This window comes from Pseudoalteromonas umbrosa (assembly GCF_030125375.1).
GTDB lineage: Bacteria > Pseudomonadota > Gammaproteobacteria > Enterobacterales > Alteromonadaceae > Pseudoalteromonas > Pseudoalteromonas umbrosa.
In genome coordinates, this window is record NZ_JASJUU010000005.1 from 1 (window position 1) to 57,182 (window position 57,182).

General features: G+C 42.1%; 61 protein-coding genes and 1 rRNA gene. 16 read left to right on the plus strand and 46 right to left on the minus strand.

Annotated features, from left to right (window positions below; genetic code table 11):
- Nucleotides 1-110: ribosomal RNA gene (locus QNM16_RS17150) — 16S ribosomal RNA — on the minus strand; the annotation flags it as partial.
- 564 nt (nucleotides 111-674) lie between these two features.
- Here QNM16_RS17150 and QNM16_RS17155 point away from each other — a divergent pair.
- Nucleotides 675-1,148: an RNA recognition motif domain-containing protein gene (locus QNM16_RS17155; protein ID WP_284021640.1), complete on the plus strand. Its 474-nt coding sequence runs from the start codon at nucleotides 675-677 to the stop codon at nucleotides 1,146-1,148.
- Here the strand turns inward: QNM16_RS17155 and murI are convergent.
- Nucleotides 1,138-1,944, minus strand: coding sequence for a glutamate racemase (murI, locus tag QNM16_RS17160; RefSeq protein ID WP_284021641.1), 807 nt, complete (start codon nucleotides 1,942-1,944; stop codon nucleotides 1,138-1,140). The genes QNM16_RS17155 and murI overlap by 11 nt on opposite strands.
- Before the next feature lie 69 nt (nucleotides 1,945-2,013).
- Nucleotides 2,014-3,117 carry a DUF5610 domain-containing protein gene (locus tag QNM16_RS17165; protein WP_284021642.1) on the minus strand — a complete coding sequence of 368 codons (1,104 nt, stop codon included), beginning with the start codon at nucleotides 3,115-3,117 and terminating at the stop codon, nucleotides 2,014-2,016.
- Nucleotides 3,118-3,278: 161 nt separating this feature from the next.
- Here QNM16_RS17165 and trmA point away from each other — a divergent pair, with 161 nt between their 5' ends.
- Nucleotides 3,279-4,376, plus strand: a complete 1,098-nt coding sequence (gene trmA / locus QNM16_RS17170) for a tRNA (uridine(54)-C5)-methyltransferase TrmA (RefSeq protein WP_284021643.1) — start codon at nucleotides 3,279-3,281, stop codon at nucleotides 4,374-4,376.
- A 61-nt stretch (nucleotides 4,377-4,437) separates the two neighbouring features.
- Here trmA and QNM16_RS17175 read toward each other — a convergent pair whose 3' ends face one another.
- From QNM16_RS17175 to ccoG, 4 genes are all read right to left on the minus strand, one after another.
- On the minus strand, nucleotides 4,438-5,070 hold the full coding sequence (locus QNM16_RS17175; protein ID WP_284021644.1) for a thiol:disulfide interchange protein DsbA/DsbL: 633 nt from the start codon (nucleotides 5,068-5,070) through the stop codon (nucleotides 4,438-4,440).
- A gap of 15 nt (nucleotides 5,071-5,085) precedes the next feature.
- Nucleotides 5,086-5,709 (minus strand): thiol:disulfide interchange protein DsbA/DsbL, encoded by a 624-nt coding sequence (locus QNM16_RS17180; RefSeq protein WP_284021645.1) that lies wholly within the window; start codon nucleotides 5,707-5,709, stop codon nucleotides 5,086-5,088.
- 19 nt (nucleotides 5,710-5,728) lie between these two features.
- Nucleotides 5,729-6,703, minus strand: a complete 975-nt coding sequence (locus QNM16_RS17185; RefSeq protein ID WP_284021646.1) for a serine/threonine protein kinase — start codon at nucleotides 6,701-6,703, stop codon at nucleotides 5,729-5,731.
- Between the two features lie 152 nt (nucleotides 6,704-6,855).
- On the minus strand, nucleotides 6,856-8,277 hold the full coding sequence (gene ccoG, locus QNM16_RS17190) for a cytochrome c oxidase accessory protein CcoG (protein ID WP_284021647.1): 1,422 nt from the start codon (nucleotides 8,275-8,277) through the stop codon (nucleotides 6,856-6,858).
- A gap of 216 nt (nucleotides 8,278-8,493) precedes the next feature.
- Here ccoG and QNM16_RS17195 point away from each other — a divergent pair, with 216 nt between their 5' ends.
- Entirely contained in the window at nucleotides 8,494-8,850 is a 357-nt protein-coding gene (locus QNM16_RS17195; protein ID WP_284021648.1) for a hypothetical protein, read from the plus strand.
- Nucleotides 8,850-9,056, plus strand: a complete 207-nt coding sequence (locus QNM16_RS17200; protein WP_336620310.1) for a hypothetical protein — start codon at nucleotides 8,850-8,852, stop codon at nucleotides 9,054-9,056. Before QNM16_RS17195 ends, QNM16_RS17200 begins: the two co-directional genes overlap by 1 nt.
- A gap of 30 nt (nucleotides 9,057-9,086) precedes the next feature.
- On the opposite strand, the gene QNM16_RS17205 is transcribed toward QNM16_RS17200, so the two are convergent.
- From QNM16_RS17205 to gspC, 13 genes are all read right to left on the minus strand, one after another.
- Nucleotides 9,087-9,674 (minus strand): UPF0149 family protein, encoded by a 588-nt coding sequence (locus QNM16_RS17205; RefSeq protein WP_284021649.1) that lies wholly within the window; start codon nucleotides 9,672-9,674, stop codon nucleotides 9,087-9,089.
- Nucleotides 9,675-9,676: 2 nt separating this feature from the next.
- A complete protein-coding gene (locus QNM16_RS17210; protein WP_284021650.1) occupies nucleotides 9,677-10,435 on the minus strand; it encodes a type II secretion system protein N in 759 nt (252 codons plus the stop codon).
- Nucleotides 10,436-10,437: 2 nt separating this feature from the next.
- Nucleotides 10,438-10,914, minus strand: a complete 477-nt coding sequence (locus QNM16_RS17215; protein ID WP_284021651.1) for a type II secretion system protein M — start codon at nucleotides 10,912-10,914, stop codon at nucleotides 10,438-10,440.
- Nucleotides 10,911-12,119, minus strand: coding sequence for a type II secretion system protein GspL (gspL, locus tag QNM16_RS17220; protein WP_284021652.1), 1,209 nt, complete (start codon nucleotides 12,117-12,119; stop codon nucleotides 10,911-10,913). Before gspL ends, QNM16_RS17215 begins: the two co-directional genes overlap by 4 nt.
- Nucleotides 12,116-13,096, minus strand: coding sequence for a type II secretion system minor pseudopilin GspK (gene gspK, locus QNM16_RS17225; protein WP_284021653.1), 981 nt, complete (start codon nucleotides 13,094-13,096; stop codon nucleotides 12,116-12,118). The genes gspL and gspK overlap by 4 nt, the downstream gene beginning before the upstream one ends.
- Nucleotides 13,093-13,833 carry a type II secretion system minor pseudopilin GspJ gene (gspJ, locus tag QNM16_RS17230; RefSeq protein ID WP_284021654.1) on the minus strand — a complete coding sequence of 247 codons (741 nt, stop codon included), beginning with the start codon at nucleotides 13,831-13,833 and terminating at the stop codon, nucleotides 13,093-13,095. The genes gspK and gspJ overlap by 4 nt, the downstream gene beginning before the upstream one ends.
- Entirely contained in the window at nucleotides 13,833-14,213 is a 381-nt protein-coding gene (gspI, locus tag QNM16_RS17235; RefSeq protein WP_284021655.1) for a type II secretion system minor pseudopilin GspI, read from the minus strand. Before gspI ends, gspJ begins: the two co-directional genes overlap by 1 nt.
- Nucleotides 14,206-14,808 carry a type II secretion system protein gene (locus QNM16_RS17240; RefSeq protein WP_284021656.1) on the minus strand — a complete coding sequence of 201 codons (603 nt, stop codon included), beginning with the start codon at nucleotides 14,806-14,808 and terminating at the stop codon, nucleotides 14,206-14,208. The genes gspI and QNM16_RS17240 overlap by 8 nt, the downstream gene beginning before the upstream one ends.
- On the minus strand, nucleotides 14,808-15,233 hold the full coding sequence (gene gspG, locus QNM16_RS17245; RefSeq protein ID WP_063359140.1) for a type II secretion system major pseudopilin GspG: 426 nt from the start codon (nucleotides 15,231-15,233) through the stop codon (nucleotides 14,808-14,810). The genes QNM16_RS17240 and gspG overlap by 1 nt, the downstream gene beginning before the upstream one ends.
- 73 nt (nucleotides 15,234-15,306) lie before the next feature.
- A complete protein-coding gene (gene gspF / locus QNM16_RS17250) occupies nucleotides 15,307-16,533 on the minus strand; it encodes a type II secretion system inner membrane protein GspF (RefSeq protein WP_284021657.1) in 1,227 nt (408 codons plus the stop codon).
- On the minus strand, nucleotides 16,533-18,092 hold the full coding sequence (gene gspE, locus QNM16_RS17255; protein WP_284021658.1) for a type II secretion system ATPase GspE: 1,560 nt from the start codon (nucleotides 18,090-18,092) through the stop codon (nucleotides 16,533-16,535). The genes gspF and gspE overlap by 1 nt, the downstream gene beginning before the upstream one ends.
- On the minus strand, nucleotides 18,085-20,148 hold the full coding sequence (gspD, locus tag QNM16_RS17260) for a type II secretion system secretin GspD (RefSeq protein WP_284021659.1): 2,064 nt from the start codon (nucleotides 20,146-20,148) through the stop codon (nucleotides 18,085-18,087). The genes gspE and gspD overlap by 8 nt, the downstream gene beginning before the upstream one ends.
- A 28-nt stretch (nucleotides 20,149-20,176) precedes the next feature.
- Nucleotides 20,177-21,073 (minus strand): type II secretion system protein GspC, encoded by an 897-nt coding sequence (gspC, locus tag QNM16_RS17265; protein WP_284021660.1) that lies wholly within the window; start codon nucleotides 21,071-21,073, stop codon nucleotides 20,177-20,179.
- A 265-nt stretch (nucleotides 21,074-21,338) separates the two neighbouring features.
- Between gspC and hslR the strand changes: the two genes are divergently transcribed.
- The 5 genes from hslR (at nucleotide 21,339) to QNM16_RS17290 (ending at nucleotide 25,103) form a co-directional block, all read left to right on the plus strand.
- Entirely contained in the window at nucleotides 21,339-21,749 is a 411-nt protein-coding gene (gene hslR, locus QNM16_RS17270; protein ID WP_284021661.1) for a ribosome-associated heat shock protein Hsp15, read from the plus strand.
- An 11-nt stretch (nucleotides 21,750-21,760) separates the two neighbouring features.
- Nucleotides 21,761-22,606 (plus strand): Hsp33 family molecular chaperone HslO, encoded by an 846-nt coding sequence (gene hslO / locus QNM16_RS17275; protein WP_284021662.1) that lies wholly within the window; start codon nucleotides 21,761-21,763, stop codon nucleotides 22,604-22,606.
- A gap of 261 nt (nucleotides 22,607-22,867) precedes the next feature.
- Nucleotides 22,868-24,406: a phosphoenolpyruvate carboxykinase gene (locus QNM16_RS17280; RefSeq protein WP_063361228.1), complete on the plus strand. Its 1,539-nt coding sequence runs from the start codon at nucleotides 22,868-22,870 to the stop codon at nucleotides 24,404-24,406.
- A 179-nt stretch (nucleotides 24,407-24,585) separates the two neighbouring features.
- Nucleotides 24,586-24,786, plus strand: a complete 201-nt coding sequence (locus tag QNM16_RS17285; RefSeq protein ID WP_284021663.1) for a hypothetical protein — start codon at nucleotides 24,586-24,588, stop codon at nucleotides 24,784-24,786.
- Nucleotides 24,787-24,932: 146 nt separating this feature from the next.
- A complete protein-coding gene (locus tag QNM16_RS17290; protein ID WP_284021664.1) occupies nucleotides 24,933-25,103 on the plus strand; it encodes a hypothetical protein in 171 nt (56 codons plus the stop codon).
- Between the two features lie 50 nt (nucleotides 25,104-25,153).
- Here QNM16_RS17290 and envZ read toward each other — a convergent pair whose 3' ends face one another.
- Complete coding sequence (envZ, locus tag QNM16_RS17295; protein ID WP_284021665.1) at nucleotides 25,154-26,455, minus strand: two-component system sensor histidine kinase EnvZ; 1,302 nt, start codon at nucleotides 26,453-26,455, stop codon at nucleotides 25,154-25,156.
- The gene (gene ompR, locus QNM16_RS17300; protein WP_063361231.1) at nucleotides 26,455-27,174 is read right to left on the minus strand and encodes an osmolarity response regulator transcription factor OmpR; all 720 of its coding nucleotides are present in this window, start codon (nucleotides 27,172-27,174) and stop codon (nucleotides 26,455-26,457) included. Before ompR ends, envZ begins: the two co-directional genes overlap by 1 nt.
- 148 nt (nucleotides 27,175-27,322) lie before the next feature.
- On the opposite strand from ompR, the gene greB reads away from it, so the two are divergent.
- Nucleotides 27,323-27,796, plus strand: a complete 474-nt coding sequence (gene greB, locus QNM16_RS17305; protein ID WP_284021666.1) for a transcription elongation factor GreB — start codon at nucleotides 27,323-27,325, stop codon at nucleotides 27,794-27,796.
- 85 nt (nucleotides 27,797-27,881) lie between these two features.
- Nucleotides 27,882-30,203 carry a Tex family protein gene (locus QNM16_RS17310; RefSeq protein WP_284021667.1) on the plus strand — a complete coding sequence of 774 codons (2,322 nt, stop codon included), beginning with the start codon at nucleotides 27,882-27,884 and terminating at the stop codon, nucleotides 30,201-30,203.
- A gap of 56 nt (nucleotides 30,204-30,259) precedes the next feature.
- Here the strand turns inward: QNM16_RS17310 and QNM16_RS17315 are convergent, their stop codons facing one another.
- The 3 genes from QNM16_RS17315 to bioH form a co-directional block, all read right to left on the minus strand.
- A complete protein-coding gene (locus QNM16_RS17315; RefSeq protein WP_284021668.1) occupies nucleotides 30,260-31,168 on the minus strand; it encodes a putative metalloprotease CJM1_0395 family protein in 909 nt (302 codons plus the stop codon).
- 2 nt (nucleotides 31,169-31,170) lie between these two features.
- Nucleotides 31,171-31,479, minus strand: a complete 309-nt coding sequence (locus QNM16_RS17320; protein WP_237135535.1) for a hypothetical protein — start codon at nucleotides 31,477-31,479, stop codon at nucleotides 31,171-31,173.
- 103 nt (nucleotides 31,480-31,582) lie between these two features.
- Entirely contained in the window at nucleotides 31,583-32,320 is a 738-nt protein-coding gene (gene bioH, locus QNM16_RS17325; RefSeq protein ID WP_284021669.1) for a pimeloyl-ACP methyl ester esterase BioH, read from the minus strand.
- 57 nt (nucleotides 32,321-32,377) lie between these two features.
- Between bioH and QNM16_RS17330 the strand changes: the two genes are divergently transcribed.
- Complete coding sequence (locus tag QNM16_RS17330; RefSeq protein WP_284021670.1) at nucleotides 32,378-33,055, plus strand: ComF family protein; 678 nt, start codon at nucleotides 32,378-32,380, stop codon at nucleotides 33,053-33,055.
- On the opposite strand, the gene QNM16_RS17335 is transcribed toward QNM16_RS17330, so the two are convergent.
- Complete coding sequence (locus tag QNM16_RS17335) at nucleotides 33,052-35,583, minus strand: M14 metallopeptidase family protein (protein ID WP_284021671.1); 2,532 nt, start codon at nucleotides 35,581-35,583, stop codon at nucleotides 33,052-33,054. The genes QNM16_RS17330 and QNM16_RS17335 overlap by 4 nt on opposite strands.
- 145 nt (nucleotides 35,584-35,728) lie before the next feature.
- Between QNM16_RS17335 and nfuA the strand changes: the two genes are divergently transcribed.
- On the plus strand, nucleotides 35,729-36,304 hold the full coding sequence (gene nfuA, locus QNM16_RS17340) for a Fe-S biogenesis protein NfuA (protein WP_063361239.1): 576 nt from the start codon (nucleotides 35,729-35,731) through the stop codon (nucleotides 36,302-36,304).
- 9 nt (nucleotides 36,305-36,313) lie between these two features.
- Complete coding sequence (locus tag QNM16_RS17345; protein ID WP_284021672.1) at nucleotides 36,314-36,589, plus strand: hypothetical protein; 276 nt, start codon at nucleotides 36,314-36,316, stop codon at nucleotides 36,587-36,589.
- Here QNM16_RS17345 and dinF read toward each other — a convergent pair.
- A complete protein-coding gene (gene dinF / locus QNM16_RS17350; protein WP_417710162.1) occupies nucleotides 36,534-37,865 on the minus strand; it encodes an MATE family efflux transporter DinF in 1,332 nt (443 codons plus the stop codon). The two genes, QNM16_RS17345 and dinF, sit on opposite strands and share 56 nt — an antisense overlap.
- Here dinF and QNM16_RS17355 point away from each other — a divergent pair.
- Nucleotides 37,830-38,876 carry a polysaccharide deacetylase family protein gene (locus QNM16_RS17355; RefSeq protein WP_284021673.1) on the plus strand — a complete coding sequence of 349 codons (1,047 nt, stop codon included), beginning with the start codon at nucleotides 37,830-37,832 and terminating at the stop codon, nucleotides 38,874-38,876. The genes dinF and QNM16_RS17355 overlap by 36 nt on opposite strands.
- A 4-nt stretch (nucleotides 38,877-38,880) precedes the next feature.
- Here QNM16_RS17355 and QNM16_RS17360 read toward each other — a convergent pair whose 3' ends face one another.
- The 13 genes from QNM16_RS17360 to QNM16_RS17420 all read right to left on the minus strand — a co-directional run bounded on the left by QNM16_RS17360 (nucleotide 38,881) and on the right by QNM16_RS17420 (nucleotide 51,351).
- Nucleotides 38,881-39,912 carry a protein-glutamate methylesterase/protein-glutamine glutaminase gene (locus tag QNM16_RS17360; protein WP_284021809.1) on the minus strand — a complete coding sequence of 344 codons (1,032 nt, stop codon included), beginning with the start codon at nucleotides 39,910-39,912 and terminating at the stop codon, nucleotides 38,881-38,883.
- An 11-nt stretch (nucleotides 39,913-39,923) separates the two neighbouring features.
- A complete protein-coding gene (cheD, locus tag QNM16_RS17365; RefSeq protein ID WP_284021674.1) occupies nucleotides 39,924-40,547 on the minus strand; it encodes a chemoreceptor glutamine deamidase CheD in 624 nt (207 codons plus the stop codon).
- Complete coding sequence (locus QNM16_RS17370; protein WP_284021675.1) at nucleotides 40,544-41,368, minus strand: CheR family methyltransferase; 825 nt, start codon at nucleotides 41,366-41,368, stop codon at nucleotides 40,544-40,546. Before QNM16_RS17370 ends, cheD begins: the two co-directional genes overlap by 4 nt.
- Before the next feature lie 105 nt (nucleotides 41,369-41,473).
- Entirely contained in the window at nucleotides 41,474-44,203 is a 2,730-nt protein-coding gene (locus QNM16_RS17375) for a methyl-accepting chemotaxis protein (protein WP_284021676.1), read from the minus strand.
- A gap of 12 nt (nucleotides 44,204-44,215) precedes the next feature.
- Nucleotides 44,216-44,722, minus strand: coding sequence for a chemotaxis protein CheW (locus QNM16_RS17380; RefSeq protein WP_237135545.1), 507 nt, complete (start codon nucleotides 44,720-44,722; stop codon nucleotides 44,216-44,218).
- Nucleotides 44,719-46,860 carry a chemotaxis protein CheA gene (locus tag QNM16_RS17385; RefSeq protein WP_284021677.1) on the minus strand — a complete coding sequence of 714 codons (2,142 nt, stop codon included), beginning with the start codon at nucleotides 46,858-46,860 and terminating at the stop codon, nucleotides 44,719-44,721. The genes QNM16_RS17380 and QNM16_RS17385 overlap by 4 nt, the downstream gene beginning before the upstream one ends.
- A gap of 18 nt (nucleotides 46,861-46,878) precedes the next feature.
- Nucleotides 46,879-47,241: a response regulator gene (locus QNM16_RS17390; protein WP_046355948.1), complete on the minus strand. Its 363-nt coding sequence runs from the start codon at nucleotides 47,239-47,241 to the stop codon at nucleotides 46,879-46,881.
- A gap of 9 nt (nucleotides 47,242-47,250) precedes the next feature.
- Nucleotides 47,251-47,523 (minus strand): STAS domain-containing protein, encoded by a 273-nt coding sequence (locus QNM16_RS17395; protein ID WP_284021678.1) that lies wholly within the window; start codon nucleotides 47,521-47,523, stop codon nucleotides 47,251-47,253.
- 121 nt (nucleotides 47,524-47,644) lie between these two features.
- Nucleotides 47,645-48,256 (minus strand): SCO family protein, encoded by a 612-nt coding sequence (locus tag QNM16_RS17400; RefSeq protein WP_284021679.1) that lies wholly within the window; start codon nucleotides 48,254-48,256, stop codon nucleotides 47,645-47,647.
- Nucleotides 48,256-49,161 (minus strand): heme o synthase, encoded by a 906-nt coding sequence (gene cyoE / locus QNM16_RS17405; RefSeq protein WP_284021810.1) that lies wholly within the window; start codon nucleotides 49,159-49,161, stop codon nucleotides 48,256-48,258. The genes QNM16_RS17400 and cyoE overlap by 1 nt, the downstream gene beginning before the upstream one ends.
- Nucleotides 49,158-50,153: a COX15/CtaA family protein gene (locus tag QNM16_RS17410; protein ID WP_284021680.1), complete on the minus strand. Its 996-nt coding sequence runs from the start codon at nucleotides 50,151-50,153 to the stop codon at nucleotides 49,158-49,160. Before QNM16_RS17410 ends, cyoE begins: the two co-directional genes overlap by 4 nt.
- Nucleotides 50,154-50,164: 11 nt before the next feature.
- The gene (locus QNM16_RS17415; RefSeq protein WP_284021681.1) at nucleotides 50,165-50,638 is read right to left on the minus strand and encodes a transmembrane cytochrome oxidase associated protein; all 474 of its coding nucleotides are present in this window, start codon (nucleotides 50,636-50,638) and stop codon (nucleotides 50,165-50,167) included.
- Nucleotides 50,635-51,351 carry an SURF1 family protein gene (locus QNM16_RS17420; RefSeq protein WP_284021682.1) on the minus strand — a complete coding sequence of 239 codons (717 nt, stop codon included), beginning with the start codon at nucleotides 51,349-51,351 and terminating at the stop codon, nucleotides 50,635-50,637. Before QNM16_RS17420 ends, QNM16_RS17415 begins: the two co-directional genes overlap by 4 nt.
- A gap of 18 nt (nucleotides 51,352-51,369) precedes the next feature.
- On the opposite strand from QNM16_RS17420, the gene QNM16_RS17425 reads away from it, so the two are divergent.
- Nucleotides 51,370-51,672 (plus strand): DUF2909 domain-containing protein, encoded by a 303-nt coding sequence (locus QNM16_RS17425; RefSeq protein WP_284021683.1) that lies wholly within the window; start codon nucleotides 51,370-51,372, stop codon nucleotides 51,670-51,672.
- On the opposite strand, the gene QNM16_RS17430 is transcribed toward QNM16_RS17425, so the two are convergent.
- The 6 genes from QNM16_RS17430 to QNM16_RS17455 all read right to left on the minus strand — a co-directional run bounded on the left by QNM16_RS17430 (nucleotide 51,578) and on the right by QNM16_RS17455 (nucleotide 56,877).
- Nucleotides 51,578-52,453 (minus strand): cytochrome c oxidase subunit 3, encoded by an 876-nt coding sequence (locus QNM16_RS17430; protein ID WP_284021684.1) that lies wholly within the window; start codon nucleotides 52,451-52,453, stop codon nucleotides 51,578-51,580. The genes QNM16_RS17425 and QNM16_RS17430 overlap by 95 nt on opposite strands.
- Complete coding sequence (locus QNM16_RS17435; RefSeq protein WP_284021685.1) at nucleotides 52,446-53,048, minus strand: cytochrome c oxidase assembly protein; 603 nt, start codon at nucleotides 53,046-53,048, stop codon at nucleotides 52,446-52,448. Before QNM16_RS17435 ends, QNM16_RS17430 begins: the two co-directional genes overlap by 8 nt.
- On the minus strand, nucleotides 53,048-54,634 hold the full coding sequence (gene ctaD / locus QNM16_RS17440) for a cytochrome c oxidase subunit I (protein WP_284021686.1): 1,587 nt from the start codon (nucleotides 54,632-54,634) through the stop codon (nucleotides 53,048-53,050). The genes QNM16_RS17435 and ctaD overlap by 1 nt, the downstream gene beginning before the upstream one ends.
- Nucleotides 54,634-55,779: a cytochrome c oxidase subunit II gene (gene coxB, locus QNM16_RS17445; protein WP_284021687.1), complete on the minus strand. Its 1,146-nt coding sequence runs from the start codon at nucleotides 55,777-55,779 to the stop codon at nucleotides 54,634-54,636. The genes ctaD and coxB overlap by 1 nt, the downstream gene beginning before the upstream one ends.
- A 331-nt stretch (nucleotides 55,780-56,110) precedes the next feature.
- A complete protein-coding gene (locus QNM16_RS17450; RefSeq protein WP_284021688.1) occupies nucleotides 56,111-56,308 on the minus strand; it encodes a hypothetical protein in 198 nt (65 codons plus the stop codon).
- 359 nt (nucleotides 56,309-56,667) lie between these two features.
- Complete coding sequence (locus QNM16_RS17455) at nucleotides 56,668-56,877, minus strand: hypothetical protein (RefSeq protein ID WP_284021689.1); 210 nt, start codon at nucleotides 56,875-56,877, stop codon at nucleotides 56,668-56,670.
- Nucleotides 56,878-57,182 lie beyond the last annotated feature (305 nt).

The window sequence follows — 57,182 nt, forward strand, 5'->3', positions numbered from 1 at the left end:
CCGTCCGCCGCTCGTCATCTTCTAGCAAGCTAGAAATGTTACCGCTCGACTTGCATGTGTTAGGCCTGCCGCCAGCGTTCAATCTGAGCCATGATCAAACTCTTCAATTAAAAGTTTTTTGAATCCGAAGATTCGTGCTCAATGAATTCTGTATAAATTGACTATATAGTCACTCACAAGAAATTGAGACTCTAAATATTTTGTTAGAACTCAATCTGTACGAGTGCCCACACAGATGATTGCTTCATATTTTTAAAGAACAGTATAACTAACCCTTGGTTAGCTACCGCAGCGTTGCTGCGAAGTGGAGCGCCATATTAACCGCTTCACTTTTAAAGTCAACTAGAAAATTTAATTTATTTTCAATTAAGCTTTCAGTTTGGCTTTAACCTTCACTTTGCTGCTTGCTTTTGTGCGTGTTGCTCCGTGTCAGTGGGTGCGCATTATAGGGAGATTTGAGATTAGCGCAAGGGCTTTTTTATTAAATTTTAAAAAAAACGCACAAACGCTCAAAAACCCAGCAAAACCACACTTTTAGCAACGTTAAGTTCAATAAAGAAGCATAATTTTTCACAACATCTATATTTTATTATTGCGATGTTTAATTAAGTCGTTAAGATAGCAACCTTTCTTTGTTAAATTAATGTGTATTCACTGTTTATTGGTAGATCGTTATGAATTCTTCAGGTCGTAAAACACTCGTTACTATTCTTATACTTGCAATTTTGGGGTATGTGATGGTTACGTTTTTATTAGCAAATAGCCAAATCGACTCCGCGGTACTATTTGCACTTGGTATTGTAATAGGTGGTCTGGTAGCAATAACAATTAATAAAACAACTATTGCGCAGCCAGACAACGCTAGCACTATACCTACAAAAACACTTTATGTTGGTAATTTGCCTTATCGTGCAAACGAACAAGCAGTCAGAGAATTGTTTGAAGAAAAAGGCCAAGTATTTTCTGTGCGTTTATTAAAGGATAAAAATACAGGAAAGAGGAGAGGTTTTGGTTTTGTTGAGATGCCGGAGGGTGATGCTAACAAAGCAATTAAAGAACTTAATGAAATGGAGTTTCAACAACGCACTTTAAAAGTTAGAGAAGCTAAGCAAAAGCAAGAAGAGTCAGAGCCTAACTCTATAGCTTAATCAATTCTATATTTATACAGTGCTTAATAGCTGCTGTGCAGGTCGCATACCAATGCGTCAAGTCATTTGGATTTGACGCCAGCAGCTTTTCTTTTACTCCATTTATATTTTCCCCCCCATGCGTACACTCCTGTTGAGTTAACAAATACTCTACTCTCTTCGCTATAGCATAACCCGAATCAATTAAATCTACTTCTGTGTGTAATTGTGCTCTTAAAGCATTTTTAATAATGGGGAAGTGTGTGCACCCTAATACAAGCTTATCTATACCTGTATTTATATTTAGCCTATCCAACTCAGTCTTTAACTGATCTTGTTTGAGAGATTTATGCCAATGAAAATGTTCTGCAATTGCTACCAACTCAGTGGTGTGATAAATATCAACCTGACAATCACTCGCAAAATTTGAAATTAGATTCGCGGTATAAGTATTCTTTGAAGTTGCAGGAGTCGCTAACAAGCCGATGTGCTTCCTTTTACTCGAATTTGCTGCAGGTTTTATCGCAGGCACTACCCCAACTATTGGCGTAGCCGTGTATTGTCGCGCAGTCTCCAAGGCATAAGTAGAAGCTGTATTACATGCAATCACGATCACATCAACAGACTTATTTGTAATATCAAGCCAAGACAATAACGATCTCAATCTAGATTTAATGGTTTCTTGGGATTGCAGCCCATAAGGCAGCAATGCATTATCCATCACGTAGCTATAGCGGGCGTACGGTAATCTTTTTTTGAGATGTGATAGAACACTTGTCCCACCGATCCCTGAATCAAAAACTAAAATATGTGGCAAACTTCAATCCCCCGCGTTCAAGACCCGAAGTTTGCCATGCTAAAGAGCGAAAATAAACACTAAAACAACTTAGCTATTTTGTGTCTCTTCTTTGCTATTCAAAGCACTGAAATAACTTTGTGCATAATCTAAGAACTGGTTAAGCCTTTGTTGACCTTCATTCATCCATGCCATGATATCAGGCAGCTGCGCTTGTAGACCCAGTGATTCAGCGTCACTATTCAACCCTTCCAGTCGCTTATCTAATGGTGCAAATGCTTGCTCTAATTCCTTCATCGGATTGCTTTGCTGATATTGTGCAATCGCTGCCGACGTTTTACTTTGCCTTAAGTCCATCGTAAAGTTAGCAATTTGCTCACTATTTAGACTCAGCCCTTTAGCTAGCTCAAAGGCATCATCGTATTCACCGGCAAAAAATGAGTCACTTACATCACGAATATCTTCCATCATTGCATTAATGGCTTCTTGCTCTTCTTCATTAAGCTCACCATTCACACTGATAGAAAAGCTCACTTCTTGAGAACTGCTCTCTCCATATGCGAAACCGACATTATCACCATCGCGCTCGTAACTGGCACCACGAGACTGACTGTAAGCATCACTGAACGAAATAACGACTTCGTCACCTTCGGCCGTAGTAAAAGCATACTCAGCTTTATTCGAAAGACTGGCAAATTGCGCTGCACTGACAGACAAATGCTGAGGAGTAGGGTTAAACAGCTCTTTTTCAAACTCATCTAAACCACTAAAAATCCCTTCTTTGGACTTTTCTATGCCCTCAGAGATTTCATCATCAAATAGCCCTGAATCTTTTAGCTCACCCGTTGCTTCATCAATACCTGTTTGCACGCCTTTGCGAGCTTGTTCTAACATGCTCTTTAAGGTGTCATCATCCTGACCATCCGCTTTTGCTTTATTGATGGCTCCCTGCACAAAGCCAAGTACATTCTTAACAATTTCTTCGTAATCAAAAAAAGGCTTTTCGGATTCTTCTTTTTTTTCAATTCCCAGTGCCTGAGCCAACTTATCATCGAGCACTTTCGCAGCAACCTGAGACTTATTCCCCTGATAAACATCGGGGTTTATTGAAATATTAGGAATGTTTGGCTTTGCTTTTGCTGCATTATGCTGCATTGCTGGGTTTAACAGCTGATTCAACTGTCCGATTTTCATGATTGCTCTCCGCTATACCCTATCAGTTAATTATCGGCCATATGTGACAAAGCTAAAGGTGATTTGTACAATAAAACTGCAATTTTAGCCCTAAGCACTGGACAAATGTTCCTCGCCCCCTAAAATAGCGCCTCCTTGCAATATACAAAGGTAGCCTCAGCATGGCCGTGATCACAATCGATGCTTCGCAATACGAACAGCAGCTTGCAGAAAAACAACAGCGTATTAGTGCGCAATTCGCTCGCTTTAATGCCCCTGAATTAGAAGTTTATGACTCTGAAACCAGCCATTACAGACAGCGCTGTGAATTTCGCGTATGGCACGATGGCGAAGATTTGTATCACATTATGTTTGACCAACAAAGTAAAGAAAAAATACGTGTCGACCATTTCGACCCAGGCGCACCTTTAGTCAACGAGCTGATGCAAGTGATGATGGAAAAGCTTCGTCACAATGAAATTTTAAGACGAAAGTTATTTCAAATTGACTATCTATCAACGCTAAGCGGTGAAATTTTAGTAAGTTTGCTTTATCACAAGCAGCTTGATGATAGTTGGCAAGAAGCGATGACTGCACTAAGAGCAGAACTCCAGAAAACTTATAAAATCGACTTTATCGGTAGAGCAAGAAAACAAAAAGTTGTCTTTGGTAATGATTTCGTCACGGAAAAGCTTACTGTGGACGATACAGAATATACTTATCAACAAGTCGAAAACAGCTTTACTCAACCTAATGCAAAAGTGAATGAAAAAATGCTGTCATGGGCTAAATCTATTGCGCGCCCGCTCTCAAATGACTTGCTCGAGCTCTATTGTGGTAATGGTAATTTCTCTATCGCACTAGCAGAGCATTTTGATCGTGTTCTAGCCACTGAAATTTCAAAATCGTCTGTACATTCCGCACAATATAATATTGCAGCCAATAAGGTCTCAAATTTAGATATTATCCGTATGTCGAGTGAAGAATTTACTGATGCAATGCAAGGCAAACGTAGCTTCTCCCGTCTCAATGGTATTGATCTGCAGTCTTACAATTGCCAAACAATATTAGTTGACCCACCTCGTGCAGGTATGGACGAACTGACCTGCCGATTAGTCAGTAACTATGACAATATCATTTATATTTCTTGTAACCCGGATACATTAGAACGTGACCTTGATATTTTAAGTGAAACTCACAAAATCGAGCGCATTGCGATATTTGATCAGTTTCCATATACACACCATGTTGAATCCGGAGTATTTTTAACGCGTAAATAATACTGCTAACCCGAAATCAAAAAACCCCGCAATTGCGGGGTTTTTTATTTATTTTATAAACTTACTTGCTAGCTAAGTAGTTAATCAATTTCGCAATGTCATCTGGGCTGGTGATACCTGAGTCTCTGCCAAGTACTAACTTATATTTACCGCTAACAATAAATGTCGGCACACTTGATAAAGCGCCTTTTTCTTGCAGCTGTTTTTGCTGTCTTGCCATTTTCGAAGCTTTAGTACGCACAGAGAAACTCTTGTACATTTTATCAAACTTAGCACCATCAACGCCTTGTGCAACAAATACGTCTTTGATGTCTGCTAGTTCATTGAACTTGCCACGTTTTGTGTGTATGTGGTTGAACATAGCAGACACAATTTGCTTCTTCTGCGGTAAAACCTCAGCGGTTGCTAGTGCTGTAGCAATCATTTTTTGATGTTCAGGGTCGCGACTACCAATAAAATCAACATGGCTCTTTTTAAATTTAACACCGTCGTCTAATTTTGGTTTAAACTCTTCAATCAACCCCTCAAAGTTATTACACGCTGGGCAATAAAATGAAAAGTACTCTGTCACTTCAGGCTTTTTCGTTCCGCGCTCTGCAATCACTTCATAATGTTTACCCTCTTCGTATGTGGCAGCATTTGCAGCCAAAGGTAACATCAATGCTAACAACGCAGCTTTTATCGATTTCAACATATTATTCTCCAACCATTATTTTTCTAATAAGTGTTTAACTAATTCGTTGAATTCAGCTTGGCTTTTCAAAGAATTTGTAATTACACGGTATTTATCATTGACGATAAATGTAGGCACACCTCTTAGAGCGCCAGCTTCACTGAATCGCTTCTGATCGTCTTGCATTGCCTTTTCAGCTGCAATAACAGGCATACTTGCCAGTGCCGATTCAAACTTTTCAGCTGATACACCGTGTGCTTCTAGTAACTTTTGCACGTCTTTCATGCTAGCAAAGCGGCCATTTTGCTCATGGATCGTCTTAAAAATTTGATCAACCACTTGCGAATCAACACCAAATTGCTGCGCAATAATATAACCATAGCTTAGGTATTGCTGTGCCTCTGGCGGTAAGCCACCTAAGAAGTTGACATGGATCTTTTCAAAAGGAACTGTTATTGGCAGGCTAGCATGCAACGCTCTAGCTGGACCTTCAAACGTATAGCAATGAGGACAATAAAATGAAAAGAACTCCACAACTCGTGGCGTTTTACTCTTCTCTAATGATAGTGTTTCATAATGCACACTTTCTTTAAACTCAGCAGCCATTGCAGCAATTGGCAAACATAGCGCCAGCAAGGCCACTTTAATCGATTTCAACATGTACTTTCTCTCTTAAATTTTATGGATAAATTGTTAGAGCTGGCTCATCAAGCGCAGCCAATTGTTCTTTTAATGCCAAGATCTGCTGTTCCCAATATTTGTCTGTCGAAAACCAAGAAAAGTTCCTTGGAAATGCAGGATCTTGCCAACGTTTTGCCAACCACCCCATATAGTGGATCATACGCATTGCCCGCAGCGGTTCAATTAGTTGTAATTGAGTCATGTCTAAGTCACTAAACTCCTCATAACCACCGAGTAAAGTGTCTAATTGCAATGCCTGGTTTTGACGGTCGCCATTTAACATCATCCATAGGTCTTGGATAGCTGGTCCCTGACGACAATCATCTAAGTCTACAATCATTAATTGTTCTTGAGACCACAGAATATTGCCAGCATGGCAATCTCCATGCAATCTGATCGTATCATTAACTGTGAATTTTTCTTCCGTTTTTTTAACAACTTGCTCTAAAACAGTAGAAAAAGCCAAATGCAGGGTTTGGGGTAAACACTCGCTAGCCAAAATATCTTGGCTAGCTTGTTTTAAAAAGCTGTCAGTATCGACGTTGGGGCGATGTTTAAAGTCATATTTTTTAGATACGCTGTGAAGCCGTCCGATGTAGCGCCCCAAGACTTCAAGTTGATCTAGATTATCCATCTCAAACTGTCTTCCACCCACACTCGGGAATAACGCAAAACGGTACCCTTGGTGTTCAAATAAACTGGTATTATCTCGCTTAATAGGGGACACAACAGGGACTTCAGACTCAGCAAGTTCAAATGAAAATGCATGCTCTTCCTTAATCTGTTCATCGCTCCAGCGGTTCGGACGATAAAACTTTACAACATAGCGCTTGGCGTCATCACTACGGAACTGATACACGCGATTTTCATAGCTGTTTAGAGGAAGAAGTCCAGATTCTGGGTAAACACCAATACTTTCGATTGCATCGAGAATCAGATCTGGTGTGAGATTTTGATAGCTAAAGTCGCTCATTGCTGCTGTCCATTAATCATGTGAAAAGTGTTGGTATTGGCTAATAAAGCCTTTAGACCACAGCGCCATAGGATAAAGCCAAGTATGTTATGAAGCAAAAATATATTATTGCTTGGGGAATATACTTAATGTATATCCCCCAATACAGACGCTTAACGTCCTTTGAAGAAGTTTGTCGGCTGGGAAATTTGGGACTCAGGTGCTGAGTCACTCGATAGTACAAAATGAAACTCAGTCACAGGCTTTGTCAGGTCATATGGGTCCATTACCACAGAAACGGGGATATCTAATGTAGACCCTGCGGAAACAGTAGCAGATTGCTTGCCCAAAAGCTCAAAATGCTCGAGACCACTCACCGCAATATTAAAAGTTTGTATTGTCTGCGCTTTGTTTATCAATTTAAGGGTATAGGTATTCTCAACCATACCATCGTAATTAACTCGATATAATTGGTTTCTATCGCGGATAATATCCAACTCAAATGTTTTTCTCATCGCAATATTAACAAGTAAAGCACCGCTTAAGATTAATAAAATAAGCACGTAGCCAATTAATTTAGGGCGTACTGGCTGTGTTACCCGTTTTGCATGTTCTAAATTACGCTCAGTTGTATATGAAATTAAACCACGCGCATAGTTCATTTTATCCATCACACCATCACACGCATCGATGCAAGCCCCACAATTAATGCACTCATATTGTAATCCATTGCGTATATCTATCCCTGTTGGGCAAACTTGAACACATAATTTGCAGTCAATACAATCGCCTAAACCTAGTTCTTTCGGGTCTTGTTTACGGCCTCGTGGTCCCCTACCTTCACCTCGTTTGTTATCATAGCTCACGGTAAAAGTGTCTTTATCAAACATGGCAGATTGAAACCGCGAATAAGGACAAATATGCAAGCACATGATTTCCCGCATCCATCCCGCATTGCCATATGTACACACTGCAAATACCACAACACTTGTAGTCGCATAGGCACTTGCTGAAAACATCATCAGGTCAGGTAACAGCGCTCTTATTGGTGTGAAGTAGCCAACAAAGGTGACCGCAGTGTAAAACGAAAAGGCTAACCAACTAACATGCTTTGCGCCTTTTCGAAAGAGCTTGTCTAAGTCCATAGGGCGCTGATCGAGCTTTTTCCGCTGATTTGCAGACCCCTCGCATTTTTCTTCGAACCAGATAAAAATAAATGTCCAGACTGTTTGCGGACACGTATAGCCACACCAAACTCGGCCATAAAATGTAGTTACTAAAAAAAGGGCAAACGCCGCAATCATTAAAATAAATGCCAGAATCGTCAAATCTTGTGGCCATAACGTCAGGCCAAAAATATTGAACTTCTGTTCAAACAAATCAAACAGTACAGCTTGGTGGCCATTAAAATTAAGCCAAGGCAAAAGCATAAAGGCAAGCATACCTAAAAAGCCGATCCGCTGACGCAGCAATTGATGCATACCTTTCACCGCGCGTACATAAATACGATTACGCGGGTTAAATCTATCCGGCTGAAGGTTCTCCGGCTTTTGAATCTCAACAGGGATATTCTTGATTTTAATTTTATTGTCCATACAAGCTCCTTAAGTGCTTTGGACAGGTTACTCGCTACAGTGACCTTACTTTTACTAAGGATATTATATGCAACAGCTCGCTATTAGCGTAGCCATAAATCGCACGACGGTGACAAAAACTACGAATATTTCCTGAGCAATTCGCTTGCTTTTGATTCTTGCATTTTATTACACTGTGACTTTGATTGAGTCGAATAGATCAAATTTGCGAGCTTTATGAAAAAATACCTGTTACTTGTACTCATTATACTGGCGTTGTTTACCATAGATCACCCCTTGATCAAGGAGCCGAGAGATAAGCTGCTACAACAAGGTGTCGATACACTTGGTGAAACCAGTAAAACCCAGTATAGCCTTGCTGCAAAACAAGCACGGCATGAAATTGCCAACGAGATAGACCTCACACCATCGGAAAAAGAATATCTGCAAGATGCGCTTGCAACGGATGAAAAAGTAAAAGTTTTTCACGTACGCTTTTGCCAAGAACATGAACTCAATTTGTACTTTTTCGGACCAAAATTACAAACTATTTGTGATGTGACGACAAAAGCAATAAGAAAGGCTGAGTTCTGATGATTGACATAACGCAATTTAACAAACTTCGAGCGCGTTCGTTTAACGAACAAAAAGCATTGCTCAAAAAGTTGGCGAAGGGACAAACTGTCCTTTGCCAAACATGCGGCCAAGCAATCTTTTTAAATGTCGCGGTTAAAGAAGGTGAGAAAGCAACAGCGCAATGCGCAAAAGGCTGCACTCATATAGAACTAGATGTAGCTTGAGTTGAATAACTCAAGCTACATCCTATAAGATTACTCGTTGTATAATCCACTACTCAGCGCAACTTGCTCTATTAATTCAGCGTAGGCTGGTGCTACTTCAGAGGCAAGCTGGTATTGTTGCTCAATGAACGTCTCAATTGCCACTTCAATTGATTTACAATACACCTCAACCTGATCGAACTGCAGGCTGAAAAAGCCCAACAATTCTGTACTGGTTACAAGTGCCTGCTTAAGCTCATCTGTAACACTGTCACTTTGATTCAGTTTATTCAAATAACTTTGGCAACCATGCAAAAATCCTGTACTCCATAACTGCTTATCACTCCAAAGGGAAGACAAATCAAAAGGAAGTGCAAAACCGTTTGAAAAAACTTGCTCACTAATATGATGGTGTAGCGCTAAAAATGCAAAAACAACATCCTCAGACACGTGTTCATCTGCACCAGTTACATGACTTAGCCAAGCTTCAGGTTCAACACCATCTGGGCTGCATATAGTTGCAAACAAAAAACCTTCTAACGATTTAAGCTCTAGTACATCAGGGTATGTCTGAGCGCGCTGGCTCAGATAATTCACAAGTAAAGCCTCATGTGCAGGCTGATAACTAAAATCCATCATTACTACATACTCACTGGATATCGACCTTGAGAGTCAGGGCGTCCCAAGAATTTAACGGCATCATGAACCTCTTTAGGCAATGACGCATCAGGTTTAATATTGCCAGCAACCTTAAATTGCATATTCTCCGCCAACGTTGCATCAGCACGTAAACCCAGTAAGTTTTCAGGCTCAACTACAACGGCAATATCACCTGATTTACAGCTTAATAACCCACTTAAATCACCAATGCTAAACCAACCTGACATGCCTTTTACCTGGATCTCAGGGCTGCTGATATCGCCTTTTAAACTCTCACAATAAGGCTGCCCACTATTGTATTCATCAAGCTCTAGAATAACTCTGCCTTTTGCATCGACTGGTAGCGGCAGGTTTACTTGGCGCATCGCTTGTTCAACACTAAAACGTAATGTCGTTTTGCCTAGTTCAACACTGTTATCAAATAATGAAAACGCAAAGTTACTGCGACCAGATAATTCATCTGAGCGACGCGCATTACCAAAATTCAGCTTCCCTTGAACTTGACCGGTGAATAAGGCCCATCCATTTAATTGCCACTTAACATCATTAAAACGCAGGTTTTGATATTGAACGCCACTAATTTGGCCTTCCCAAAAAGATCCTGTTACAGCGCCCAAACGAACGTCTTTTGGAATATGAGACTTCACCAATTGCAAAGCGACTGGTGCTGGAATACTAACAATCGTAAAAACGATAAACGCAAATAAGAAAGCCAATACTACACTAACTGCATTTTTCATATTTAATTCTCTAACACCAAACGACTAACGCGTACATACCCTTGTTGTGGCTCTTCGCCTAAATCAAGATTGGCAACTTTTACACCATGTTGATTAGTCAACACATCTAACCAACTAACCAGTTTATTAAACTCTACATTGTCAATATTAATACGTAATGTATTGTCCCTTGGCTGCATCTTACTGATCTGGATGCCATGTCTGCCACGAGTACGATTTACTAACTGAGTTAAATTTTGATTACGAGAAGTAGCTTGACCTGCACCACTGGCTTTGAGTTCAGCCACACTTTTGGATACCCAAGCATGTAAATTTTGCTGCTTTTGCAGGTCAGCACGTGCTTTATCTACACCCGTGTTAAGCGGTTTAATTACACCCATTATCAGTACAAAAATCACAAATACACAGCCTGCAACTATTAATAGTTTTTGCTCTTGCTCTTTTAGCGATTGCCAATAGTTAATCACTTGCTGCTTCATGCTGCACCTCTGATTCTGATCTCACCAATAACGTAATCACCATCATTATTAAGTGCTCCTTGCTGAACTTCAATACCACGTTGTTCAAGGATAGACTTAACTTGGCTAAATACTTGGAACCCTTTTGCTTTCGCCCTAATTCTTAGCTCATTACGTTTACGGTCATATCTGAATGTCTCAGGGCTAAAATCATTAACTTGTGAGTAGATTGACACAAAATGATTAGTCAGCTCTAAAAATCCACCTTGTTCACCACCACTGAGTGCATCCAATTCATTTTGAATTTGCTTACGTAATAAATGAGGACGAACTACTTTGTTTGGAAACGCTTGTTTATACACGCTCATCGCCTGCGCTTTATACGCATCAGCTTCTTGCTGCAGCATGAATAACTGAGCAGACTTCACCGATACGAATGCTAGTAAGGCGACGCTAGCAGCTATGACACCCGCCTTCCAATCACGCCACCATTGCGGCTGCTTTTTCTTAGCTGCAAATGGTCCTTGGCGTAAGTTAATGGGAGCTGTATTTAAACTCTGCGCAAAAATAGCCAAAGGTAAATCGTATTCAGCCTCTTTGGCGCTTAAAACTTTGGTCGTTGATAGCGTGTCTGCTGGACTATAATGGACAATTTCAGATTCAGGTGTAAGCATTAAATAGTCATTCACCCAATCTAACTCTACCGCGCCGATATGCCAGCTATTGCCTTTAAATAACCACTGCTGCTTTAGCTGGATCGCACTTAGCGTATTCTCTTGTGCATCAGGTAACAATAATGCATCAGGCACAATGACATTTGGCTCAATATCAAAATCACTACAAACGGTAACCCAGTCTTGTAGCCAAGCCAAATCACATATAGCAATGTTGATAAAATGCTTTTCTTCAATGGTTGAAGGCTCGCCAATCGCAATAAAGATGTCATCGATGTCACTAGCAACGTGCTCTTCCAACATAAACGGCAGCGCACGTTCTAATTTACGATTCCACTTTGTTGGCAATGCAACTTTCTTAAGCTGTACACTTGATGCTGGTAACAGTAACGCAACACTGCGTCCTGATGCCTTCTCTGTTAACTCTCCAAGTAACCCACTATGCTCTAACTCACCGCTGGCGATGATCTGTGAATCCGAATCAGACCAAACTAACCAGCTGACAGGTTCCTGCTGTGACTGGCCTACACGGACCAATAATTTTTCTGTCACTGAACGCCTCCAAACTTACGTGCTAACACAGTTGCTCGACCCTCTTTTATTTCGAGTATTGAAGTCATTTTAAACAACCGCTCATCAAACGATGCCTTAGCACGCAACTTAAAATAATTGCTTGTTATTGTGAAAATTTTCTCAGCTTTTTTAGTATCCTGAGCACCTTGATTTTTTGCTTCTGTAAAGAAATCTTGTAAGTTATCAAATCCTTCTTCTGGGCGCGCTGCAATGACGGCTTCTGCTCCTGAAAGGCTTAATCCCTCGAGCAATGCACTTAGTAAAAGCGCTTGCTCAGGCAAAACTGTGTTTACATTGATGGCTAAATCAGTGCTGCCTGGTATCACGCATACGTAGGGCAATAATTTTTCCATAACGAGCGGATTAAACCCTTTAATCACCCTTAACTCGCTTTCAGATGCCATCAGGTTATTTGCTGTCATATAAGGCATCTGCCTAGACATATACTCGTCTTCTTCTGCACCTGAGCGAAATGTAATGCTATCTTCATCGAGCCAGTCATATACACTGTCAGCCATCGCTTCTTCGCTTTCTTGCGCGGGCAAATCTTCAATATTTTTCAATAGCTCTAACAGCGCTCTATGTGCAGGGTTGGTAGCGTTCGTACTGGCATTCTGATCTTTAGGTGCCCTTAAAGCATTCAAATTTAAACATGCTTGCAGATCCGTAACTTTGCCACTTAAAGTGCCGTCATCAACTGGATAAGGCACCTCATCAATCGCCCACGGCTGACCTAAGTGAACCTTATCAGGATCGTCTTTGCGACTATCAAGTAATACTTTTTTCACTAGTTCTTCAGTGCCGTAGCTATACCATTTTGCTTGTTGATGTGTTTGCGTGTTCGCGACTTTTTGCACTTGAACCATCAAAGATGACGACATCTCCGCCGCAAGGCTCGCTGCCAACGCAACGATAAAAAGCACGATTATCAGTGCTGCACCTTGTTGTTTCTTCATGGCTTACCCCCTCGCTGGTTGGTATTTCCGCCTGAATTATTATTGTCGCCGCGATTAAGCCCATCATCTAATCCATTATTGACACTATTACCATTGGTTTGCGCCGCTTTAGCTTGCTGTACTTTGCCATCACCTGGGGTTAAAAAAATACGTCTTAGAGGCTCAGAATCTTGCCGTTGAATGGTCACAGCAACCGCAAGTGGAAGTGCTTTAATTTGCCAATTATCTTGCCATTTTTGCTTATCATCTAAAAACTCAAATTTGAGCTCTTCTACTTTATCTAGCAGTACTTGCACACGAGGCTCGGTACCATCGAGTTCATCAATATAAACGCGATAAATACGCTCTAATTTATCCTCTTTTACCCGATAACCGACACCTTGAAGCTCTGAACGAGGTAATAAGCTAACAGGGTTTGTCCAACCATCACGGATAAATGCGATACCATCGTATTGGCTTTCTAATGAATAGCGCCCATGAATAATGTATGTCGGGCTAAAATCTCCCGCTTCATTACGCACTTCTCGTTTAGTCATTTGATTGAAATCTTGATCCATCAATCGGAAAGTTGTTTGAAGTCCTTCTAGCTCTGCGATGGTCTCATCTGAAGCTTCTTTGGCCATAATAGATGTGTCTAAAATCTGATGTGACGCAGTGACAATAAAGGCTAAAATAACCAGTGCAACCATGACCTCAATGAGTGTAAAACCGGCATGTTTACGCTTCGTATAAGCCATCACTTTTTGCCCTTATACATAAAAGTCGTCAAGTCATAAACCGAGTTTTCTCTGCCTTCATCTTCAAATACTTCTATCGTCAATTTCACAAATTCAGCATCTGCAGTCTTTTCTACCTTTTGGCTCCAATACCACTTGTGGCCAGCAAGTTCTGCATCACCACTATCTGAGTTTTTACCATTCCATTTACCGCCACTGGCTTTGGTACGCGCCATGACCATCTGGTTTTCAGCAACCCAAGAAGCATAAGTTTGTTGTTCAATGATGCTCATATTATTGATATGGGCGCCTGTCGCTTGTAAAGCTGCGATCCCCGCAACCGCACAGATCCCCATTGCGACCATCACCTCAAGTAGTGTAAAGCCTTTTTGCTTAGTCATATGCAGGCTCCCTGCGCAACTTCACAGGTGCCATAAACTCACCCTCAACGTAATAAACAGGCTCAGGCTCTTCGCTCAATTCTAAAGAAAGTTGAAAAGCACTGACTTCTCCTGATGATAAAACAAGCACTTGAGGGATCTTTTTCTTCTTAAGCTCAAGGAGATTATCATTATCACCCGAGCCCATTATTTCCTGCCAATTCGACTGCTCAAGTAAATTATCTTGTGACCAAGACAAGTCTTCTAAAATCAGTTCTATTTTATACTCTTCGCCGTACTCTATTGGCTTGTAAAGCTCTTCGGCTTCGAAAGTGGTCCACTGCTCACCGTCGAAGACCAAGAACTCTAAGGTACTTTTATCCAAGTGAAAACCCAACTCGACCTGATTCAGCACCGCAAACTCTGATGCCATATTCACAATGCCATGCAGTTTTAATGCTTCCTTTTCTAATAAATCCTCAGCACTTTCACCAACGGTAAATGTGACGATTTTAATTGAAAAGCCAATGATCAGGATAACCACTAAGATCTCTAAAAGACTAAAGCCTCGAGATTTTTTGGGTAATTGAGTTGAGTAATTCACAGGGTACGACATTAGCGATCTTCTTCATCTCTCCAGTTACCGATATCATCCTCGGTACCGACTTCACCATCTGGACCCATAGAGAAAATATCAATCTTACCAATTTCACCTGGGCTAACTAACTGATAAGGGTTATCCCATGGGTCAAGAGGAAGTTCGTTTAGGAAGCCGCCATCAGGGAAACGCTTTGGCACTGGATCAATCGTTGTTTTTTCAACTAACGCTTCTAAGCCTTGCTCTGTTGTTGGATAGCGTTTGTTTTGAAGCTTGTATATTTTCATCGCGCTTTCAATTTGCGTGATATCTAGATTAGCTTTATCAATAGCAGCTTGTTCTTGGTTACCCATGATATTCGGTGCCACAATTGACATAATCATACCGATAATAACCAGTACTACCATTACCTCTAGTAATGAAAAACCAGACTGTTTCTTCACAATTTATACCTCTATGCTGTTGCATTGGCTACACGTGTGTGTAGTCCAGTGTGTTTATCTTTAAATATGTTGACTACAAACCAATTGCTTTGTTCATTGCCATAATAGGTTGGAGTATCGCCATAACGATGAAAAGTACAATTAATGCCATACTGGCAATCATCGCCGGTTCAAGTAGTTTAAGTGAGACACTTACCATACTTTCAAACTCCCTGTCTTGGTTGTTGGCTGCACGCTCTAACATTTGCTCCAACTCCCCAGACTTTTCACCACTGGCAATCATATGTAGCATCATTGGCGGAAATAGCTTTGTTTGATGTAAAGCTGCTTTGAGGCTCGCCCCTTCACTAACATGGGTTGCGGCTTCTGCCACAGCGGCCTTAATCTTCTCGTTTTCTAGTACCTGACCAGAAATTTTCATCCCTTCTAATAACGGCACTGCGCTTGAGGATAAAATACTCAGCGTTCTTGCAAATCGGGCAGTGTTAATACCGCGACTTATTTTACCAATGCCCGGTAACTGCAGTAATTTGGTGTCGTACCAAAAGCGTGCTTTAGGGCGCTTTAACGTTTGCTGAACAGCGACAATTAACATGCCTAGAGATACAGTTGCTTGCATCCAGAAATCTTGTACAAAGTTACTAGCTGCCAATACCCATTCGGTTGTCCAAGGTAAAACTTGATTCGACTTTTCAAACGTTTTTAAGATTTCAGGCACAACTGTACCTAACAACACCGTCACAATCGCGATGGCAAAAACGACCAAAATTATTGGGTAAACCATGGCTTGTGTTATTTGACTACGCATATGCTGACGTTGCTCAGTGTAATCCGCTAAGCGGTTCAATACTTCGTCAAGGTGACCTGATTTTTCACCAGCAGCAACCATAGAGCGATATAAATTATCAAAAACATGTGGGAAGTCTGACATACCATCTGCCAGTGTGTAACCTTCTACTACTTTTGAACGCACAGCCATCAACATGCGCTTCAATCTTGGTTTTTCACACTGCTCAGCAACGGCCATGACTGCCGCTTCCACAGGTAATGACGACTGTATCAAAGTTGCAAGCTGGCGTGTTATCAATGCAATATCACTGACAGAAGGCTTATACCCTCTCGATAAACTGAACCCGCCAGTAGATTGAGACTTTTCCTTTTCAGCTGCTGGCTCAACTTCAAGTGGCATCATTGCCTTTTCGCGCAGCATCTGCCTAACTTGTTTGGCAGTATCGGCCTCTAAAATGCCTTTCTTTTCCTTGCCTTTTGCATCCAAGGCACGATATTCAAACGCCGCCATTATCCTTCCTCACGTGTTACTCGCATCACTTCTTCCAGCGTTGTTTTCCCCGCTAGAACACGTGAACACCCATCTTGGCGAATACTAGGACTAAATTGGCGGATGTACTTCTCAACCGCCTGTTCACCCTTACCATTATGAATAAGCTCACGAATATGCTCATCAACAACAAGTAACTCATGAATACCGGTACGGCCTTTGTAGCCGTTAAAATTACATTCTTCACAGCCAACAGCACGATAAATCGTGGTTTGTGAACCTTTTTCAACACCCAATAGTTCACATTCTCTGTCGTCTGCAAGATGCGGCTCTTTACAGCTAGAACATAAAGTACGGACGAGACGCTGAGATAACACCCCAAGTAACGACGAAGACAATAAGAATGGCTCGACACCCATATCTTCCATACGCGTAATAGCACCAGACGCTGTATTCGTGTGCAGTGTTGACATCACTAAGTGACCCGTTAATGAAGCTTGAACTGCAATTTGTCCAGTTTCTAGGTCTCGGATCTCACCGACCATGACTACATCCGGGTCCTGACGCAGAATTGCACGAAGTCCACGTGCAAATGTCATGTCTACTTTAGGGTTTACTTGAGTTTGGCCAATGCCCGGGATTTCATATTCAATCGGATCTTCAACCGTAAGAATGTTACGGTCTTTAGAGTTAATCTGTGTCATACCCGCATAGAGGGTGGTACTTTTACCAGAACCAGTTGGGCCTGTAACTAGGATAATACCATGCGGTTTAGCGATGATTTCAGAGAACAACTCGCGATTACGCTCTGTCATTCCCAAATCTTCAAGGTTTAATCTCGCATTATTCTTATCGAGTAGACGCAGTACAACACGCTCACCAAAGCTTGATGGCATGGTAGATACACGGACATCAACCGCACGCCCAGCAATTCTTAAACTAATACGACCATCTTGCGGAACACGCTTTTCCGCAATATCGAGTTTAGCCATAACCTTAATACGAGAAACCAGCAGCGAAGATAGCTTTCTATTTGGTTTAAGTACCTCTTTTAGGACGCCGTCAACACGGAATCGGATAACTAAATCTGCTTCAAATGTCTCAATATGAATATCCGATGCACCTTCTTTGATTGCTTCACTGAGCATCGCATTAATCAACTTAATGATTGGTGCATCATCATCTGCGGCTAATAGGTCCTCGGTCTGAGGCATCTCCTCAGCAAGTGAGAACAAATCGACCTCATTTCCGATGTCTTCCATCATCTGCTGAGTCTCTGAGCTATCTCGCTGGTAGGCTGCCTCTAGTAATAATTCAAATTTGTCTTCATCGATGATCTCGATATTGAAACCACCGCCGGCAATACGTCGAACTTCAAGCAGCGCTTCTAACGAAACATCCCCTTTGTGAAATACTTTTAGACCTTTGGGGTCATCACTTAGCAGTACACCTTCTCGGCGCGCAAAAGAGAACGGCAAACGCAACTGAGCTTGCTGTTCTTCGAACACCTCATCAGTCGCGGCCGAGGCCGCTTCTGTATCGATTGGTGCCTCAACAACACTCATACTTGCTTCAGTCATCTTTCTTCTCGTTTTGCTGATCTAAGTACTGCTCATACGTCGGCGGCAAAATCATGGCATCATTCCATTCAGGTAACACCGGTGACTCTTCAAATGGCATTAAGTCAATGCCGTCTTCCTGCTTTTTAATTTGCTCATTACGGATGAACTTGTACTTCGCGTGACTGAGCTCATTCATACTGCGGCTGTCACGTACAATCGTCGGGCGAATAAATACCAATAAGTTACGCTTACGTTTGGTGGTATTTGTTGACTTGAATAGGTGACCAAGAATTGGAATATCCCCAAGTAGTGGTACCTTAGAAACGCTCTCCTGTACATCTTCGTCAATCAGACCGCCCAGAATAACCATGCCGCCATCATCTGCAATTACCGTCGTATTAATGGCACGCTTATTAACTGCAATATCAACTGAAGTTGCGCCACTTACGCTTGACACTTCTTGTTCAATCGTCAATTGTACGGCAGTACCGTCATTGATTTGAGGGGTAACTTTCAGCTTAATACCTACTTCTTGACGATCAACAGTTTGGAACGGATTAGAGTTGTTATCACCAGCAGCTGAGCCTGTAATAATCGGTACTTCTTGACCCACAATCATAGAAGCTTCTTCATTATCCATGGTTGTGACAGATGGCGTTGCTAGAATGTTCGAGTTAGTATCGGTAGACACCGCCTGAATAATTGCGCCCCAGTCGTTTTTGACTACACCTGCTGCCAGACCATTTACACCGCCAAGTAACTGGCCAAGTGCATTTAAATCACCTTCAACTGTTTCTTCAAAATCACGTAGCTCTGCAGTTTGGTCTGCTTGAACAGTACGCTTGATTGTTTTGTCACGCGCTTGCTCAGCCGCAACAGCTAATGAACCAACAGGTACGGTTGTGCCATTGTTGAACTGCAACATGCCACCTTGCTCTGTTATCCATTGTAGGCCGAAGTTAATACCATCTCCTTCAAGAACCTCTACAACGATTGCTTCTACTAGGACTTGAGCTCTACGTACGTCAAGTTTTTCAATAACGTTTGCTAATGAGCGCATCGTATCTGGCTGTGCAGTAATGACTAATGAGTTTGAATCATCATGCGCCTCAATACTCGTTTCATTGCGATTTGAACTACGTGAACGCGTTGTTTTACCAGCGCCTTGAGCTTCTTCTTGTAGCGTTTTACTCACGCCCTGAAGTACTTTTACTAGCTCTTCTGCTTTGGCGTAATTAAGATAGAATACTTGTGTATTACCTTGATTTTCTAATTCGTCATCAAGACGTTTGATCAACTCAATTGCTTTATTTCTTGCTTGGCTTTCACCACTGACAACCACGCTGTTAGTTCTGCCATCAGCAACAATTTTTGGGATCAAAAACTCAGGAACACGGCCTTTGCCCGTATCTTTATAAATTTTTTCAACAACTTGAACGACATCGTCGGCAGTGGCATGTTTTAATCTCACAATGTCAACTCGCTGGTCACCTGCTTGGTCAACAGATTGAATGATATTTACCAAGCGGTTTACCGAGGCAGCATGACCTGTCAACATCATCACGTTAGCTGAGTTGAAGTTAGTAACATGACCACCATCTTTTTGGTCACTGAATTGACGAATAAGAGGGCCTAATTCTTGTACCGATACGTTTTTCACTTCAACGACACGCGTGATCATCACGTCACCGTCGCCTTCACTATTATCATTTACAAGTGGTACGTTCGCTTTTTTCGCATCGGAACTACGTACAACTTTCATAATGCCATTCGGCATTTCAACTACTGAATAGCCATATACTTCTAAAACACTTAAAAAGAACTGATAATATAGTTCTTCATCCATTAATTCGAAGCTACGTACATTAATGTTGCCGCGTACATTTGGATCTATGATGATTGTTTTGTTAAGAGTCTTACCCACAATGAGAATAAACTCATTGATATCAGTTCCCTTAAAGTTGGCCGCATACTCAACCGCAGACACTGACAATGACAATCCAGCCGCAAACAACAGAGCTGCATACTTAGCTAACCCTTTTCTGATTCTTGTGAGGTGTAGCTTTCTACCCATTATTCTTAAACTCCAAAATTAGTGTCTTTTACAGGCTGAATTGCACATCTAAAGTGCGGCCATCGCGTTCGATAGTTATGTTGGCATCGGTGCTCTCTCTGAGCTCGTTCATAGCCGTCATAGCCTGTTTCATATCCGTGAGTTGGTAACCATTTATCGCAATGGCCAGATCGTTATTTTTGAGACCCATCTTTTTGAAAAGTTCAGGATCTTTTCCAGGACGCAAACGATAGCCAACTAGTTGACCATTGCGACGCTCTGGTGAAATTCTAATATAGTCGAACAATTTGCCGGGTTCATTCAAAAGCTCTTGACGACGCTGTGCCAGTTCTGAGCGCGTTTGTTCACTTATGCGACTATCCTTGGGTGCTGCGCTTCTCTTTGGTGCGGTAGGCATGGCAACTTGCTGCGTAAAGTCGAGCCCATCAAGCATTAACGTCTCAAATCGGCCACTGACATCCAATATCACGCGATCAGGGAGCACTTGCGCTAGCTTTGCACGCGTACCTTTAATTACATCTTGTACTAAATAAGTTTCTTGCCTTCCTTGCGAGTCGATAATTGCAAGACCAGCACTGTCATTTTTACTTACTGCAACGATACCTGTTAGCTTCACATTCAAACGCGTTTCAGGTGCATTAGAAATAACAGGTTTAGGCTTATCCGCATCTTTAGGCTTTTCATTTGCTTTACCAAAAATGTGTTGAGCTAAAATAGAGGCACTGCTCACTGTCTGAGTGCTATTTTGAGTTTGATTGGGCGCGAGGTTAATCGATGCTGCTTCAGGTTTTGGAAAAAGTAGCCAAAAGAGCTGAGACAGTAGGAAAGCAATATATACAACAGCTAAAAACACCACTGCACGACTGAGCTTAGCGTGGGGTAAGCCTTGTAATATTTTCTGTAACTGTTGTATCTGTAATTCCATATAAAAATTCTTTAATGAGACTTTTTCTTATTCTATTGAACGCCTCAGTGTACCGTTTCGACTCCGATTCAACAAGCGTGCAAATGTGAAACTTAAAATTAAATCGGTACAAGATATGACATGAATAAACTGAACACAGTATTAACCATTTGTTCAAGTTTTCATAATACGCCATTCCTTGACCTAGCAAGCGCTATGCTTTTTTTGACGGTTAAAATATGATAAATTTCACCGTAGAGCAAGACGCTAATGTAGTTAAAGAATTGTGACAAAACTCAATCCAGAAAACAACCAAGATGATGCAAAAGTCAGATTGGACAAATGGCTTTGGGCCGCGCGCTTTTATAAAACGCGCACAATTGCCCGGGAAATGATCCAAGGTGGTAAAGTCAGATATAACGGCCAAAGGTGCAAACCGAGCCGTCATGTCGATATTGGCGCGTCCATCGAAGTAGCCCAGGGTCATGATGAAAAACACATCACTGTTTTAAAGTTAATGGACAAACGTCAAGCCGCTCCAATTGCTCAGACGCTCTATGAAGAGTCAGCCGCAAGCATTGAAAAGCGGGCGCAAAATGCCATTGCTAGAAAAAACAATAGTTTCTTTGCACCACGCCCAGAGCACAAGCCAGATAAAAAGCAGCGCCGCGAGCTGCTTAAGTTAAAATCAAATTAGGGTCACTATAGATGAAACAAGATTTACTTCATCGCTATCTTTTCGACGATCTCGATGTACGAGGCGAATTAGTACAGGTCGAGCATACGCTACAAGACATTGTTGCAGGTCACAACTACCCAGTAGAAGTACAAGCTTTATTAGGTGAATTACTCGTCGCATCGAGCCTATTAACAGCAACACTTAAGTTTGAAGGTGATATTGCCGTACAGCTTCAAGGCGATGGCCCTGTAAAATATGCAGTGATAAATGGTAATCACCAGCAAAACATGCGTGGTATCGCAAGAGTCGAAGGTCAGATCACTGGATCAGGTATAAGCGACTTAATAGGTAAAGGCCATATGATTATCACCATTTCTCCTGATAAAGGAGAGAGGTATCAAGGCGTCGTACCATTAACATCTGACTCATTAGCAAAATGTTTGGAAGACTACTTTGAGCAGTCAGAGCAATTGAGAACTAGGTTGTGGTTCGCCACTAAGTTTGATGAAGAAACTGTCAAAGCTGCAGGTCTATTCTTGCAAGTTCTTCCGGTCAACAAAGAGAAATCGCAACGTGACTTTGAACACTTAGAAGCACTCAGTGACACGATAAAAGAAGATGAGCTACTAGAATTAGACGCACAGACTGTACTGACTCGCTTATATCACGAAGACAATCCTCAGCTGTTTGAACCACAAGCAGTGAATTTTGTGTGTGGATGTAGCCGTGAAAAAACCATCAGTGCGCTAGTCAATGTTGGTCAACAAGCATTATTAGAGGATATTGAACAGCACGGTGAGGTAAAACTGAGCTGCCATTACTGCCTCACTGATTACCGTTTTAATGAGCAAGATATAAAGTCTATTTTTAATTAAATAAGGTACATCTAGCTCATATAAACTCAAGCCGCCATTTTGGCGGCTTTTTGTTTGCAAAAAAATGATACCGGTGTCATAAAAACAGCAACTTTCATGACACCGGTATCATTGAAATTATTCAGTTTTTTTGTCAAAAAATTGCAATTTCTGCACCCTTTAGGGCTCGAATATCTCAAATGCATCTGTTAGTATGATTTCAAGCTTTAGGTACTTAATAACCAGAGCTATCCCGTTCAATTCTCACATTTAGGTATAAACATGACTTCAAGCGCTACTCGTTTTGTCGATTTAACTGCAGCTGAACTTGTCGAACACGCTATCTCGCGTGGTGAAGGGACTTTAGCAGCGAATGGAGCTTTTGTAGCAAAAACAGGCCGCCGTACAGGTCGCTCTCCTAACGATCGTTTTATAGTTAAAGAGCCAAGCACAGAAAATGACATCCAATGGGGTAACGTCAACCGTCCATTTGATGCTGAAAAATTTGATGCTCTTTGGGCTCGTGTAGAAGCACACGTGCACAGCAACGACCACTTTGTCTCTCACTTAGAAGTTGGTTCAGATCCTGAGCATTATTTACCAGTAGTTGTTACTACTGAAACGGCTTGGCACCATATCTTTGCTAAAAACATGTTTATCGAACCTAGCAAATACAATGCAGCTGATTTACCCCAATGGCAGGTAATGAACGTTCCATCTTTTGTATGTGACCCTGAGCGTGATGGCACAAACAGTGATGGTACAGTTATTATCAACTTTGCAGAACGCAAAGTGCTAATCGCAGGTATGCATTACGCCGGTGAAATGAAAAAGTCGATGTTCTCTGTACAGAACTTCTTACTACCTGCAAAAGGTGTTCTACCAATGCACTGTAGTGCAAACGTAGGCGAAGAAGGCGACACAACTTTATTCTTTGGTCTATCAGGCACTGGTAAAACAACTCTTTCTGCAGACCCTAAGCGTTTCCTTATCGGTGATGATGAGCACGGTTGGGCACCTGGTAGTGTATTTAATATTGAAGGCGGTTGTTATGCTAAGTGTATCGATCTGTCTCAAAAGAATGAGCCCGTTATTTGGAATGCGATTAAGTTCGGTACAATCTTAGAAAACGTTGTACTTGATGAAAACCGTGTACCTGACTTTGCTGATACAAGCTTAACGCAAAATACTCGTGCGGCTTATCCACTTGAACATGTTGAAAAACGTAAAGTAGAAAACCGTGCAGGTGAGCCTCGCGCCGTAGTATTCTTAACATGTGACGTAAGTGGTGTATTACCTCCAGTTTCTATCTTGTCTGAAGAAGCTGCTGCTTATCACTTCTTAAGTGGTTACACTGCAAAGGTTGGTTCAACTGAAATCGGCTCAACATCTGACATCGAATCTACATTCTCAACGTGTTTTGGTGCGCCATTCTTCCCACGTCCAGCAGGTGTTTATGCTGAATTGCTAATGAAGCGTGTACGTGAGTTTGGTGCAAAAGTATACCTAGTAAATACGGGTTGGACTGGTGGTCCATACGGTGTAGGTAAGCGCTTCGATATTCCAACAACACGTGCCGTTATCGATGCTATTGTGAATGACACGCTAGAAGGTGTTGAAACTCAACATATTGAAGCATTGAACTTAGATATCCCAGTTGCAGTAGATGGAGTAGATGAGAAGCTACTTAACCCTGTCAACACGTGGGAAGATAAAGACAAGTATGCAGAGTATGCAGCTAAACTAGCAGCAGACTTTAAAGCTAACTTCGAGAAATACGACGTATCTGACGCAATCAAGTCAGCAGGTCCTCGCGGTTAAGCAATACCATTTCCTTTATCAAAAGCGCCCCTCGTTGGGCGTTTTTTTATGTCTAAAAATCAAAAATTACTCATCTTGAACAATCTTCAATAGAACAATATTTACACAAACAGAGTTCCTATTTAAAGTAATTTAGTCAAATAAATTGACATAATATAATTTTGATAAAGGAATTACAGATGAAATTACAACTTAAAAAGAAACACATCAAAGATCTCAACGCCAAAAACCTAAACGCACAACAAACAAAACAAATCGGTGCAGGTCGCGGTGCAACCTTCAACTCCAGAATTGATTGCAACAGTTACTATATATGCGACACTCACCCAGCCATTTGTCAGTCAATAGGCCTATGCCCTTCTATTGATATGTGTGCCTAGCTGAGGCATCCGAAGCATTCATAATACGAACAGATTGAATTTTACTCAATTATGAACGATTTACACTGCCAATAATTCTATTTAGGGTAGTTAACGAGGTGAAGGTTACCTCGGAAATTATTCAGAATTAAGAAAAGGATTAAACTATGAAATTAAATCTCAAGAAAAAAGCACTTAAGAGCCTACATAATAATCAAGTTGATTTAGCACTCACTAAAGAAGTCGCAGGTGCTCGCAAAACACGTTTTGCACCTCAGCATAGCTGGCAAATTTGCCCAACTCACCCTGCTGTTTGCACATCAACTTGCTCTATTTAACTAACTGTAAAGTTCTTGCAGCTTGACTCGCCAAGCTGCAATCTAAACGGTTATTTGAATATTGGTAGCTGTACCTCTGCACATAAACCACCTTGTGATCTATTTCTAAGAGACACTTTACCACCATGCGTTGCAACAATGCGCTTAATGATTGCCAAACCGAGTCCACTTCCATCAGAGCCTCTCGCTTGATCACCCTGCTTAAAAGGCTCAAATACGGATTCAAGTTCAGACTCTGGAATACCCGGCCCTCTATCTTTAACTTGAATCACCACAGTTTTGCTTTTTGGCGCTAAGTGTGTAGATACGTCAATTTCACCTTCTGAGTACTTAATAGCATTTTCAATCATATTGGTTAATACACGTTTTAATGCAACATGATTTGCCTGTACCCAAGGTGCTCTCTCTGTAAGACTCACATTTATCATGCGTTTATGCTGCTGCTCTGCATGTACAACTTCTTCTACAAGCGCATTGACATTTTCTTGATGCATTTCGCCACTGCTGTGATGGCGAAGATATTCTATGAACTGATCAATAATTGCATTCATATCTTCAATATCATCAATGATCCCTTCTTTAAGGTAAGCCTCCTCATCAGACATCATTTCTGTCGCCAAACGTATTCTCGTTAATGGCGTTCTCAGATCATGGGAAACACCAGCCATTAACAGGCGACGGTCGCTCTCAAGCTCCGCAATGCCCTTGGACATCTGATTAAATGCCTTAGTCACTTCAATCACTTCTGTAGAGCCTTGCTCGACCAAACGAGTCGAAAAATCTCCCACTCCAACTCGGCTTGCAGCTGTTTGCAACGCTTTTAATGGTCGGTTTAAATGCCTCGCAAATAACCATCCACCCAATACACTCAGAAAACCAATGCTCGATAAATAAAAAACTAAAAATTCCAACTTGGTTTCTGAAAACCCAGTTAAAGGGACTCTTACCCAATACCCCGGGGCTTGTGGCGCTTCAACCCAATAGACAACGGGATCCCCTTGGCTGATCCTGACTCGCGCGGAACCATTCAGCTGCTCTGACATACTCCGCGAAAGCAAGCTATATTCACGGGCTTGACCTAATCCATGAATATATGCCTCTTTTTGCGTCATTACATCAATCCCTGTTATATCAAAGAACTTCTTTGATAACGCAGAGTCCACTTCAACCCCTTCTTCCCAGTCAATGAATACCGTTTTGACCTGTTTCGCAAGCATTAAATTTACCTGCTCAAATGTGGGCTTAAATACATATAATGTGACAGTTATATATGAAACAATTTGGTTTATAAGCAGTAAAGCAGCAACAAAAAATACTGTCTGACCAAATGCACTACGAGGAAAGATCCCCATTATTTTTCGCCATCAGGTACAAATACATAACCTAACCCCCAAACAGTCTGTATGTATCTTGGGTTAGAAGCATCTTCTTCTATCATTCTTCTCAATCGAGAAACCTGCACATCAATACTGCGCTCCAGTGCGCTGTAATCGCGCCCTCTCGCTAAATTCATCAACTTATCACGACTCAAAGGCTCTCTTGGGTGGCTAACCAATGCCTTAAGAACGGCAAACTCGCCACTGGTTAAAGCAATAGTTTGATCGCCTTTTTGCATCTCCCGTGTCGCCAAATTCAGTTTGAAGATGCCAAATTCTACTTCATTTTCTTCTGCAGCAGGCGCACCTGGCACTTCTTTCGTTTTTCTTCTTAACACAGCTTTAATACGGGCAAGTAACTCTCTAGGGTTAAATGGTTTAGGTAAATAATCATCAGCCCCAAGTTCAAGTCCAATAATGCGATCTACTTCATCACCTTTGGCTGTTAACATCACAATTGGGATCTCATTTTCTTTCTGCCTCAGACGACGGCAAATTGATAAGCCATCTTCTCCAGGCAACATCAGGTCTAATACCATTAAATGGAAGTTTTCTCTTTCTAATAATCTATCCATTTGTTCAGCATTCGCGGCACTTCGCACAATAAAGCCTTGCTCAACGAGATAGCGCTCTAACAAGCTGCGCAATCTCATATCATCATCTACGACCAATACTTTTGTTGTTTCATTTCCCATTGGATTCTTCTTGTTATCATTTAACTATTGGTTAAATATAATTGAAAATAAGCGCCTTAGACACCATAACTTACTGATAAGATTGTTACTGAACGTTACAGTACACTTAGCAAGCATGCCTACAACAGGTTTTTTGATAAAGTACATTATGAAAACAAACTTAATTACACCCGAAGGATATCGCAAGTTGCAGCAAGAGCACGATCATCTTTGGTTTGAAAAACGCCCCGAGATTACAAAAATTGTCAATTGGGCAGCAAGCCTTGGCGATCGCTCTGAAAACGCAGACTACACTTTTAATAAGCGTTTATTGCGACAAATAGACCGCCGAGTCAGATATTTACGTAAACGCCTGCCCGATTTAAAAGTAATTGAGTATAACCCGCAGCAAGCTGGAAAAGTCTATTTTGGTGCTTGGGTCGAAATTGAAAACGACGATGGCGAAACAAAATACTTTAGAATCGTCGGGCCAGATGAAATTTATGAACGTAATGACTATATTTCTATAGACTCTCCAATGGCTAGAGCATTACTCGGTAAATCTGTTGATGATGATTTTATGGTTACGACACCACAAGGTGACGCTCAGTGGTATATCAATAGAATTGAATATCAAGCCTGATAAAATGCTCACTAATATGGTATGATTCACCCCCACGCTTAATTGATTTGTTAGCGTAGCTAATTGAACTTTATAAGGATTTTGCATGAGCAACATCTCAGCTCGTTTAGCCCATGAGCTAAATGCCTCAGAACAGCAAGTGCTGGCAGCCACCACATTGTTAGATGAGGGCGCAACAGTTCCCTTTATCGCACGTTACCGTAAAGAAGTCACCGGTGGCCTAGATGACTCACAATTACGTTTATTGGAACAACGCCTTTCATATTTGAGAGAATTAGAAGAAAGACGTGCATTTATAATCAAAACAATTGAAGAGCAAGGTAAGCTGTCCTCTCAACTGGCAAATGATATTGCCCAAGCCAGTAGTAAAACTGAGCTTGAAGATCTCTACCTTCCTTACAAGCCCAAACGACGCACAAAAGGCCAAATAGCAATCGAAGCCGGCATTGAGCCACTAGCAGATAAGCTATTTAAAGATCCTAATCTATCCCCTGAATTGGTTGCTGAAGACTTTATTAATACAGATGCAGGCTTTGCTGATGTGAAAAGTGTGCTTGATGGCGCCAAATTCATTTTGATGGAACGATTCGCTGAGGACGCCAAGCTGCTCGCAAAGTTTAGAGCACACATCAGTGAGAGTGCGCAGCTACAAAGTCGTGTTATCAAGGGCCAAGAAGATAACGGTAGTAAATATAGAGACTATTTTGAGCATAATGAGTTACTTTCTAAGGTCCCTTCGCATCGTGCACTAGCTATGCTTAGAGCAAGAAACGAAGGCATTCTACAACTCGCCATTAATCCAGAACCTGATGCGGAAGATCACCAACAGTTTTGTGCACAAATGATCGCCGATCATTACGGCTTAGTTGTGCAAGGTGCGCCTGCCAGCGAGTGGCTTATGGTCGTTGTCCAATGGGCGTGGAAAGTTAAGCTCTCTTTACATCTAGAAAATGAGTTCTTAGGCACTTTGAGAGAAAAAGCAGAAAGCGGCGCCATCGATGTTTTTGCCAAAAACTTACAAGACTTACTCATGGCTGCACCCGCAGGGCCAAAAGTGACCATGGGCATTGATCCCGGGCTAAGAACTGGTTGTAAAATTGCCATCGTGGATGCAACAGGCAAGCTACTTGCGACTACGACTATCTACCCTCATGCGCCACAGAATCATTGGGATAAGTCAATTCGCACCATTGAGCAATTATCAAGACAGCACAAAGTACAATTGATTGCTATTGGCAATGGGACTGCATCTCGTGAAACAGACAAACTGGCTTCTGAAGTACAAAAAGCAGCGTCCGATCTAAATTTAACAAAGATCATGGTCAGTGAAGCGGGAGCATCGGTCTACTCAGCTTCAGAGTTTGCCGCCAACGAATTTCCAGATTTAGATGTATCATTACGTGGTGCAGTTTCTATTGCTAGACGATTACAAGACCCTCTTGCAGAGTTGGTTAAGATTGAACCAAAGTCGATTGGTGTAGGCCAATACCAGCATGATGTATCGCAAAGCCAATTAGGCCAAGCTTTGACGGCTGTGGTTGAAGACTGCGTAAACTCAGTCGGTGTAGACGTAAATACAGCCTCAGTTCCTTTGCTTACACGCGTTTCAGGATTAAATAAAACGCTGGCGAGTAATATTGTCAAATATCGTGATAGCAACGGCTCATTCGTCAACAGAAAGCAGCTCAAAAAAGTCGAGCGCTTAGGCCCTAAAGCATTTGAACAAGCAGCTGGATTTTTACGCATCAATGATGGCGATGATCCACTTGATGCTTCTGCGGTTCACCCAGAAGCCTACCCAGTAGTAAAGCAAATCTCAAAATCAAATGCCCTTGAGTTACAAAGTCTAATCGGCAATAGCGATGTATTGAAAAAGCTCACACCTAGTGATTATGTTGACGAAAAATTTGGTTTACCTACCGTAACAGATATCATTTCCGAGCTAGATAAACCTGGTCGAGATCCTCGTCCTGAATTTAAAACAGCGCAATTTAAAGCGGGTGTTGAAAAAATATCTGATTTAAAAATTGGTATGATCTTAGAAGGCGTAGTATCAAATGTTGCCAACTTCGGCGCATTTGTTGATGTAGGGGTTCACCAAGATGGACTTGTGCATATTTCAGCCATCACAGATAAATTTATCTCTGATCCAAGAGAGATTGTCAAAGCTGGCGACATCGTTAAAGTTAAGGTTATTGAGGTTGACGCAGACAGAAAACGCATTAGTTTTACAATGCGCTTAAATGATGCAACTCCATCCAATACAGATATACATAAAAATAAACCTCAGCAGAAAACAGGGCAGAATCACGGCCGCAAATCTGAGCGTCGAGATAACCGTCGCGACCAAGGAAATGCAGCTATGGGTAACGCTTTTGCAGAGGCTTTTGCTAAATTGAAAAAATAATTTAGCTAAAAACTAAAAAAGGAAGGTTTCCCTTCCTTTTTTAATATCATTTGCTTTTATACTGATACTGATAAGTGCGCTTCTTTTTCAGGTTTAGCAATCTGACCATAAAACCCTTCGATTCTAAGCGCTCTAGATTCTATTTCTGGATCTCGCTCAATCGGCAGTGCTACTGCGAATGGATCTGCTTCTTGTTTTAACCGAGCACGCTCCAATACTGGCTGTTCAGTTTGCGCAATACCTTCTTCTGTTAGCCGTCGGTTTTGAAATGTCTGAACACCACTTGATGAACGCTCTCTTTCCGAACCACTAATAGACTGTTTTGCCAACTCAGCTTGCGCAGTAGCTATTTTAGAAGTGGCATCCGCCGCGATAGCTCGGTCGGCACCCGATGGCTCAGCAGGTGCTAATGCCGCCGCTCTTACCGTTTGCATTTTTTCGATGGTTTGTTGCGGATCCCCTTCAACAGGTGCAACATCTATCATCACCTGTCCACCCACCGCATAATTATTACCGTCTGGACCGCGCTGATATTCATAACTTGGAGATCCAGCATATTGACCACCTACCCGAGCGTGCGCCTGCTCATGAAGTCTCACTTCTCTATCTCGATCTTTAAGCTCTTTTAGCTGTTGCTCATCCTGCTCTTGCTGCGCCTGCTCACGCTCTGATGGTTCATCATCAGATCCCGACTTACTTTGCTGCTCTTCCCCTTTCTCTTCGCCCCGCTCTTGTATTGTTTTGCTATCTTTGAGCTGTCCGTTGGCATCGTAAGTCTCTTGTGACTCACCATCGTTTACACGGGCTTTATCGTTGTCTTGTAGCGATTTATTTTCGGTTGCAGGGGGGGTGACTGCTGCAGGCTTTGGGATCACTTCACGCAGCTGATTGTCTCGTCTAGCAGTTTCAGTGTAGACGTTTGCAGTGTTAAGAGTTACCGCCGGTTGTGGCGTGACGATGTTCATGGTTACACTTTAATATCAACCAAAGTTCCCAAAACTTCGTCAGCAGTTTGAATTGTTTGTGTGTTCGCTTTTGCGTTAAACTCTTCGACTTTTAACGCAACCAATGACTCATCAATCCTAGGCGGTTGAGAAACTGGTGCTGTCACCGCTTCTTCTGGGCGCGCTGCTTGTAACTGCCTTTGTTGCGCGAGCTGGTCGTCACTTTGCTCATCAAGTGTCGCACGATTGATATCCGCAGAAGCACGTTCTATATTCTGTTGAGCTCGATTAAAACCTTCAACGCCCGCGTTTAGCACGTCACCAATAGGCATAATAGACTCCAAATTACTTTTTCACTTACCTAATTATTGCTCATATTATGTTCAAAATAAAGTGCAAGCGGCAAAAAATTGCCGCCTGTTGGTCACTTCTATTTTAAAGGACTGATTTTAGGTAAGTAATAAATTCATCACGATGAGAAATAAATGGCGCATGGGATGCTTTTGGCAAGATCTCGAAGCTAAAATTAGAGTTCAATTGTGTCAAAGCCTCTGCAACGTCTTTTGGCACTAGTGCGTCCAAACGACCAAATATGCCATTTACAGGACATTTGAGCTGAGTGAATTCAGCAGCTAAATTTGTATTTTGTAAAATATCTAACCCTGCACTCAAGGCTATATCTTGAGGTTCAGGCGCTTGCAGCAGTAAGGTTTTGATCTGCTTAATATCGGCTTTAGCATGCTCACTGCCCATGGCTTGAATCGCTAGAAAGCGTTCAATGGTTTTACGGCTGTCTTTCGCTAATTGTGCTTTAAATTGCTCTAACACTTGAGCTTTAATACCCGGCCACATATCGTTTTCGCAAAACTGAATGTTAGACGCCACCAAAATTAAATGTGCCACTTTTTCTGGGTAGCTTGCTGCCAGTTTAGTAGCGACTAAACCACCTAACGACCAGCCAACCAGAATACTATTCGGCTGAACTTTCGCAGCGACAGACTCTGCGAGCGCTTCGAGGTTATAATGCGCCATTTCCATGGGTTCACCACCAAACCCTGGTAAGTTCAGTGCTGTCACTGGCATATTAAGGGCATCACTGAGCTGTGCCTCTATCAGCTGCCAAATCCCTCTATTCATTCCCCAACCATGTAACAGCACAATTTCTCTTTGCATATCTTCACGCCTCAAGCCAAAATTAGCGCTATGATAGCGTTTCAAGGAATGAAAGCAATGTCACTTATTCACTCACTCAGAAAAAGCTTATTACCAGCAACATGCCCAACTTGCCAAGACTATATCGAGCATACAGGTATTTGCCCAACGTGTTATAGCACACTGCCATTGTTTAAGGAGGGTGATCAAAACTTACTACTTCGCCCCGATATCAACAGAATGTTTAACCTGCCTAATTGTGACGGGCTCAGTGCCTGTGGTTGGTACCAAGGGCAACTCGCTACTTGGTTAAAACAGATAAAATATCATCATAATCGCCAAGCTATGATGATTATAAGACACATCATAGATAAACAGTGGACACACCTGAATCTGAAGGAGCACATCAATGTAGACGCCTGCGTCATAGTGCCATTGGCCTCAACACGATTATTGAATAGAGGATATAACCAAGTTTATCAAACCTGGGCACATCAACTTTGCCACCAGCAACTACCAATACTCAACATCATTGCAAAAAAAGCGCGTCGCTCACACGTACTTTTATCAAAAAGTGCCAGACAACAAAATGCAAAAAATGCTTTCTATCTCACCGGGAATATTAAACACAAACGAATTTTACTCATTGATGATGTCATTACCAGTGGCGCAACGATGAACACTGTGGCTGCTCTGTGCAAATCAGCTGGGGCACAATCCGTCTGGGCTTGTGCCACCTGCCTGACTGAGCTTTAAAAACTGCCACCAAAAAACAGCGCGTTACTTAGCAAACGGCTAGAGCCATACCAATAGCCGCGAAACACTGGGTTATCTGCCATGGCAATGACAGCTCCTTGCCCATAACGCTGCGCAATCAATGCGCTGCTCCCCGCTATTTGAGCGCGATTTCTTTCATCTGTGTATCCAGACAACAAGGGGCTGGGCGTGTATTTTGCTACATTCGTAAATGGCTTATTGTGATGCTTCATCACCCAAGCACTATTTTTAAATACAGGTAAGCGATTGTCTTCAAGACCAAACGCCAATGGGTGTGACAAATCAATCTGCGTATCATAAATCGCACCGGCAATACGCTGCTTTGCAGCCAATGCTTCACGTTCTGAATACGGCAACCCATCCGATTTAAATAGTGATTTCATTTCTTTTGTCGATACTGTTTCCGTATGGAGTAATTGCTGTTCAACCAGCCATTTTGCACCGCGTTTATGACCCCATATCACGCCACCTTTCTTCACCCATGCGTGTATGGCACTTTTGGCTTGCTTATTAAGGAGATCATACCGGCCATCAGCCAAAATCAGATGGGTATAGCGAGAAAGATCAAGCTGTCCAACTCGACCTTGCTCAACAATGGTTGGGGCAATACTGAGATGCCTGTCTAAGTGGTACCAAACTTCTCCAACTTCATATTGACTTGTTCCTTGCCCACCCACTAATAAAACCTTAGGTTGCTTGAGTGGAGTCATGAACCTTGACCCTAAATCAATTCCTTGTGCGGTTAGTCCAGTGCGTATAGAAAATAACTGAATACCTAATCTATTTGCTAGCTTATACAGTGTATTGCGCCAGTTTTGTACCGTTTGTAAGCCTGCAGGGATCACTACACTGCCTGCAGCAAAGACTTGCTCTTCATGAGATGTTTGTGCAGTAAAAGACTTAAGCGCGCCTCTAACAAAAATGCCTTCTTTCAATAGTAGATTTACCAGCTTCGGGGCTAAGTAATGGTGCCACTCAATGCCATATGCATATGCGCTATCAGTTGGTGGTGGATTTGCAAGATTCGCTGACAAAGACCAAGGCATATCTGTATATTTTAACCCCCAACTGCTCGTCACGGGCGCGAATTCTAAATCAAAAGCATAGGGTAACGTCCAGCCCGATACATCGTAGAATGTATTATCTTCAAAACTGGTTTGTGTTGAAAATGCGGCCTGTATAAACCGCAGCTGAGGCTGCTTAAGTGGAATATATAAATCGCCAACTTGATAATTTAGCTCGCCCACTTTAAGTGCTTTAGTAAGTGGGTAGGCATCTACTTGATGACGCTTTAATAACTCTGAAAACTGCTCAAAGCGATAGGTATCTTGCCCCTTTGCAACTACAAACCCTTTATACTTTTCCTTACTTGCAAGCTCAGAAATACTGTCAAAAAATGCGCGCTGATATTTCATCAATTCGGCTTTATGGGCATTAACCCCCTGAAACGTTGATAGCGTTGTCAGCAATTGATTTTTAATCGTGCGATGAAAGTACAAGTCACCATTAATTGATTCTTGTACATGACCTCGACTACTAGCTTGTTCAAACAAAATCCCAACTGTTCCATTCACGTCTGGATAAGTGGACCCTTTGCCGATATAGAAGTCATCAAAGCTTTCTTGAGTAAAATATAGCTGTTTGTCGTTATCCAATATCTTTGCATGATAGGTCGCTAATTTATGAGTAAGCTGTTGATTTTGCTTCGGCGTAATTGGGTGCGTACGAGAGGGGATCCCTGGTTGGAAAAAATAGCTGCTATTAGTGCCCATCTCATGAAAATCGGTTAATACTGTTGGTTTCCAGCGGTGAAATTGCTCAACGCGAGCACGAGACTCTGGATGCTGCAACAATAACCAATCTCGATTTAAATCAAACCAATAATGATTCGTCCTTGCTGAAGGCCACGATTCAACATGCTCCCGATGTGCCGGATCTGCTGATAAGACCTGTCCACGATGGCTATTCGCCCAATGTGCAAAACGGGCTAACCCATCGGGATTCATCGCAGGATCGATCAGAATAATATTATTCTCTAATAGCGTTTCAATTTCCTCACCTTGCGCAGCAGCCAAGTAATAAGCGACTAATAACGCCGCATTACTGCCAGATGACTCATTGCCATGTACGCTATATCCCATCCATATTACGTTGGGACCATCGTGTAATTTGGTATCGCCTCTTAAGTAAGCAAGGCGCGCCTGCCTAATCAACTCTAATGACTTTTGCTGCTCGATGCTTGTTGCACTTAAGAGCAATAAAGGCCTTTTTTCATGGCTGTAACCTATCGTCGCTATATTCAACCTTGGACTTTGCTCAGCTACTCGAGTCATGTAATTAACTAGCTGATCATGACGTACATGCCACTCTCCTACCTCATAACCCAGTACTTCACTCGGTTTACTGATGCTCTGATCAAACTCTATTTCAGGTGAGAAATAATAGCTGATCGGCTTGGCCTGACTTTGAAAGACTAAGAAAGCCAGTAATAACACAAATACTCTCATATCAATTCCATCTTTATAACGCATGCCTATACGCTATCAAGTTGCATTAATTCACAGCAAATTTTTACGCCCAACACTAGCTACAACCGGATGAGGGGAGTATCATAGGAAGTAACCGAGTAAATTAGTCAAGTATAGCCAGATTATGATCACAATTTCTGAATCAGCCCAAACCCATTTTGCTAAGCTACTTAGCGATCAAGCCGATGGCACGAGTATCCGTGTATTTGTTGTAAACCCAGGCACAGCACAAGCTGAGTGTGGTGTATCTTACTGTCCTGCAGATGCTGTAGAAGAAAGCGATATGCGCTTCAACTTCAATGGTTTTGATGCCATTGTTGATGCAGAAAGTGCGCCTTTCTTAGAAGAAGCAGAAATCGATTTTGTTACTGACAAAATGGGCAGCCAACTCACCCTAAAAGCGCCTAACGCTAAAGCGAAAAAGCTTAAAGATGATGCATCACTAGCAGAGCGTGTTGAACATATGCTTGTCACTGACGTTAATCCGCAATTAGCCAACCATGGCGGTCAAGTGAGCTTAGTTGAGATCACAGAAGAAGGCATTGCTGTACTGCAGTTTGGAGGCGGTTGTAATGGCTGCTCGATGATCGATGTCACCCTAAAAGAAGGCATTGAAAAAGAAATGATTGCCAAGTTTGACGAAATCACAGGTGTGCGCGATATCACTGAGCACGCACGTGGTGACCACTCTTACTACTAATCCACCAGCATGTTAACGCAGTATATTTACCGCTTGGGCTCCAACCCCAAGCGCAGTTTAAAATTCTTTTTTACGGGTATTGGTATTTTTGTACTCGCGATGGGTCTGTTCGCATTGAGTTATTACCATGATCCGAGTTGGCGCATTGCAGGTCTTGCGGTGCTTTTCCCAGCGTTAGGTATCGCAGGTTATGGATACCTTGGGATTTTTGCAAATCGCTTCTCGCAGGTTATTTCAGCAAGGAATTCTGCCCGTCGAGCTTTCGATAACGGTAAATCAAAGTAATACCGCGCAGTGCCATAAAACAGGTCATGGCCAACCAAAGTGCATGGTTGCCATGATCTAGCAATAAAAATACCGGTAAGAAAAACCCAAATAGCGCCGAAAATATCATGCTATTGCGCATTTCACGTGCTCTAGTTAACCCGACAAAAACACCATCAAATAAAAAGCAACTCATTGCTATCAATGGCAATATAATCAGCCAAGGTAAGTACACTAAGGCTGTGTCGACCACACTTGGGATTGTGGTAAGCATGCCAATAATACTAGGTCCAAATAGCGCAAATACGAAACAATACAACACAGCAAAAAGGCTGCCCCATAGAATACTTACAGCGACCCAAGTTTTGAGCTTTTCAACATCTTTTGCTCCTTTGGCTTGGCCAACTTTGGCCTCTACCGCATACGCAATTCCATCCATTGCAAAGCTAACCAACATTAAAAAGTTGAGTAAGACAGCATTGGCGGCCAGTGTATTCTCTCCTAATCGCGCACCATAAAAAGTCATAAAGCTAAAGCACAATTGCAATACCAAAGAGCGAATAAAAATATCTTTATTAAGTGTAAGTAAATGCAGCAAGTGTGCCCGATTGGGCATTAGCCAAGCAAACGTCCACCCCTTTCTTTTGAGTAATGCAGCGGTCAAATAAAGCGCCAATATTAAAGCACTGTAATCGGCAATCACTGATGCCCAAGCCGCGCCGGCTACGCCCCATTCAAACCCGATGACAAACAGTAAATCTAAAATGATATTCACCAAGTTCGTAAATAACACAATATAAAAAGGCCCTTTGCCATATTGCAGCCCGAGCATAAAGCCCAACAAGACCAAATTCATCATGGCTGCTGGTGCACTGTATATACGAATTGAAAAGTATAATGATGCTTGCTCCATCACCTCCACACTCGGTTTTGCCAAACGCTCAATCATGTCGAGTAAAAATGGAGAGGATGCAACTAAGGTCAAAGCAAATAGCATTGCAATCGCCAAACTGGCCAATAAGGATTGATATGAACGTGCTTGATTTTGCTCACCAAAAGCCTGTGCGATTTCACCTGTCGTGCTCATACGCAAAAAACTGGCTAACCAAAATAGTAAGGCAATGCTGCCCGAGCCCAATGCGATACCCGCTAAGTAATGAGCATGACTTAAATGCCCAATAACAGCCGTATCAACTAATCCTAACAGGGGGACCGAAATATTTGATAAGATCATCGGCGCTGCGAGAGTAAGTAGTGGAATATGATAAGGTGTACGCAGGTAATGAAAAAGCTTCATAATTTAATTCTATTTGTTGGTTTAGTCAGTGCTCAAGCACACAGTGCGACTATATTACAATATCATCATGTCAGTGAGAAACTGCCACCGGTAACGAGTGTCAGTGAGGACACATTCAAAACCCACTTAGAGTTTTTGAAAAAGGGCAATTACAACGTCATTGCTCTTGATAAGTTCATTGAGCATGTACAACAAGGTAAGTCTCTGCCTGTGAATACGGTTGCAATCACCTTTGATGATGGCTATGACAACAATATTGAAGCCGCAGCACCATTATTAGAAACTTATAACTTTCCCTATACTATCTTTGTCAATCCGCAGTTAATTGACGAAGGACAAAGCTATGTCATGACATGGGATGAATTGAGAACCCTATCAAAACGCGGCGCCATCATCGCTAACCACAGCGCCAAGCATGACTATCTGCACTTACGCAAAGACGGTGAAACTGAGCTGCAATGGGAAAAACGTATCAGACATGACCTTACTTGGTCTCAACAACGGATCAATGCAGAGATTGGACACAATTACCCTTATATTGCTTACCCCTATGGGGAGTTTAATAGTGCATTGCAGAAGCTTGTTAAGGAGTTAGGCCTCATAGGCATAGGTCAGCATTCAGGTGCTGTGGGCCCAACAACAGATTTTACCCGTGTACCTAGATTCCCCTCTTCTGGTATTTATAGCAATTTAAAGACACTCAAAGTAAAAATTAATTCGATCCCATTCGACATTGACAAGCTGATTTACACCAACTCAGTCACAACAGAACGAAAACCATCATTTACAATGTCGTTTAAGAGTATGGATTTTAGCCAAGGTCAATTAGCATGTTTTGTATCTGGTATTGGCAGAGCAACATTAACCTGGACTACAAAACACGAAGTCACTGTGACCACACCAGAACCTTTACCAAACGGGCGTTCTCGATATAACTGTACCGCTCCTTCAAAAACGCACAAAGGCCGTTTTCATTGGTTTTCACAACCTTGGGTAGTACAAGAGAAATAAAACACTAGCGGCTAGCAGAATGGAGTAACGCTTTTGCCATGGCATCCAGCGACACCACTTTGCTCGCTGCATCTAACTCAACTGCCGCACGGGGCATCCCCCATACTACACATGATGCTTCATCCTGTGCAAAAGTACTTGCTCCGGCATCTTTTAACCGCAAAAGGCCCTGCGCACCATCAGATCCCATGCCAGTTAACAGTGCAGCATGGACGTTTTTTGCAATAGGGACGAGCGAATCAAATAGGACATCAACGGCCGGCTTATGGCGATTTACTTTCTCGCCATCACTAAGTTGGCAAACTAACTTAGTGCCCTTTTGAACAATCAATAAATGCTTGTCACCAGGGGCGATAAACACTTTTCCTACACCTAATTCATCGCCTTCCTCAGCCTCTTTGACAGACACTTCACAACACTTATCCATGCGCATCGCAAAAGATGAGCTAAATACTGGTGGGATATGCTGCGTAACCACCACAGGTGGGCTGTTGATTGGTAACTTCGTTAAAACCTCTCGCAGCGCCTCAGTGCCCCCCGTTGAAGCACCAATTGCCATCACACTGCGTGCTTGATATTTTGCATCTGAAGCGATCGCTGGCTTTGCACCCAGTTGCTTATCAGCTTTAAATGGACGCACTCTAGCGCGACTGGCTGTACGTATTTTTTGATAAAGTACATCCGCGTAAGCTTCTAGCTGCTCAGCAACATTCGACATAGGTTTAGCTATAAAATCAACAGCACCTACTTCTAGCGCTTCGAGTGTCTCTGGGGAACCCTTTTGGGTAAGCGTAGACAACATCACAACAGGCATTGGTCGTAACCGCATGAGGTTTTTAAGAAAGCTCAAACCGTTCATTTTCGGCATTTCTATATCCAGAGTCAGGACATCTGGTTGCAATGCCTTTATCATGTCCCTCGCTTCGTAAGGGTCTTTTGCAGCCCCAACAACCTCAATGTCTCCGGCTTGCTCTAGCACAGCCTTAAGGACAGCTCTGAGTAAGGGGGAGTCGTCTACTATCAAAACCTTTATCATCACATATTACTCTAAAATAGCTCGATATCGGTTTTAGCATCTTGTGCCTCGATATCATGTAGGTACTTAACCTCACGTTTCTCAATCGTATCATTGTGCACCTGCCTTAGCTTCTTGACCTTTGCAGTACCCGACTGAGGGTGAAACACAACCTTTCTCGGCCAAGGACCACCTACATCATGAGAGACCAACTCGAGGTTTTCTTCTTCTACATATGCCTGAGCAAAACGGATATTGCCTACGCCAATGTCTGTCATTGCGCTGATAATTTTACCGCCACCAAATAACTTCACCTTCAGATTTGTGCGGCTTGCTCCATTTTTAAGTACTTCGTTGATTAAGAACTCCATAGCCCAATTGCCATAACGACAATTAAAATCATCAGAGTGTACATTGGTTATGTCTTTCATCTTTTGAGCACCTGGTAGCATAAAATGGTTCATACCACCGATCCCCAGCTTTTCATCATATACACAGGCGGCGATGCAAGAGCCTAGCACTGTAGAAATCAATTCATCATTTTTTGAGACATAAAACTCACCCGGCAAGACCTTAGCTACAACCGTATTGCGCCCAGCATCCCAAAAGCGCTTTACGTGCTCAAAACCGCTTATGACTGGCCTAAAGTGGTTCATGATGCATCTATCCTCTTATACATGGTTTTGCCTAAATTCTTAAAATCGCTACGTTCTTTACTCATGGTTTCTGAATGACCAATAAATAAGTGACCGTGCGATGACTCTAGCATTCGATGGTAGCCGTCAAATAGCGTGTCTTTCGTTTCTTTATCAAAATAGATCAGTACGTTTCTGCAAAATATCAAATCAAATGGGCCTCGCATTGGCCAGGGTTCCAGTAAATTTAGCCGCTTAAAATAGATAAAGCTTTTAAGTTGCTCTTTTACTCGAAACTGACTACCGTCACTGCTTTTTAAAAACCACTTCCTCAGATGATTATCATCAAGCCCTGTAACAGACTGGCTGCTGTAAACACCTTCGGCTGCTTTGTGTAGTACATTTGAATCAAGGTCAGTAGCTAACACCTTGACATCCCAATCAGATGGAAACTCGCCAGCAACTGTCATCGCAATACTGTAAGGCTCCTCACCTGTTGAGCAACCTGCCGACCAAAAGCGCACCCTCTTCGTTAACCTATTGTCTTCTTTGATACGCGGGATTAAGCTATTTTTCAAATAGTCAAAATGATGTGACTCGCGAAAAAAAGAAGTGAGATTCGTTGTGATCGCATTAATGAAATGACTAAACTCCTGCTCACTGCTGCTATCTAAAAATGCTAAATAGTCTTCAAACGAGCTCAAACCATTTGCCCTTATCCGTCTCGCTAAGCGTGAGTAAACCATTTCTCTCTTATGTGGCCCCAATACAATGCCACATGCGCTATATACTTTTTCAGAGACCTTTTGAAAATCCGTATCAGTAAATGGAAACTCTTTCATATGCTCATTAAGCTTAAATAGTGTGAATAACAGCAGCCGAATAAATACCGCCGATTTAAGACTGCCTCGCTAAGCTTAGAGGCAGCTCTAATATACCTGCTGAGATTAAAACTCTTCCCACTCTTCTGAGTCATCAGCAAAACGGTTTGCAGGCTCTGGTGCTCTTTGGGAAATATCAGCCGTGACATTGGCAGTTGTATTATTCAACTGTCGACCTTGACCATTTTGCACCGCAGGCCTTTGCGATGTTGTCAGCCTTTCTGGCTGCACATTACTAAGCGGTGTTGGCGTACTTGACGATGAAGAATCACCTACATTGAAGAAGTTCAATAGCCTTCTCATATCGTTCGCTTGTTCAGCCATGGACTCTCCGGCTGCTGAAGCCTGTTCGACCAATGCTGCATTTTGCTGAGTCATTTCATCCATTTGCGATACTGCTTTATTAACTTGCTCAATGCCTGAGCTCTGCTCTTCTGAGGCCTCTGCAATATCGGAAATCATTTCCGTAACCCGCTTCACGGCGGCAACAATCTCTTTCAAAGTCGCCCCCGACTCATTCACCAGTAACGTACCGTCTTCGACCTTGCCTACACTGTCTCTAATTAAATCTTTAATTTCTTTTGCTGCACCTGCTGAGCGCTGAGCTAAGTTCCTCACTTCGCCAGCCACGACGGCGAAGCCACGCCCTTGCTCGCCAGCCCGAGCAGCTTCCACTGCGGCATTCAGGGCAAGTAAATTCGTTTGAAAAGCGATTTCATCGATGACACTAATAATATCGGCAATCTTTTTACTCGACTCATTAATTTCAGACATGCTTGCAACAGCGCGATTCACAACTTCACCACCAGTCGCGGCTTTTTCGCTGGTCTCCGCAGCCAATTCGTTGGCCACTTTGGCATTGTCTGCATTTTGTCTAACCGTGCTAGTCATCTCTTCCATACTTGAAGCGGTTTCTTCAAGCGATGAAGCTTGCTCTTCTGTTCGTTGACTTAAGTCCGCATTACCTTGAGAGATCTCTTCTGCGCCACTGGCAACCATAGCCGCAGATGAACTAATTCTATTGAGTACTTCAGTGAGCTTATCTGCAGTTGTATTCGCATCCTGCTTGAGCTTGTCGAATGCGCCATTGTAATCCGCATTAATTCTTTGTGTTAAATCCCCATTTGCGAGTGCATCTAACATATTAACCGTATCAGACACAGCATCATCCACTAGTGAGACTAAACCATTCAGCCCTTGTGCTAACCGTAGATAAAACCCTTTTTTATTATTTTCATTAAGCCTCACTGCCAAATTACCATCACGAGCAGACTCTACAAGCTCGTTCACCTCAGACTCGATAGCGACTTCGTCCGTTCTATCTTCCCACTCAACCACAGTGCCAATACGATCACCACCGTCACCTATAATTGGGTTTGCCACCAAGCCGAAGGTACGGCCACCCACTTTAATTTCAGTCTTATAAGTCTCCGTTAGGTTCGTCACCATACTGCGCTGATGAGCCGGATTTTTATGGAATACATCAATGTTTGCGCCTATCAATTTTGCGCAATCAAAATTAGGTAAGTCCTGACGTATATCACGCTCTGCATTTTTCATCATTGAGGTCACAGCATCATTCATATAAACAATATTAAAATGACCGTCAGCTATCATGGTGTTGGTTGCAACGTTGTCCAATGCACGACGCACACGGAGGTTTTCATTGGCAGCCTGCCGTTCCTCTCGCTCTCTCACTAAACGTTCAGTTTTATCTTCCCACTCAACTACCGTACCAAGGCGCTTACCACTGCTGTCTTGCACAGGTGTTGCTATCAAGCCAAAAGTAAAGCCTGCAACGTCAATGTCTGTCTCATAGGTCTCAGTCATATTACTAAGTAGGTTTCTTTGATGGCTGGGGTTTGCATGGAAGATATCGATATTTTGACCTATTAATGTATCGACATTAAATCTAGGAAGCGCCTCTTGTAGCTGTGTCTGATTTTTTCTCAGCATGCGGATCACAGAGTCATTAGCGTATACAATGTTGCAATCATCATCAGCTAACATCACATTAGCCTGACACACATCTAAGGCACTGGAGATACGCGCATTATTCGCTGCTTCTCTTTGCTGTTTCTGTTCTAAAGCCAATTGCTCTGTTAAGTCTTTCCATTCTACCAAGGTCGCAATACGCTCATTATCCTTGTTGAAAACGGGTGTTGCTATTAAATCAAAGGTGAGCCCTGAGACAGTTATTTGCGTTTTATACACCTCACGTAAGCTGGCCAACAAGTTCCGTTGATGACTAGGGTTAGCGTGGAACATATCTATGTTAGTGCCAATAGTCGTGGCGACATTAAAACTAGGTAGATCTTTACGAAGCTGGTGCTCATTTTGTCTCAACATGGCAGTAACCGAATCGTTCATGTAGACGATATTTAAATCACCATCGGCCACCATGATATTAGCTTGACAACCTTTCAAGGCAAGTAGCAAGCTTTCTGTATGGTCGTCTTCATGCTCATCTTCGTGGCTTTCAACTCTAGATAACAGCCTATAAAGCTGGGGGAAATCTGATAAATCAAGCTGCTCAAACTGTTCTCGGTTACTTACCGTCATGAAAGGAAGTGCAGAATAAACCGCAGAAAGCTTTCCAACCACTGGCGACAAACCCAATTTTAAAAATATCAGAGCAGCCGCACTGCCCAACAATGGAATAGTAAATGCTACCATCCTAATTTGCTCTGATTCAGCTTGCCCTAGCTGAGCACCAACAATGACACTAATAACCAGAATTACACCAGCTACCAAAATCTTGTTATTAATACTGCTTTGGATACTCTGTTCGCTCATTTCGACCCCCAATTAGCCTTTGAGTCCACTTTTATCACTCAAATCTAAAACCTTTTCTAGATTTAAAAGCACAACCATTTTTTGCCCTACATTGACTAAACCGTGCACAAAATAAGCGTTATCTGAGTCCTGAAAATCAGGCACATCTTTGGCTTTTTCTTCTGCAATGCTGTACACATCAGATACAGCGTCCACGACTAGCCCCATAATTTTTTGTTGATCTTTAATTTGCACAGAGACCACGATGACAACGGTAAGCGGTCCATACTCAATGGCGCTGATCCCAAAACGCATCCTTAAATCGATAATTGGTACAATCGTGCCGCGTAAATTCATCGCCCCTCTTACAAAGTTCGGTGAATTAGGAATTGTGGTCACAGGCTCCCAACCACGAATTTCCTGAACAGCTAAAATATCCATGCCGTATTCTTCATCATGCATCATAAAGGTCAAAAACTGCTTTTCATCTGACTCGCCATCAAACATGAGCTGCTGATTTACCTCGACTTGATCGATCATACTGGCTCTGCCTCCTCACCTTTCAAATCAACCAACAATTCCGTTGAGCCAGGTCGACGTAGCCCACTTAATTTAATGAGGCCACTAATATCAATAATTAGCGATACTGTGCCATCGCCTAAAATGGTCGCCCCTGAAATACCATCAACCTTTTGATAATTTGCTTCCAAGCTCTTAATCACTACTTGCTGCTGAGCCAGTAAATCATCAACCAAAAGACCAATTTTGTAGTTATCGCTTTCAACGACAACCAGCAAAGTTTTATCTAACTCTTCACGAGCACCTTGGTGACTAAAAATATCGTACAATCGTAAAATCGGAATATACTCATCGCGAAGCCTCAACACCTCCAAGCCCTTACCAACTTTACTCACTTTAGAGATATCAATTTGCAATGACTCAACAATAGAAATTAGAGGAATGATGTAGGTATGGGTTGCAACTTGAACAAGCTGGCCATCAAGAATCGCCAGAGTAAGTGGCAATCTAATCGTAAATGTTGAGCCTACCCCTTGCTTTGAAGTGACTTCAACAGAGCCGTTCAATGCTTGAATATTTCTTCTAACCACATCCATGCCCACGCCACGACCAGAAATATCACTTACACTGTCGGCCGTCGAGAAGCCAGGCATAAATATCAGTTCATTAACCTCCTCAACACTGAGGTCATCCGACTCGCTGATCAGACCGTTTGTAATGGCTTTACTGCGTATTTTTTCAGTATCCAAACCTTTGCCATCATCCATGATTTCAATCACAATATTGCCGCCTTGATGAAACGCATTCAGAGTCACTGTACCAACAGGGTCTTTACCGTTGGCAATACGCTCTTCTGGCGTCTCCAACCCGTGATCTAATGAATTTCGCACCAAGTGCACCATAGGATCTGACAGCTTCTCCATCACCGTTTTATCTAGCTCTGTTTGCTCACCGACTAGCTTTAATTCGACTTGTTTATTGAGCTTTTGTGAAGTATCTCGAACCAAACGAGGGAAACGGCTAAACACAAAACTGATAGGCAACATACGAATACGCATGACGTTTTCTTGTAAATCGCGCGTATTATGGGCCAGCTGTGTTAACCCCTCTTGAAGCGCTGCAATGCTCGATTCAGTAATTTCTTGGTCGCCTATCTGGCTAAGCATCGCCTGAGTGATCACCAGTTCCCCAACCATATTGATCAAAGAGTCCACCTTATCGATACCAACACGAATAGAGGTCGCGGTAGAGTCGGCTGACTTCTTGGTATTTTTGGCTGACTCAACCTTCTTCTGTACTGCTGCAATATTTTCGTCTGCTTTGGGTGAAGCTTCAGCCTTGATTTCGGGTGCAGATACTTCAGCGACAGCACTTGAATCAGGTAAATCAGCAGCCTCTGATGTATTTATTTCCTCTGTCGTATTTGTATCATCTTCAAATAAGCCACCGCATGCTTCAATTTTTATATCTGCATCATCTTCAACCCATTCAAAGATTTCTGAAATGGCTTGTTCAGGCTTACTGGTTGTTAAAAAGAACCTCCAGTGTAAAAAGCAGTCCTCAGGGTCAAACTCCAAAAAGTCAGGAATGCCATCATGAAACGCTGTCACTTCCAACTGGCCTAACTCGGCCAATTCAGAAAACATGTAAAGTGGCTCGTTACCCGTTTTAAATAGATGTGGCTCTGGCTTAAAATCTATTTGGTAGGTCGTGCTTTGTAGCGCTTGCGTCGTATCTTCTTGTGGTTCTCCCTCGGCTTCCTCTGCAGATTCCCCACCGAGTATTGCCTCAAATCGTGCTTTTAGCTCATTTGACTCGCTTAAATCTGGTTCTTCTTCAGCTTGCAAAGCTCCTAATAATCCACGAACACAGTCAACCGACTTTAAAAGTAAATTAACATGCTCTGCGGTCAGCGTCCTTTGCCCATCTCTAATTTGATCAAGTAACGTTTCGAGTACATGTGTGAAATCTGACACTGATACAAACCCAAATGTACCACTGCCACCTTTAATCGAATGCGCCGCCCTGAAGATGGTATTAATGGTCTCAGAATCTTCTTTACCCGGCTCAAGATTAAGAAGCTCAGCTTCCATCGCATCAAGACCTTCAAAGCTCTCCTCAAAGAACACATCAAAAAACTGGCTTAAATCTATACTCATGCCTATACCTCGTTGGTACTAGCGAATGACTTTCTTCAATACAGCTAATAATTGATCCGGATTAAAAGGCTTTACAATCCAGCCAGTTGCACCTGCCGCTTTACCTTCACTTTTTTTATCAAGCCCTGATTCTGTCGTTAACATCAGTAGTGGGGTAAATTTATAATTTGGTAAGCTGCGTAACTCCCTTATTAACGTGATCCCATCCATCACTGGCATATTTACATCAGATATCACAGCGTCAAACCCCTGCTGCTTTGCCAAATTTAATGCCTCACTACCATCCTTTGCTTCTGTGACGTCAAACCCTGCTTTTTTAAGAGTAAAGCCAACCATTTGTCGCATTGAAGCAGAATCATCCACAGCTAAAATCTTTTTCATATTGACCTCTTAAATCTTACTGCTAAAGGATAAAATTTCGGTTAAACCAAGTTGTTCTACAGACTCAAACAAGATAGGACTATCACCGTGCCAAGTTATTTTTTGATCAAAGTTCATGAGCCTTTTTTGCAATGCACACAACATTTGGATCGAAGCTGTATCAACCTTTGAAACATCGTTAATATCAATGCATATCGGTTGGCCAGACTCTAATTCTTGAACGAACGACTGATAGAGTTCTTCGACTTTATTGATGGCTAACTCAGAAGGAAGTTTAATCATGTGCTTGGCACATTCCCTGTAAAAGTTATAGATAAGATTAGATTAGACGTTGATGATAAAATTGCCAAAATTTAGGCAAAAGAAATAAAAATATTATTAACTTAGAAACAAGTACACACTACTAAAGACGCGCTTTACTAGCATTGGAAATAATTTTAAAGTCCGCAATAATATACTCAACATTAACCGTCGGTACATGACCCTTTTTGAATTCAGGTTTGAAGATTGCGGTCAACTCTCCGTTGGGGTTTATCAAAGCAATAGATGCACTGTGGTCTACATAATACTCCGTTTCTTGCGAGTCATTTATGGCATAAATTAAACCGATATCTCTAACAAAAGGAAATAAGTGTTGATGATTATGCGTCACGGCTAAGAAGCTTTTATCAAAATACTCAATATAATCTTTACGTTGTGTAGGCGTATCTCGATGTGGATCAACTGAGACAAACCACACCTGAGTATTTTCAAACTCGCTGATTTTATTGTTAATATGGGTGAGCTTTGCCAGAGTCATAGGGCAGATATCCGGACAACTGGTGTAACCCAAAAACAATAAATTCCACTGTCCTATTAGGTGCTCATTTGTCACAATCTGATTACTTTGATCTTTCAACTCAAAAGGCTTTAGTAATTTGGGACTCGGATATACCACCGTCAATTCAGAAACCTGTTTGGGCTGCGAGCATGACAATATTGCAAATGATAATAAGACCAATAAAAGTAAACGCATCAGAACAGTAACTTATCAATAAACAATGCACTGAAGAGTAGCAATAAATAACTTATTGAAAAACGAAAAACTTGCATCGCCGACTCCGACTTTGATTCAAAATACAAAAATGTCACTTTTTGCAAAAAACGTGCGTTTAAAAAGCACGAGATAGCAAGATAAAATATTCCAGACATATTAATTAAATACGGCAATATACACACCAAAGATAATAAAATGGTATAAATAAGCATGCACAATTTTGTAAAGTGAACACCATGCGTCACTGGTAGCATAGGTACATTAGCGCGTTCATAATCTTGCTTTCTAGCAATAGCCAGCGCCCAAAAATGGGGCGGTGTCCAAGTAAAAATGATCATCACCAATAGCCAAGGTTCTGCGCTCATCGCGCTTGTCTCACTTACCCAACCAAGCAGTGGCGGCATTGCCCCCGCTAAACCGCCAATCACTATATTTTGGGGGGTGGAGCGTTTTAAGAAAACCGTATAAACAACTGCGTAGCCAAACAGCGCCAATACAGTTAAAAAAGCACACAACAAATTGCTGTATGCCAATAGCAGCACACTACCTAAAATCCCAATCACAAAAGCAAATATATAAGCTTGCTGCACACTCAGCTGCTCCTGCACCATGGGTCGATGCCGAGTTCGTACCATATGTTTGTCTTTTGCTCGGTCTAAAATATGATTGATGGCTGCCGCCGAGGCCGACACTAAGCCAATCCCCAATAAAGCAGCTAGCTGTAGCCATATACTGCGGCCAGATTCAGGGGCTAATATAATGCCAACCCACGCAGTAAGCACCAGCATTAATACAACTTTAGGCTTACATATATTCAGGTAGGGTTGAATATATTTTGATATGCCATCGAATGCATGTGTATATTTTGCTAACTCTACATTCATACCCATATCTGCCTCGCTCGAGAGAGTAAAAAGCAGGCTCTGACAAGTGCCAACAACAATAGAGCAGCCATTAAATTATGGAATAGCGTCAGTAAAATTGGGAATTTGAAATAAACAATTATCCCCCCAATAGCAACCTGCAGTAGCACCAATATAGCCACTTGATTGGCTGCTTTTCGAATAATCGGCTGAGATATTCTAAAATGAACAAAGACCGCCATAGCGACCAATGCCAACAACGTTACACTTGCCCATATACGATGCATCAAATGAATCGATACACGCGTTTCAAAAGGTAGTACGCCATATTCATAGGTGCTTGACGGCTTTGGCAACTCCAATAAGCTTGACCAAGAGAAAAGCTCACTATTAGAGCAAAGCGGTAACCCCGTGCAATGGGGTGCAGCATAATTTGCAGCAAGCCAACCGCCAAGCGCGATTTGTAGAACCAGAATACCGGTACAAACTATGCCCACCTTTAAACAAATAGATGCCTGAGCTTCATATTCAACGGATGGTGGTGCCGCTCGCAGATACAACAAAGTAAGAAGGGATAAAACAGTAAAACCTCCCAGTAAATGCCCCATCACCACAAATGGCTGCAAGTTCATAGTAACTGTCCACATACCAAGTAAGGCCTGAACGCCTATCATAAGTACCAGAGCACTCGCCAAGACCTTTGGCGCATGTTGCGCCCTAGATCGAATAATAACGGCAAACAATAATAAAATAACCAAGGCTAAGCTACCCGCAAAGTACCGATGGATCATTTCAATCCAAGCTTTGCGAGGCTCAATTTGACTAGTTGGAAACTTTAGCTGCGCTGCAGTAATTTCATGAACTTCATTTGGCACGGTCAAAAAACCATAACACCCCGGCCAGTCTGGGCAACCAAGTCCCGCATTGCTCAACCTAGTATATGCACCGAGTACAACCACACAAATGGCCAGCATACACGCAAACGTGATAGTTCGTTGAAGTACAGTAGACATAGCGCCTCCTTTTACTGAGAACGAGCATAATTTAAGAGTTTTTTCATGTCCTTCAATAGCCCTTTAAGAACCAATCTATTTGCTTCAGGATCAGACTCATAAGGGTATTCCAAAATCACTAGGCCATGTTTATCGACCAGATAAAAAGCGGCGGGCACGAGTTTTTCTTGTATAGTTTGATCGACTGGCTGCTCAGCGTCTCCAACAAGCACGATAGCGACTTTGCTACGGTGCTTACCCAATGCAACATCTAAGTTTTCCACATTACTCTTTTGTACATCGCACGCGGTCAAACATCCTTTGGGCACATTTAAAACAATACTCCATAGCTTGCCTTCAGGCATAACAGGTAGCCAAATATCTTGCTTTAAAAATCTGCCATTGTTCGTCGTTGAACTTGGCTTAAAATCTAATTTAAGTACGGTTATTGCCATGATCACAGGCAAAATAAAGCAACCAATAAACAACCCAAGTGTTTTATTCATGTTCTTAAATCCCTAGACTTTTTTCTGGTGGCAAAATAAGCAATCACACCTGCAGATAAACCAATCAATAGCCATTGCAATGCATAGGCACGATGTTTATCAGGGCTCATTACCACTGCTTTATAGTGCGGTGTTACACCTTGAATAACACCTTGCTTGGCAATCAATAACTGCGATGAAATCGGCAACTTTGATTCCCGTTCAAAATACGCCCGATCCAAATACTGTAAAACGTTATGATGATATGCACTTTGATCAGGGGACTTGGCTAAAGTAAACCCAGACCAGACACCTATTTTGAACTGCACATTGACTTCAATTTGATTAAGCGGCAAAGCTATTACTGGTAACTGGCTTCGACTGTCTCGAGCTGGCACAAAGCCAAGGTTAATAACAAAAAGAGTGTCGGTATTGTCAGCTTCAAACAAAGCGATCAAGTCATAGCCCACTTGACCATGCAGAATTTGATTGTCCAAAAACCACCATTGATTTGGCACCAGCTTTCCTTTTAAGTCTATGTTTGCCCCCTGCCAGTTATCAGTGCTTTCGACCTCTCCAAGCGCATGATTATCAAAGCGCTCAGTCAACATAGAGAGCTGTGCTTGCTTGTCGCCTGCTCGCTGCCATTGCCAATAGGATAGTCTGAAGCAAACAGACATCACGATAGTCACTGCAAAAATGAGCACAACTGTACTAGTCTTTTTATTAAACACGTAAAGGCGTACTCCCTTATGCTTATAAAATGGATTATCACAGCACTTCTTTTAGTTATTCTTTACCAGCTTTTTTATGCCTTATTTGTGATGCTCAAAGGAGCTGAAAAATCGAAAAACATGTCTAAAATATTAGGGAAAAGAGTCATATTTTCTCTGATAGTCGTACTTTGCATTACACTTTCCAGCCAGGCTGGGCTATTTAACTTTAATCCTAAGCCGAACTCTAAATCACATACACAAACACAAACAAACATAGCCACACAACATCAACAAAATGCCAATACCAAGCAGCTGCCTGAAACGCAAAATGTTGATTAGAGTCCAAGTGTCCCTTTAGGACCCTCAGCCACACCACAAACAACATCAATGCACCAAGCGTGACATGCATACCATGAAAACCAGTGAGCATAAAAAAGGTGTTGCCATAAATGCCAGAGTCGAGTTTCAAGCCCAACTCAGTGTATGCATGTATGTACTCTTCAACTTGCAAGCCTAAAAAAACAAAACCTAATGCGATGGTCACGCCCAAGAACACTTTTAATTTCAGCCGTTCATTTTGCTCAATCGCTGTATGGGCGAAGTGCAAGGTAACGGAAGAGGTAAGCAAAATAATGGTGTTTATCAAAGGTAAACCTTGCCAAGGCATCGCTTGAGTTGCGGTTCCATCTGGCGTCATCAAAAGCGGCCATAGGGCCTCAAACTCTGGCCACAGCACCTCATTAGTCATCATATTATTACTACTGCCACCTAACCAAGGGACTGCAAACATGCGAACATAAAACAAGGCACCAAAGAATGCAGCAAAGAACATGACTTCAGAAAATATAAACCACCCCATACCTTGGCGAAATGATCTGTCCATTTGCGCGGAGTAAAGCCCACTCATAGATTCATCAATAACGTGACGAAACCAACCGACTATCATACCTATTAAAACGACTATACCCGCAAACAATGTCCAAACACCTGAGCTGGCTTCTTTACCTAGTTGCATCACAGTTAACCCGGCTCCCACAGCAATAAAAAACATCGCAACAGCGCCAACTATTGGCCAAGGACTTTGTTCCGGTACATAGTAGGGTTGGTAACTCTTATCCATTTTGAGGTCCTCTTACTGGGGTCGATTGTATTAAGTAATACTGTGAAACAAACTGGCTTTGTGTCTGCTCGCCACTGTATGCAGTTTCACTCTCAGTAATGTCGTATAAAGTGTAAGAAAGGGTTAATTCCTGCACATCATCAGGTAATTCAGTGTCAACGTAAAACCGCAATATAAACTCCATTGACTGATTTGCGGCTAATGGCTGTTGGTCAAAGCAAAAGCAGGCTAACTTATGCAAATATTTAGCAGCTTGCCCCGGAGACACCGAAGGAATGGCTTGCATAACCCGAGCGGTATCACTCAAGTTTTGCGCAACAAAGCGGACTTCTGATAGCTTACCCGGCTGAACGCTTACAGAGTACTGCTGGGCTTTCACTTGAAAAGGGGCACTACTTTTAGCATGCGTTGTAAAACTAACCTCTACTTGTCTTGAATCATCGACACTTGTACTTTGCTCAGCCACAACGAGGTCGACTTTCCCATTTAGTCCAGTTATGTCACAAAAAACGTCGTATAAAGGTACTAACGCAAATGCAAAAGCAAACATGCCCAGCACAGTCAGAACCAATTTTTGTATCAGTGCCGTATGCATTAGTCCACCTTTGGCGGTGTTGAGAAGGTGTGGTATGGTGCAGGTGATGCCACTTGCCACTCCAGCCCTTCAGCACCATCCCATACTTTGTCTTCGGCAGGCTTTCCGCCAGCGACACACTTAAACACAACAGCTACAAAAAGTAATTGGGATAATCCAAACGCAAATCCACCCACACTAATAATCGCGTTAAAATCAGCAAACTGCAGGGCGTAGTCAGGAATACGCCTTGGCATACCCGCTAAGCCGACAAAATGCATAGGAAAAAACAATACATTGACGCTCACCAGTGATAACCAAAAATGCCACTGTGCCAGAGTTTCACTGTACATATTACCTGTCCATTTTGGTAACCAGTAATAAGCGGCTGCCATGATAGAAAATACTGCCCCTGTAACTAATACATAATGGAAGTGTGCCACTACAAAATAGGTATCATGATACTGAAAATCTGCTGGCGTTATCGCCAACATCAGCCCAGAAAACCCACCTAGTGTGAACAGGACAATAAAAGCGATGGCAAACATCATGGGGATCTCAAAACTTATCGAACCTCGCCACATCGTTGCAACCCAATTAAAGACTTTTACCCCTGTTGGTACAGAAATGAGCATAGTCGCATACATGAAAAACAATTCGCCCGCTAATGGCATACCCGTAGTAAACATATGATGCGCCCAGACGACAAAAGACAATAAAGCAATCGACGAGGTGGCGTAGACCATAGAAGCGTAACCAAACAGCTTCTTGCGTGAAAATGTCGGCACTATGGTGGAGATAATGCCAAATGCAGGCAGTATCATAATGTACACTTCAGGGTGTCCAAAGAACCAAAAAATATGTTGAAACATAACGGGATCTCCACCACCCGCAGCATCAAAAAAGCTGGTTCCAAAATATTTATCGGTCAACACCATGGTCACAGCACCTGCCAAAACGGGCATCACCGCGATAAGTAAAAAAGCAGTAATTAACCAAGTCCAAACAAATAACGGAAGTTTCATCCATGTCATGCCAGGCGCTCTCATATTCACTATGGTTACGATCACGTTGATTGCGCCCATAATAGAGCTGACCCCCATAATATGAACGGCGAAAACAAATAGCGCTGTGTTATCGTTACTATATGTGGTCGACAAAGGTGCATAGAATGTCCAACCAAACGCAGGACCGCCTCCTTCCATGAACAGGGATGCCAGCAAGATCGCAAATGCAAAAGGTAAGATCCAAAAACTCCAGTTATTCATTCTTGGCAATGCCATATCTGGTGCTCCAATCATCATGGGGATCATCCAGTTGGCAAGGCCGGTAAAGGCGGGCATGACAGCACCAAACACCATGACTAATCCATGGACGGTTGTCATTTGATTGAAAAAATGGGGGTCGACAAGCTGCATTCCCGGCTGAAATAGCTCAGCACGGATAACCATGGCCATCGCGCCACCGGTAAGAAACATCAACAGAGAAAACAGTAAATACAATGACCCGATATCTTTGTGGTTAGTAGTAAAAAGCCATCGTTTTATACCCGAAGGTGCCCCATGATGATCATGCGATGCAGCTTGCTCTTGCGCGGTAGTCGACATTACTCTTTCTCCTTAGTCTCATCAATGAAGGCCTGTATTTGCCCAGGCTGTACTACCTCTTGGGTATCATTTCCCCAGCTATTTCGCTTGTATGTGATCACACCTGCAATTTCAGTCAGCGTTAACTGCTTTCCAAATGCTTGCATTGCAGTACCGGGACGGCCATTAACCAAGATATCAATATGCGCTTTGAGCTCACCATTTACGACAGGACTGCCCTTCATTGCAGGGAAAACGCCCGGTAAGCCTAGCCCTGTAGGCTGATGGCAAGCAGCACAGTATGCCATGTATACTTTTTCTCCTGTCGCCATCAACTCATCTTTAGAAAGCGTAGCGCCAACTGAAGCTGCTTCAGCTTGTTCTGCTTTAGCTTTAGCTTGCTTTGCATCTGCAAGCCATAAATCGAAATCATCGGGAGAGCGAGCTTCTACTACAACAGGCATAAAGCCATGGTCTTTACCGCAAAGCTCAGCACATTGTCCTCGATAAATTCCTGCTTCATTCACTCGGGTCCAAGCTTCGTTAATGAAACCTGGATTAGCATCTTTTTTCACGGCAAAGTCAGGCACCCACCAAGAGTGGATCACATCATCTGATGTCAGTAAAAACCGCACTTTTCGATCGGTTGGGATAACCAAAGGTTTATCAACTTCGAGTAAATAGTGCTCGTCTTTTTCTTGCAAATTAGCAATTTGATCTTTAGGTGTAGATAGAACGGAGAAAAAGTCCACATCATGGCCCATATATTCGTAATGCCACTTCCACTGAGATCCTGTTACCTTAATGGTCAAATCTGATTTACTTGTGTCTTCCATTGCAATCAAAGTTTTCGTGGCAGGAATAGCCATAACGACCAAAATCACAAAAGGAATGGCAGTCCATATAATCTCCACTTTGGTGCTTTCATGAAATTGGGCAGGCTTAGCGCCTTTGGACTTACGGTGATGTATTAGCGCCCAAAACATCACTGAAAATACGATAACACCAATTACACAACAGATCAGAAAGATCGTCATATGTAGCTGGTAAACCTCATTACTGACATCCGTCACCCCTTGACGCATGTTGTAATCGCTGGCTGCTGCACTGAAGCTTGCCAGTAATGGGACAAAGATATGGAACAGCTTTAAATTCGCAAGATTCATGTGACGTCTCCGATCCCTTATAATTTTAATCTTGAAGGGGTTTTTATTATTGGATGACTGTCAATAGGCGTTGTTGCCTAAACTGCATGACTTCTTTAACGATTAGTAAAGAAACAACCAGCTTGCAAGTTTTGTCTCTCGAATTGTCATATCAAGTTTGAGCATTTACTTTATGGTGAGTAGAAAGGTAAAGATATTGAAAAAGAGTGCAGATAGAGTCTGGAAAAATAAAATAAAACAATTAAAAACAGGCGGATAATAATAGGTTTTCGTCTAATCTAGAAGGCAACATAATTCATATGTTGCCCAATCAAACTGCAATATGACTAAATTAGCAAGTTTGACTTCCTGTTTGGTGATCTGTGCCTGTGATAACACATCTGTCTACAGTACGTCTTGCGGTGTTGCAGCCAAAAGTATCGTAATCATAAAAGCCAGCACCACCGACTTTTGGAGTCACATCTCGAGCAATTGATTGGCTATTTTTCGTCAACGATTTTAGTTTTGATTTTTTAAGCGTTATATTCATTTTTATTCCTTTTAAAATTATGCAATTAATTGCAAATACAAACTAACAAAAAAGAAAAACCATATCAACAAGAAAACCAACAAAAAACACCATTTAAAATAAAGACTTAAAGCATTTATAATTATTAAAAAATTCTTTTTATTACAATTAAATGTAACTAAAAATAATTGACTGAGCCAGATGTAAGAAATGAAAACGTTAAGACTAGAAAAAGAAGAATAACTCAAGTAAAAAAACTAAGGCGAAAACACTATAGATGGCAGCAGCAAATACAACGCTACTGCCAACAAGATTGAAGTCACAATAGCAACATCTCGTGTTTTATACCTACAAGCTTAATCGCGTATCGTGTCTGTAGTTTAAGCTGTTCCTGTAATCACACACATTTGTCCATTTTCAGGAAAAGTGTGACAGTCCGTAGAGTCATTGTGGCAATCCATTGTGTTTGGTAAGCATCTATCCGTTACATAGCTACTACCGCCAGCTATATTTGGCGTCATATTATCAGCAATTGAGCTACTACTTTTGGTAAGTGATTTTAGCTTGGTTTTTTTTAGCTTCATATTCATAGTGTTACTCCTTCTTCTCAGTAAAAATTTATATAGCTGCTTTACTGTCATCGCAAGTACAGTAAAGCCTGTGCCTGTAATGACACAAAATTGATATTGGTTAGTGCCGTCTTGCAGCTGTGTCAGGCAATCGCCTGTAAATAACATAGCTTCAGCCGCCAGCAATCGTTGGCGTCACTTTTTACCCTATTGAACGACTATTTTTAGTTAACGACTTCAATTTTGTTATTTCTGATTTATATATTCTCATTCCTTTTATAGGACCAAAATTAACGTATCCAGAAAAAAACCAAAAATCAACAGCT

Coding starts and splice junctions, on each gene's coding strand:
- QNM16_RS17355 (WP_284021673.1), top strand. CDS start 37,830: ATGATAAGGTGTACGCAGGTAATGAAAAAGCTTCATAATTTAATTCTA.
- QNM16_RS17345 (WP_284021672.1), top strand. CDS start 36,314: ATGTTAACGCAGTATATTTACCGCTTGGGCTCCAACCCCAAGCGCAGT.
- QNM16_RS17335 (WP_284021671.1), bottom strand. CDS start 35,583: ATGAGAGTATTTGTGTTATTACTGGCTTTCTTAGTCTTTCAAAGTCAG.
- gspK (WP_284021653.1), bottom strand. CDS start 13,096: ATGAAGAAACAACAAGGTGCAGCACTGATAATCGTGCTTTTTATCGTT.
- QNM16_RS17395 (WP_284021678.1), bottom strand. CDS start 47,523: ATGATTAAACTTCCTTCTGAGTTAGCCATCAATAAAGTCGAAGAACTC.
- QNM16_RS17185 (WP_284021646.1), bottom strand. CDS start 6,703: ATGAGCGACTTTAGCTATCAAAATCTCACACCAGATCTGATTCTCGAT.
- gspE (WP_284021658.1), bottom strand. CDS start 18,092: ATGACTGAAGCAAGTATGAGTGTTGTTGAGGCACCAATCGATACAGAA.
- QNM16_RS17240 (WP_284021656.1), bottom strand. CDS start 14,808: ATGTCGTACCCTGTGAATTACTCAACTCAATTACCCAAAAAATCTCGA.
- QNM16_RS17400 (WP_284021679.1), bottom strand. CDS start 48,256: ATGCGTTTACTTTTATTGGTCTTATTATCATTTGCAATATTGTCATGC.
- gspF (WP_284021657.1), bottom strand. CDS start 16,533: ATGGCGGCGTTTGAATATCGTGCCTTGGATGCAAAAGGCAAGGAAAAG.
- QNM16_RS17360 (WP_284021809.1), bottom strand. CDS start 39,912: ATGATAAAGGTTTTGATAGTAGACGACTCCCCCTTACTCAGAGCTGTC.
- QNM16_RS17385 (WP_284021677.1), bottom strand. CDS start 46,860: ATGAGTATAGATTTAAGCCAGTTTTTTGATGTGTTCTTTGAGGAGAGC.
- QNM16_RS17290 (WP_284021664.1), top strand. CDS start 24,933: ATGAAATTAAATCTCAAGAAAAAAGCACTTAAGAGCCTACATAATAAT.
- envZ (WP_284021665.1), bottom strand. CDS start 26,455: ATGGGGATCTTTCCTCGTAGTGCATTTGGTCAGACAGTATTTTTTGTT.
- QNM16_RS17165 (WP_284021642.1), bottom strand. CDS start 3,117: ATGAAAATCGGACAGTTGAATCAGCTGTTAAACCCAGCAATGCAGCAT.
- QNM16_RS17430 (WP_284021684.1), bottom strand. CDS start 52,453: ATGGATAAGAGTTACCAACCCTACTATGTACCGGAACAAAGTCCTTGG.
- nfuA (WP_063361239.1), top strand. CDS start 35,729: ATGATCACAATTTCTGAATCAGCCCAAACCCATTTTGCTAAGCTACTT.
- QNM16_RS17180 (WP_284021645.1), bottom strand. CDS start 5,709: ATGTTGAAATCGATTAAAGTGGCCTTGCTGGCGCTATGTTTGCCAATT.
- QNM16_RS17390 (WP_046355948.1), bottom strand. CDS start 47,241: ATGAAAAAGATTTTAGCTGTGGATGATTCTGCTTCAATGCGACAAATG.
- greB (WP_284021666.1), top strand. CDS start 27,323: ATGAAAACAAACTTAATTACACCCGAAGGATATCGCAAGTTGCAGCAA.
- QNM16_RS17210 (WP_284021650.1), bottom strand. CDS start 10,435: ATGAAAAATGCAGTTAGTGTAGTATTGGCTTTCTTATTTGCGTTTATC.
- gspC (WP_284021660.1), bottom strand. CDS start 21,073: ATGGAATTACAGATACAACAGTTACAGAAAATATTACAAGGCTTACCC.
- bioH (WP_284021669.1), bottom strand. CDS start 32,320: ATGCAAAGAGAAATTGTGCTGTTACATGGTTGGGGAATGAATAGAGGG.
- QNM16_RS17425 (WP_284021683.1), top strand. CDS start 51,370: ATGCTTATAAAATGGATTATCACAGCACTTCTTTTAGTTATTCTTTAC.
- QNM16_RS17285 (WP_284021663.1), top strand. CDS start 24,586: ATGAAATTACAACTTAAAAAGAAACACATCAAAGATCTCAACGCCAAA.
- QNM16_RS17380 (WP_237135545.1), bottom strand. CDS start 44,722: ATGATCGATCAAGTCGAGGTAAATCAGCAGCTCATGTTTGATGGCGAG.
- QNM16_RS17205 (WP_284021649.1), bottom strand. CDS start 9,674: ATGATGGATTTTAGTTATCAGCCTGCACATGAGGCTTTACTTGTGAAT.
- QNM16_RS17155 (WP_284021640.1), top strand. CDS start 675: ATGAATTCTTCAGGTCGTAAAACACTCGTTACTATTCTTATACTTGCA.
- hslO (WP_284021662.1), top strand. CDS start 21,761: ATGAAACAAGATTTACTTCATCGCTATCTTTTCGACGATCTCGATGTA.
- QNM16_RS17415 (WP_284021681.1), bottom strand. CDS start 50,638: ATGAATAAAACACTTGGGTTGTTTATTGGTTGCTTTATTTTGCCTGTG.
- ccoG (WP_284021647.1), bottom strand. CDS start 8,277: ATGGACAATAAAATTAAAATCAAGAATATCCCTGTTGAGATTCAAAAG.
- gspI (WP_284021655.1), bottom strand. CDS start 14,213: ATGACTAAGCAAAAAGGCTTTACACTACTTGAGGTGATGGTCGCAATG.
- trmA (WP_284021643.1), top strand. CDS start 3,279: ATGGCCGTGATCACAATCGATGCTTCGCAATACGAACAGCAGCTTGCA.
- QNM16_RS17410 (WP_284021680.1), bottom strand. CDS start 50,153: ATGTCTACTGTACTTCAACGAACTATCACGTTTGCGTGTATGCTGGCC.
- QNM16_RS17330 (WP_284021670.1), top strand. CDS start 32,378: ATGTCACTTATTCACTCACTCAGAAAAAGCTTATTACCAGCAACATGC.
- QNM16_RS17215 (WP_284021651.1), bottom strand. CDS start 10,914: ATGAAGCAGCAAGTGATTAACTATTGGCAATCGCTAAAAGAGCAAGAG.
- coxB (WP_284021687.1), bottom strand. CDS start 55,779: ATGAATCTTGCGAATTTAAAGCTGTTCCATATCTTTGTCCCATTACTG.
- QNM16_RS17450 (WP_284021688.1), bottom strand. CDS start 56,308: ATGAATATAACGCTTAAAAAATCAAAACTAAAATCGTTGACGAAAAAT.
- QNM16_RS17320 (WP_237135535.1), bottom strand. CDS start 31,479: ATGCCTATTGGTGACGTGCTAAACGCGGGCGTTGAAGGTTTTAATCGA.
- cheD (WP_284021674.1), bottom strand. CDS start 40,547: ATGAACCACTTTAGGCCAGTCATAAGCGGTTTTGAGCACGTAAAGCGC.
- cyoE (WP_284021810.1), bottom strand. CDS start 49,161: ATGAATGTAGAGTTAGCAAAATATACACATGCATTCGATGGCATATCA.
- ctaD (WP_284021686.1), bottom strand. CDS start 54,634: ATGTCGACTACCGCGCAAGAGCAAGCTGCATCGCATGATCATCATGGG.
- QNM16_RS17435 (WP_284021685.1), bottom strand. CDS start 53,048: ATGCATACGGCACTGATACAAAAATTGGTTCTGACTGTGCTGGGCATG.
- QNM16_RS17455 (WP_284021689.1), bottom strand. CDS start 56,877: ATGAATATGAAGCTAAAAAAAACCAAGCTAAAATCACTTACCAAAAGT.
- ompR (WP_063361231.1), bottom strand. CDS start 27,174: ATGGGAAATGAAACAACAAAAGTATTGGTCGTAGATGATGATATGAGA.
- QNM16_RS17310 (WP_284021667.1), top strand. CDS start 27,882: ATGAGCAACATCTCAGCTCGTTTAGCCCATGAGCTAAATGCCTCAGAA.
- QNM16_RS17315 (WP_284021668.1), bottom strand. CDS start 31,168: ATGAACATCGTCACGCCACAACCGGCGGTAACTCTTAACACTGCAAAC.
- dinF (WP_417710162.1), bottom strand. CDS start 37,865: ATGAAGCTTTTTCATTACCTGCGTACACCTTATCATATTCCACTACTT.
- QNM16_RS17370 (WP_284021675.1), bottom strand. CDS start 41,368: ATGAAAGAGTTTCCATTTACTGATACGGATTTTCAAAAGGTCTCTGAA.
- gspJ (WP_284021654.1), bottom strand. CDS start 13,833: ATGGCTTATACGAAGCGTAAACATGCCGGTTTTACACTCATTGAGGTC.
- QNM16_RS17375 (WP_284021676.1), bottom strand. CDS start 44,203: ATGAGCGAACAGAGTATCCAAAGCAGTATTAATAACAAGATTTTGGTA.
- gspD (WP_284021659.1), bottom strand. CDS start 20,148: ATGGGTAGAAAGCTACACCTCACAAGAATCAGAAAAGGGTTAGCTAAG.
- QNM16_RS17280 (WP_063361228.1), top strand. CDS start 22,868: ATGACTTCAAGCGCTACTCGTTTTGTCGATTTAACTGCAGCTGAACTT.
- QNM16_RS17175 (WP_284021644.1), bottom strand. CDS start 5,070: ATGTTGAAATCGATAAAAGCTGCGTTGTTAGCATTGATGTTACCTTTG.
- QNM16_RS17200 (WP_336620310.1), top strand. CDS start 8,850: ATGATTGACATAACGCAATTTAACAAACTTCGAGCGCGTTCGTTTAAC.
- QNM16_RS17195 (WP_284021648.1), top strand. CDS start 8,494: ATGAAAAAATACCTGTTACTTGTACTCATTATACTGGCGTTGTTTACC.